Genomic DNA, 57,671 nt, shown 5'->3' on the forward strand with positions numbered 1-57,671 from the left:
ACGGATGGACGTCGTTGTATCGGAAGTGAAATCAAGCGTGCGTTGGGTGGCATTGATGATGATGTTACTGGTGGCGACCAGAGTGTGCGCCTGGGCCACATCGGCCAATAACAGAAGGCCAAGGGCGGCAACAATCAGAGGGCTACGCATGGAACGACTCCGCAAGAACAAGGATAACTATTGGACGAGAATTGTCCGCGCCAGTTCAAGGTCACTGGCATGAAGTTTTGGCTGGGCCCTGCGCAGATAAATCAGGGCGGACTCCAGTTGTGCTCCTCGCACTTGGCCGTCACTGGCGATGAACGCCGCAGCGTCATCGTGTGCCGCGATTAGCAGCTTACGGTCGAAGGGGGCGGAGGTCACCATGCTTGTGGCGTAGCCGGTAGCCACGATGCCTTGTGTAGACAGATTGAAGGCGTCGTAGGCATGGACGGAGCCCACCCAGCAGGCAGCCATGAAAAGCGGAGAGATCAACAGATTTGAAAGAAAACGCATGAGACTCGATAGCTGAAGGCGAGTCGCAAGGCTAGCGCAACGCCCGGTCTAGAGCCAGCGCCGAAACATTGGGACACGGCGGGCGTGTCCCACGTCAGTCATGTCGCTTAGATAGTCAGTATGGCTTGCGCCAGTTGTGCGTCAGTCGCGTTCAGCTGAGGTGCCTGGTGGCGAATATGGTCGAGTGCACTTTCCAGTTTCACGCCACGAATGGCGCCTTCGCTGGCAACGAAGCTGGCGGCGTCGTCACGGGCGGCGCGTACGATTTTGTCATCGCGAAAGGAAGAAGTGACATCGGAGGTCGCATCGGACGTGGCCTTGAGCGCGCCGACGACGGCATCGGTGGTCACGATAAAGCTGGTGGCGTGGGAATTGGCAGCCACGGCAAGCAGGGCTGCAGCGCTGAGCAGACGAAGACGGGACATGGTGAAACTCCTTTGGGAAAACTGATTGAGAGGTGGCGCAGTGTCTGTTGATTCAGACGCCAGTCGTGCAGCGTTCGCCACGTTCCATCTGAATATAGGCCTATGAGTATCGGTTCGCACAGTCTCGTCAGATCAAGCAGGAATTTAGCGCCAGAACGGTTTATCCAATTCGTTGAGACGATCCGCGTGGCTGATGTTCAGGTCTGAGAGTTGCCGGTCATTGAGTTGGCCCAACAAACGCCGGGTTCGAGCCCTTTCAAGGCTGTTGGCGAGGCCTCTCAGCAATCTCCTAACCCAGTGGGAGCGAGGCGTTGATTGAGGCGTGGAAACGGAAACATCCAGTAAGTGATTCATGGCGCGGTCCTTTTGCGGGCAGTTCGGGATTTCATGGTGATCCCGCCCCCACTTTCGCAACAGACACACTGAACTTAAATTGTACTGGTTCAGTTGTTAAATTATCCAAACTGTAATTGTTAGACTGGGTCTCTACTGTATGACCCATGTTGAGGGTCCAAAACGACAAAGCCCGTCGTGGTTTCCCACGACGGGCTTTGTTTTTTCAATTTGGAGTGCTGGCGGTGGACCCGGTGGGTCAGAGCCAGCGACGCTAACTTAGCGCCAGAACGGCTTGCTCAGCTCTTCGTAGCGTTGTGCTTCGCTAATCCCTGCGTCAGCCAGCAGACGCGAATCCAGACGAGCCAGTTGATGGCGGCTGGAGATGCGGCGCTGCCACAGCATCAGGTTGGCGAGAACGCGAAGGGGCGTGGAAGCCTGGGTTTTTACAGCGTTGTCTTCGAAAAACAGCTCGGAACTGAGTGTACGTTCCATGGTTGACATCCTTCCGCTTATGGCGGGATTAGGTAGTGGTTTAACTGATGCCAATGATCCTCTCGTTTGGCCAGTCTCTCTAGATACAGTTCACCTGTATTGTGAGGGACCAGTTAACTGTTAAAGGATGGTGTACTGGTCGAAATTGAGGCAACTGTACTTGTCTGCACTAATATCGTGCGTTATTGGTTGATTGACTCGGAAAGGTAGGCAATTACGGTAGGAAAAGACCGGTACAGCAGTACAGTTTTATTCAGGATTTGGTCTGGCAACAGCAAGCTGACGAAACTGTGTTTGCGTCAGCTGCTATCTGTACCAATTACACCGACAGCATCCGCCCGGTTTCTTCCAGGTTTATGTGCCAGCTCAGGGCATCACGCAGGATATGCGGCGTATGCCCGCCGAGCGCACACGCGGCTGTGAAGTAGTCATCCAGGGCCTGGCGATAGTCCGGGTGCACGCAGTTGTCGATGATGACTCGAGCGCGTTCTCGCGGCGCCAGGCCACGCAAGTCCGCCAGACCGATCTCGGTGACAAGAATGTCGACGTCATGCTCAGTGTGATCAACGTGGCTGACCATCGGTACCACACTGGAAATTGCGCCGCCCTTGGCGATCGACTTGGTCACGAAGATCGCCAAATGCGCATTGCGCGCAAAGTCGCCCGAGCCGCCGATGCCGTTCATCATCCGCGTGCCGCAGATGTGGGTGGAGTTGACGTTGCCGTACAAGTCGAACTCAAGCGCCGTGTTGATGCCGATGATGCCGAGCCGGCGCACGACTTCCGGGTGGTTGGAAATTTCTTGCGGGCGCAGGACCAGTTTGTCCTTGTAGCGCTCAAGGTTGCCGAAAACATCGGTATTGCGACGACTCGACAAGGTGATCGAACTGCCCGAAGCAAAGCTCAGCTTGCCGGCGTCGATCAGGTCGAAGGTCGAGTCCTGAAGCACTTCGGAGTACATCGTCAGGTCTTCGAACGGCGAGTCGATCAGCCCGCACATCACCGAGTTAGCAATGTTGCCAATCCCGGCTTGCAGTGGGCCGAGCTTGTTGGTCATGCGCCCGGCAGCCACTTCCTGCTTGAAGAAGTCGATCAGGTGGTCGGCAATGGCCTGGGTATCAACGTCCGGCGGCAGTAAGTTGGACGGCGAGTCAGACTGATTGGTGATCACGATAGCGACGATCTTTTCCGGCGGAATCGGGATGGCAGTGCTGCCAATGCGATCATCAACCTTGACCAGCGGAATCGGTGTGCGGGTCGGCCGATAGGTCGGGATATAGATGTCGTGCAAACCTTCGAGATTGGGGTTGTGCGCCAGGTTGATCTCGATGATCACCTGTTTGGCGAAAATCGCGAAGCTGGCCGAGTTACCCACCGAAGTGGTCGGCACGATATGGCCCTGCTCGGTGATCGCCACGGCCTCAATCACTGCGATGTCCGGCAATTTGAGCTGCTGGTTGCGCAATTGCTCAACGGTTTCCGAGAGGTGTTGATCAATGAACATCACTTCGCCGGCGTTAATGGCCTTGCGCAGGGTGCTGTCGACCTGGAAGGGCATGCGCCGTGACAATACGCCGGCTTCGGTGAGCTGTTTATCGAGGTCGTTGCCCAGGCTGGCGCCGGTCATCAGCGTGATTTTCAGCGGGGTGATTTTGGCGCGTTCGGCCAATGCGTGGGGCACGGCTTTGGCTTCGCCGGCGCGAGTGAAACCACTCATGCCGACGGTCATGCCGTCCTGAATCAGAGCGGCCGCGTCAGCGGCGCTCATCACTTTATCCAACAACGAAGGCAAGCGAATACGTTCACGGTACATGGATTGTTATCTCGGGCAACGAAAGCAAGGTGTGCAGTCTAGTGATTTCAAAAAAAATCCTCCCGCTACCATGGTCGAATGTAGAGCCCCGATTTAGAGCCTTTGGTCGGTTTTTAGCGGGCAATAAAAAACCCCAGCCTACTAAAGGCTGAGGTTTTGGGTATTGCGTTGGAGCAGGTTTTACTCGATGGCTTTGACCATGTCTTCGATAACTTTCTTGGCGTCGCCGAAGACCATCATGGTTTTGTCCAGGTAGAACAGTTCGTTGTCCAGACCGGCATAGCCGCTGGCCATCGAGCGCTTGTTGACGATCACGGTCTTGGCTTTATAAGCCTCGAGGATGGGCATGCCGGCAATCGGCGATTTAGGATCGTTCTTCGCCGCAGGGTTGACCACGTCGTTGGCGCCGAGCACCAGCACCACGTCGGCCTGGCCGAACTCGGAGTTGATGTCATCCATCTCGAACACTTGCTCGTAAGGCACTTCGGCTTCGGCCAGCAGGACGTTCATGTGCCCTGGCATCCGACCGGCGACCGGGTGGATCGCAAACTTCACGGTGACTCCCCGGTGAGTCAGCTTCTCCGCCAGCTCCATCAGTGAGTGTTGGGCGCGTGCCACCGCCAGGCCATAACCCGGAACGATGATCACGGTGTCGGCGTTGGTCAGCAGGAAGGTCGCATCGTCAGCCGAACCGGATTTCACCGGACGGGCCTCTTTCGAGCCTGCCGGGCCGGTTGCATCTACCGTGTTGCCGAAACCGCCGAGCAATACGTTGAAGAACGAACGGTTCATCGCCTTGCACATGATGTACGAGAGGATCGCACCGGATGAACCCACCAGCGAGCCGGCGATGATCAGCATCGAGTTGTTCAGCGAGAAACCGATACCTGCCGCTGCCCAGCCGGAATAGCTGTTGAGCATCGACACAACCACCGGCATATCTGCGCCGCCGATCGGGATGATGATCAGCACGCCCAGCACGAAGGCCAGAGCCAGCATCAGGGCGAAGGCGCTGAGGTTGCCGGTCAGCATGAAGGTCACGCCGAGGCCCAGTGTCGCCAGGCCCAGCAGCAGGTTCAGCTTGTGCTGGCCGCCGAACTGTACGGGTGCGCCCTGGAACAGGCGGAACTTGTACTTGCCCGAGAGCTTACCGAACGCGATCACCGAACCGGAGAACGTGATTGCACCGATGGCGGCTCCGAGGAACAGCTCCAGGCGGTTACCGGCGGGGATCGCATCACCCAGTTGTTTGACGATACCCAGCGATTGCGGCTCAACCACAGCGGCAATGGCAATGAACACCGCGGCCATACCGATCATGCTATGCATGAAGGCGACCAGTTCAGGCATCTTGGTCATTTCAACGCGTTTGGCCATGATCGACCCGGCGGTACCGCCGACCAACAGACCTACGATGACGTAGCCGATGCCGGCGGTGGCCAACTCGGCGCCCAGCTTATAGACGAGGCCCACGGTGGTGAGGATCGCCAGCGCCATACCGAGCATGCCGTACACATTGCCGCGCCGCGACGTGGTCGGGTGCGACAGGCCCTTAAGAGCCTGGATGAAGCAGATCGACGCGATCAAGTAGAGCGTCGTTACAAGATTCATGCTCATTACTTAGGCGCCTCTTCTTTTACTGCTTTTGGGGCTTTTTTCTTGAACATCTCAAGCATCCTGCGGGTAACCAGGAAGCCACCAAATACGTTCACCGCTGCCAGAGCTACCGCCAGGGTGCCCATGGTTTTGCCCAGAGGCGTGACGGTCAGCGCCGCGGCCAGCATGGCGCCGACGATCACGATCGCCGAAATCGCGTTGGTTACCGCCATCAAAGGCGTGTGCAGTGCAGGTGTCACGTTCCAGACCACGTGATAACCGACATAAATCGCCAGCACGAAGATGATCAGGTTGTAGATACCGGGGGAGATAAGCTCTTCCATCGTCTGAATCCCTGCTTAGGCGTTTTTGCGGATGACTTGGCCGTCGCGGCACATCAGGCACGCGGCGACGATGTCGTCTTCGAGGTTGATCTCGAACTGGCCTTCTTTGTTGAAGACCAGCTTCAGGAAGTCCAGCAGGTTGCGCGCGTACAGTGCCGAAGCGTCTGCCGCGACTGCGCCGGCCAGATTGGTCGGGCCGCAAATGATCACGCCATTCTCGACGACGACCTGATCGGCCACGGTCAGAGGACAGTTACCGCCCTGGGCTGCAGCGAGGTCGATGACCACCGAGCCTGGCTTCATCTGTGCCACGGTTTCCGCGCTCAAAAGCGTCGGTGCCTTGCGGCCCGGGATCAGTGCGGTGGTGATGACGATGTCAGCCTGCTTGGCGCGTTCGTGCACGGCCAAGGCCTGACGTTGCATCCAGCTGGCGGGCATTGGTCGCGCGTAACCGCCGACACCAACGGCGCATTCGCGCTCTTCATCGGTCTCATAAGGCACGTCGACGAACTTGGCGCCGAGGGATTCGATCTGCTCTTTTACTGCAGGACGTACGTCTGACGCTTCGATCACTGCACCCAGACGTTTCGCCGTAGCGATCGCCTGCAAACCGGCTACGCCTGCGCCGAGAATCAGCACACGCGCCGCTTTCACGGTACCCGCAGCGGTCATCAGCATCGGCATGAAGCGAGGATAGTGGTGAGCGGCCAGCAACACGGCTTTATAGCCGGCGATGTTGGCTTGGGAGGACAGCACATCCAGGCTCTGAGCGCGGGAGGTACGCGGCGCGGCTTCCAGCGCAAACGCGGTAATGCCGCACTCAGCCAGCTTGGCAATGGTTTCATTGCTGAACGGGTTGAGCATGCCCACCACAACGGTGCCGCTCTTTATCAGCGTCAGTTCGCTGTCGCTGGGTGCGACCACCTTGAGAATCAGCTCGGCACCAAACGCATCGTTGGCGCTGCCAATAATTGCGCCTGCCGCTTCATAGGCACTGTCGACAACGCTGGCGTTAATGCCGGCGCCGCTTTGCACAGTGACCTTATGACCCTGGCCGATCAGCTTCTTGATGGTTTCCGGGGTTGCAGCAACCCGTGTTTCACCCGTCTGGGTTTCGAGAGGAACACCAATGTGCACGTCAAATCTCCTGCGTGATCTTATTGAGTAAACCCAGGCACTTCGGATGGTGCGGCTGGGGCGGCCGATCAGCACGATCCCGCCAAATCAGGGCGGGGCGCGGCATTTTGCAGGCGAACTTAGTGCCCTTCAAGGGTTTATGACGGGTGACGGAAAATTAACTACAAGTCACCCCGTGACTGAATGTCGCAACTGACCGGTTCAATCCCTTGCAGGCCGTGCCTTGTAAGGATTCTTGTAAAAATTGGAGAATTTACGCATCGGTCAGGTGAATGAGTCGTTATTGCTCTGCAATAGAGGCTCAAGGCCACGTTTTCAGGCTCTTGTGGGACGTTTGTACTGCTTGTCGGTACAGTCTTCGAATATGCGACAAATACTTATATCTGTAGTGCTTTTATTTTGCTGACTACGGGGTCAGTTAATATCGCAAAGCCTTTATCCTTCTAGGCTGTAGCTCTGTGCCTGATTGACCAGCCAATCGTGAAATGCCCTTAAAGAGGCCGATTCGACCTTTCGCTCGGGAATCATCAAGTAATACGCCTTGATGCTTGATAACGCTTGGGCGTTGGCAATGACCAGGCGCTTCTCGGCCAGTTCGCGTTGAATCAGGAACGGCGGAATCAACGCTATTCCCATATCGTGCATGGCTGCTTGGGCAAGCATGGAGAATAGCTCGTAGCGCGGTCCTGTCATGTCTCGCGGGACATTTAGGTTTTGAGAGTTGAACCACTGGCGCCAGGCATAAGGGCGAGTGGTCTGCTGCAGCAGGGGCAATTCGGCGATGTCGCCGGGAGAGAGGTTTGTCTTTTTCCCCAGGAGGTTGGGGCTGCACACCGGCATCGGATTTTCGCCCATCAGTCTGTGGGATTCGGTACCCGACCAGTCCGCGTCGCCAAAATAGATCGCTGCATCGAAGTCGGTGTCGGCAAACAGGAAGGGCCGCGTTCGGTTGGTGAGGTTGACCGTCACTTCCGGGTGTTTTTGCTGGAAATCCTTGAGTCGTGGCAACAGCCATTGAGTGCCGAAGGTTGGAACCACCGCCAGCTCGATCACGTTGGCACCTTGCTGGCCCATCACTGACAAGGTGTCCCGTTCAACGGCGTCGAGTTGGGTGGCCACCCGGCGGCTGTAGGAAAGTCCGGCTTCCGTCAGCTTGACCCCACGTCGCGAGCGTCGGAACAGTTCTACGCTGAGGAATTCCTCAAGGCTGGCGATCTGTCGGCAAATGGCACCCTGAGTGAGCGAAAGCTCCTGAGCTGCCTTGGTAAAACTTTCGTGGCGAGCTGCCGCTTCAAAGCTGATCAGCGCCGTTGTGCTGGGGATTTTCCTGCGCATGTACGTCAACCTCACTAATACATCGCATAAAAGCTATTTTGCGATGTTTCGGAGTGAGAAATTAGCACAACAGTATGCAAAATCCTCGTTTGCCGTAACGCCGAACCCGGCCTAGGATCAGTCCACGTTATTTGACCCGATTCGAGAGGACACACTCATGGGCGGTAAAGCTAGCTTCAACTGGATCGATCCCCTGCTGCTGGATCAACAGCTCACCGAAGAAGAACGCATGATCCGCGACACCGCTGAACAATTCGCTCAGCAGAAGCTCGCGCCGCGTGTTCTCGAAGCTTTCCGCCATGAAAAGACCGACCCGGCAATCTTCCGCGAGATGGGCGAAATAGGTCTGTTGGGTGCGACTATCCCTGAGCAGTATGGTGGAAGCGGCCTGAACTACGTCAGCTACGGCCTGATAGCCCGTGAAGTCGAGCGCGTCGACTCCGGCTACCGCTCGATGATGAGCGTGCAGTCCTCGCTGGTCATGGTGCCGATCAATGAATTCGGTACCGAAGCCCAGAAGCAGAAGTACCTGCCGAAACTGGCTTCAGGCGAATGGATTGGTTGCTTCGGTCTGACTGAACCTAACCACGGTTCCGACCCTGGCGCGATGATTACTCGTGCGCGCAAAGTCGAAGGCGGCTACAGCCTGACCGGCAACAAGATGTGGATCACCAACAGCCCGATTGCCGACGTATTCGTGGTCTGGGGTAAGGATGATGCCGGCGACATCCGTGGCTTCGTTCTGGAGAAAGGCTGGAAAGGCCTGAGTGCGCCTGCGATTCACGGCAAGGTTGGCCTGCGTGCATCTATCACCGGCGAGATCGTCATGGACAGCGTGTTTGTCCCTGAAGAGAACATCTTCCCGGATGTCCGTGGCTTGAAAGGCCCTTTTACTTGCCTCAACTCGGCACGTTACGGCATTTCCTGGGGCGCGCTGGGTGCGGCCGAGTTTTGCTGGCACACCGCTCGCCAGTACACCCTGGATCGTCAGCAGTTCGGCCGTCCATTGGCCGCCACTCAACTGATCCAGAAGAAGCTGGCCGACATGCAGACTGAAATTACCCTGGCGCTGCAAGGTTGCCTACGTCTGGGGCGTATGAAAGATGAAGGTACTGCAGCGGTCGAGATCACTTCGATGATGAAGCGCAACTCCTGCGGCAAGTCCCTGGACATTGCTCGCATGGCGCGCGACATGCTGGGGGGTAACGGTATTTCCGATGAGTTCGGTGTTGCTCGCCACTTGGTCAACCTGGAAGTGGTGAATACCTATGAAGGTACGCATGACGTCCATGCACTGATCCTCGGTCGTGCGCAGACTGGCATCCAGGCGTTCTATTAATAGGAGAACGGCCATGGGCGCGCTTTCGCATCTACGGGTACTGGATTTATCGCGGGTTCTGGCCGGGCCGTGGGCCGGGCAGATCCTTGCTGACCTTGGCGCCGAAGTGATCAAGGTCGAGCGCCCGGGTAATGGCGATGACACGCGCGCCTGGGGGCCTCCCTTCCTTAAAGACGCTTATGGTGAGAACACTAGCGAGGCCGCTTATTACTTGTCGGCCAATCGCAACAAGCAATCGGTGACCATCGACTTCACCCGGCCTGAAGGGCAGAAGCTGGTGCGTGATCTGGCGGCGAAGTCGGACATCCTGATCGAGAACTTCAAGGTCGGTGGGCTGGCGGCATATGGTTTGGACTATGAGTCTCTAAAGGCGATCAATCCGAATCTGATCTATTGCTCGATTACCGGGTTTGGCCAGACTGGCCCTTACGCCAAGCGCGCGGGTTATGACTTCATGATCCAGGGACTGGGCGGTCTGATGAGTCTGACGGGGCGACCCGAAGGGGATGAGGGGGCCGGGCCGGTGAAAGTCGGCGTGGCGCTGACGGACATTTTGACCGGTCTCTATTCGACCGTGGCGATCCTTGCAGCGCTTGTGCATCGGGATCATGACGGTGGCGGCCAGCATATTGATATGGCGCTGTTGGATGTTCAGGTGGCTTGTCTGGCTAACCAGGCAATGAATTACCTGACTACGGGCAATGCTCCGAAGCGCCTGGGTAATGCTCATCCGAATATCGTGCCTTATCAGGATTTTCCTACGGCGGATGGAGACTTCATCCTCACCGTGGGTAATGACGGGCAGTTTCGCAAGTTTGCTGAAGTGGCTGGTCAGCCGCAGTGGGCAGATGATCCACGCTTTGCGACCAACAAGTTGCGGGTGGCGAATCGTGCGGTGTTGATTCCGCTTATTCGCCAGGCGACTGTGTTCAAGACGACTGCTGAGTGGGTGCTACAGCTGGAGCAAGCAGGTGTGCCGTGCGGGCCGATCAATGATCTGGCTCAGATGTTTGCGGATCCTCAGGTTAAAGCGCGCGGGTTGGCGATCGAGCTGCCCCACGTGCTGGCCGGGATGGTGCCGCAAGTGGCGAGTCCGATTCGTCTGTCCGAAACGCCTGTGGAGTATCGCAATGCGCCTCCTCTATTAGGGGAGCATACGCTGGAGGTTCTGCAGCGGGTGTTGGGTCTGGATGCTGGCGTTGTGGCTGCATTCAAAGAGGCCGGGGTGCTCTGAGGGTTTCTTCTATATAGAGGGAGTCGTTTTACTCTCCTATATAGAGAGGAAGCGGGCTGTTTTCCGGCGTTCTGCAAGTGATTGATAGAAAAGCGTAATTAAGGGTTGACGGTAGAATCTGGAAGTCTATAATTCGCCTCACTTCCGGCGCAGTCGAAACGGAAAACTCCTTGGTAAACAATGAGTTACGCAGTTTTCGACAGCGAGTTGCTTCAGGTCATCGAAGCCCAGAAGGAGTTGAAGGAGTGGTGTTGTTTGGCTCTTTTAACGGTTCGATCTTCTCGGTCGAAAGCGGAACAAAAGAGGTGTTGACAGCAGCGAGTAACGCTGTAGAATTCGCCTCCCGCTAACGAGAGATCGCAAGCGCAAGTGGTTGAAGTTGCAAAGGAAACTTTGAAAACTTCGGAAAATAACCGCTTGACAGCAACAGAGGCTGCTGTAGAATGCGCGCCTCGGTTGAGACGAAAGATCTTAACCAACCGCTCTTTAACAACTGAATCAAGCAATTCGTGTGGGTGCTTGTGGAGTCAGACTGATAGTCAACAAGATTATCAGCATCACAAGTTACTCCGCGAGAAATCAAAGATGTAACCAACGATTGCTGAGCCAAGTTTAGGGTTTCTTAAAAACCCAAAGATGTTTGAACTGAAGAGTTTGATCATGGCTCAGATTGAACGCTGGCGGCAGGCCTAACACATGCAAGTCGAGCGGCAGCACGGGTACTTGTACCTGGTGGCGAGCGGCGGACGGGTGAGTAATGCCTAGGAATCTGCCTGGTAGTGGGGGATAACGCTCGGAAACGGACGCTAATACCGCATACGTCCTACGGGAGAAAGCAGGGGACCTTCGGGCCTTGCGCTATCAGATGAGCCTAGGTCGGATTAGCTAGTTGGTGAGGTAATGGCTCACCAAGGCGACGATCCGTAACTGGTCTGAGAGGATGATCAGTCACACTGGAACTGAGACACGGTCCAGACTCCTACGGGAGGCAGCAGTGGGGAATATTGGACAATGGGCGAAAGCCTGATCCAGCCATGCCGCGTGTGTGAAGAAGGTCTTCGGATTGTAAAGCACTTTAAGTTGGGAGGAAGGGCATTTACCTAATACGTAAGTGTTTTGACGTTACCGACAGAATAAGCACCGGCTAACTCTGTGCCAGCAGCCGCGGTAATACAGAGGGTGCAAGCGTTAATCGGAATTACTGGGCGTAAAGCGCGCGTAGGTGGTTTGTTAAGTTGGATGTGAAATCCCCGGGCTCAACCTGGGAACTGCATTCAAAACTGACAAGCTAGAGTATGGTAGAGGGTGGTGGAATTTCCTGTGTAGCGGTGAAATGCGTAGATATAGGAAGGAACACCAGTGGCGAAGGCGACCACCTGGACTGATACTGACACTGAGGTGCGAAAGCGTGGGGAGCAAACAGGATTAGATACCCTGGTAGTCCACGCCGTAAACGATGTCAACTAGCCGTTGGGAGCCTTGAGCTCTTAGTGGCGCAGCTAACGCATTAAGTTGACCGCCTGGGGAGTACGGCCGCAAGGTTAAAACTCAAATGAATTGACGGGGGCCCGCACAAGCGGTGGAGCATGTGGTTTAATTCGAAGCAACGCGAAGAACCTTACCAGGCCTTGACATCCAATGAACTTTCCAGAGATGGATGGGTGCCTTCGGGAACATTGAGACAGGTGCTGCATGGCTGTCGTCAGCTCGTGTCGTGAGATGTTGGGTTAAGTCCCGTAACGAGCGCAACCCTTGTCCTTAGTTACCAGCACGTAATGGTGGGCACTCTAAGGAGACTGCCGGTGACAAACCGGAGGAAGGTGGGGATGACGTCAAGTCATCATGGCCCTTACGGCCTGGGCTACACACGTGCTACAATGGTCGGTACAGAGGGTTGCCAAGCCGCGAGGTGGAGCTAATCCCAGAAAACCGATCGTAGTCCGGATCGCAGTCTGCAACTCGACTGCGTGAAGTCGGAATCGCTAGTAATCGCGAATCAGAATGTCGCGGTGAATACGTTCCCGGGCCTTGTACACACCGCCCGTCACACCATGGGAGTGGGTTGCACCAGAAGTAGCTAGTCTAACCTTCGGGAGGACGGTTACCACGGTGTGATTCATGACTGGGGTGAAGTCGTAACAAGGTAGCCGTAGGGGAACCTGCGGCTGGATCACCTCCTTAATCGACGACATCAGCTGCTCCATAAGTTCCCACACGAATTGCTTGATTCATTGAAGAAGACGATAAGAAGCAGCCCTAACAGGTTGTAGCTTAGTTGGTCGGAACGCACCCATGCTCTGTGGTAGAGAGCAGGGTGAGGTCGGCCTTAAAGCTCGAAATTGGGTCTGTAGCTCAGTTGGTTAGAGCGCACCCCTGATAAGGGTGAGGTCGGCAGTTCGAATCTGCCCAGACCCACCAATTTTGTGTGGGAACCTGTAGAAATACGGGGCCATAGCTCAGCTGGGAGAGCGCCTGCCTTGCACGCAGGAGGTCAACGGTTCGATCCCGTTTGGCTCCACCACTACTGCTTCTGTTTGTTGAAAGCTTAGAAATGAGCATTCCATCGTAGGATGGTGAATGTTGATTTCTAGTCTTTGGCTAGATCGTTCTTTAAAAATTTGGGTATGTGATAGAAAGATAGACTGAACGTTACTTTCACTGGTAACGGCTCAGGCTAAGGTAAAATTTGTGAGTTAAATTGCGAATTTTCGGCGAATGTCGTCTTCACAGTATAACCAGATTGCTTGGGGTTATATGGTCAAGTGAAGAAGCGCATACGGTGGATGCCTTGGCAGTCAGAGGCGATGAAAGACGTGGTAGCCTGCGAAAAGCTTCGGGGAGTCGGCAAACAGACTTTGATCCGGAGATGTCTGAATGGGGGAACCCAGCCATCATAAGATGGTTATCTTAAGCTGAATACATAGGCTTAAGAGGCGAACCAGGGGAACTGAAACATCTAAGTACCCTGAGGAAAAGAAATCAACCGAGATTCCCTTAGTAGTGGCGAGCGAACGGGGACTAGCCCTTAAGTGGCTTTGAGATTAGCGGAACGCTCTGGAAAGTGCGGCCATAGTGGGTGATAGCCCTGTACGCGAAAATCTCTTGGCCATGAAATCGAGTAGGACGGAGCACGAGAAACTTTGTCTGAATATGGGGGGACCATCCTCCAAGGCTAAATACTACTGACTGACCGATAGTGAACTAGTACCGTGAGGGAAAGGCGAAAAGAACCCCGGAGAGGGGAGTGAAATAGATCCTGAAACCGTATGCGTACAAGCAGTGGGAGCCCACTTTGTTGGGTGACTGCGTACCTTTTGTATAATGGGTCAGCGACTTATTTTCAGTGGCGAGCTTAACCGAATAGGGGAGGCGTAGCGAAAGCGAGTCTTAATAGGGCGTCTAGTCGCTGGGAATAGACCCGAAACCGGGCGATCTATCCATGGGCAGGTTGAAGGTTGGGTAACACTAACTGGAGGACCGAACCGACTACCGTTGAAAAGTTAGCGGATGACCTGTGGATCGGAGTGAAAGGCTAATCAAGCTCGGAGATAGCTGGTTCTCCTCGAAAGCTATTTAGGTAGCGCCTCATGTATCACTGTAGGGGGTAGAGCACTGTTTCGGCTAGGGGGTCATCCCGACTTACCAAACCGATGCAAACTCCGAATACCTACAAGTGCCGAGCATGGGAGACACACGGCGGGTGCTAACGTCCGTCGTGAAAAGGGAAACAACCCAGACCGTCAGCTAAGGTCCCAAAGTTATGGTTAAGTGGGAAACGATGTGGGAAGGCTTAGACAGCTAGGAGGTTGGCTTAGAAGCAGCCACCCTTTAAAGAAAGCGTAATAGCTCACTAGTCGAGTCGGCCTGCGCGGAAGATGTAACGGGGCTCAAACCATACACCGAAGCTACGGGTATCACTTAGGTGATGCGGTAGAGGAGCGTTCTGTAAGCCTGTGAAGGTGAGTTGAGAAGCTTGCTGGAGGTATCAGAAGTGCGAATGCTGACATGAGTAACGACAATGGGTGTGAAAAACACCCACGCCGAAAGACCAAGGTTTCCTGCGCAACGTTAATCGACGCAGGGTTAGTCGGTCCCTAAGGCGAGGCTGAAAAGCGTAGTCGATGGAAAACAGGTTAATATTCCTGTACTTCTGGTTATTGCGATGGAGGGACGGAGAAGGCTAGGCCAGCTTGGCGTTGGTTGTCCAAGTTTAAGGTGGTAGGCTGGAATCTTAGGTAAATCCGGGATTCTAAGGCCGAGAGCTGATGACGAGTTACCCTTTGGGTGACGAAGTGGTTGATGCCATGCTTCCAAGAAAAGCTTCTAAGCTTCAGGTAACCAGGAACCGTACCCCAAACCGACACAGGTGGTTGGGTAGAGAATACCAAGGCGCTTGAGAGAACTCGGGTGAAGGAACTAGGCAAAATGGCACCGTAACTTCGGGAGAAGGTGCGCCGGTGAGGGTGAAGCATTTACTGCGTAAGCCCATGCCGGTCGAAGATACCAGGCCGCTGCGACTGTTTATTAAAAACACAGCACTCTGCAAACACGAAAGTGGACGTATAGGGTGTGACGCCTGCCCGGTGCCGGAAGGTTAATTGATGGGGTTAGCTAACGCGAAGCTCTTGATCGAAGCCCCGGTAAACGGCGGCCGTAACTATAACGGTCCTAAGGTAGCGAAATTCCTTGTCGGGTAAGTTCCGACCTGCACGAATGGCGTAACGATGGCGGCGCTGTCTCCACCCGAGACTCAGTGAAATTGAAATCGCTGTGAAGATGCAGTGTATCCGCGGCTAGACGGAAAGACCCCGTGAACCTTTACTATAGCTTTGCACTGGACTTTGAATTTGCTTGTGTAGGATAGGTGGGAGGCTTTGAAGCGTGGACGCCAGTTCGCGTGGAGCCAACCTTGAAATACCACCCTGGCAACTTTGAGGTTCTAACTCAGGTCCGTTATCCGGATCGAGGACAGTGTATGGTGGGTAGTTTGACTGGGGCGGTCTCCTCCTAAAGAGTAACGGAGGAGTACGAAGGTGCGCTCAGACCGGTCGGAAATCGGTCGTAGAGTATAAAGGCAAAAGCGCGCTTGACTGCGAGACAGACACGTCGAGCAGGTACGAAAGTAGGTCTTAGTGATCCGGTGGTTCTGTATGGAAGGGCCATCGCTCAACGGATAAAAGGTACTCCGGGGATAACAGGCTGATACCGCCCAAGAGTTCATATCGACGGCGGTGTTTGGCACCTCGATGTCGGCTCATCACATCCTGGGGCTGAAGCCGGTCCCAAGGGTATGGCTGTTCGCCATTTAAAGTGGTACGCGAGCTGGGTTTAGAACGTCGTGAGACAGTTCGGTCCCTATCTGCCGTGGACGTTTGAGATTTGAGAGGGGCTGCTCCTAGTACGAGAGGACCGGAGTGGACGAACCTCTGGTGTTCCGGTTGTCACGCCAGTGGCATTGCCGGGTAGCTATGTTCGGAATAGATAACCGCTGAAAGCATCTAAGCGGGAAACTAGCCTCAAGATGAGATCTCACTGGGACCTTGAGTCCCCTGAAGGGCCGTCGAAGACTACGACGTTGATAGGTTGGGTGTGTAAGCGCTGTGAGGCGTTGAGCTAACCAATACTAATTGCCCGTGAGGCTTGACCATATAACACCCAAGCAATTTGCTGACCTGAAGAGGCACCAGATTGCGGTGTGTGAAGACGACACAAGTCGAAAATTCGCAACGCAACACACAAATCTATCACCTGCCCATTCGCTGGAGCGTGATCCGCAAGGAGAACGACCTGGCTACCGAATTTCTTGACGACCATAGAGCATTGGAACCACCTGATCCCATCCCGAACTCAGCAGTGAAACGATGCATCGCCGATGGTAGTGTGGGGTTTCCCCATGTGAGAGTAGGTCATCGTCAAGATTAAATTCCGAAACCCCTATCTGCGTATGCAGGTAGGGGTTTTGTTTTAGTAGAAGTCACCCATTTTGCTGGCACGTTGCGCTGTAACGGGCTGGTCACAGAATTTCTTGACGACCATAGAGCATTGGAACCACCTGATCCCATCCCGAACTCAGCAGTGAAACGATGCATCGCCGATGGTAGTGTGGGGTTTCCCCATGTGAGAGTAGGTCATCGTCAAGATTGAATTCCGAAACCCCTGTCTGCTAACGCAGACAGGGGTTTTGTCGTTCTGGGCTCGCTAAACGCTCAGAAAAACGCCATCGCCAAACCACTACAGTGTATGCGTCCGGGCATCACGCCTTGCGTGATTAAACCGGCTGCCACTTATGCGGAAGCAACCGATCGATTTCACTCGCCCGCTGCGTCGGCAGGCGCGTGAGGACGTCCTTCAAATAAGCATACGGATCATGCCCGTTGAGCCGCGCCGACTGGATCAAGCTCATGATCGCCGCCGCCCGTTTGCCGCTGCGTAGCGAACCTGCAAAGAGCCAGTTTTTGCGACCCAACGCCCATGGTCGGATTTGGTTTTCGCACCAATTATTGTCAATGGGTACGGCCCCGTCATCGAGGTAGCGCGACAGCGCCGTCCAGCGTTTGAGGCTGTAATCCAGAGCTTTGCTTATCGCCGAGCCGTCGTGCACGATCTGGCGCTGGGCGATCATCCAGGCATGCAGAGCATCCATCACCGGTACAGCTTTTTCTTGCCGTATTCGGCGGCGTAAATCCGGTTCAAGGTTGCGGGCTTCGCTCTCGATTTCGTAAAGCAACTGGATGTAGCGCAAGGCCTGTTCGGCGAGCTGGCTCTTGTTGGTGGCGTGCAGTTCGAAGAACTTGCGCCGTGCATGGGCCATGCAGCCGATCTCGGTGACGCCGAGTTCAAAGCTGGCCTTGTAGCCGCCAAAATCATCACAGACCAGCTTGCCTTTCCAGTTTCGCAGGAAGCTGCGTGCATGCTCTCCGGCGCGGCTCGGGCTGAAGTCGTAAACGACCGCCGCCAAGTCCGAGAACTGGCTGGTGGCGTAGGCCCAGACATACGCGCGATGGGTTTTCTTTGCGCCCGGCGTAAGCATCTGCACCGGTGTTTCATCGGCATGGATTACGCCATGTTCGAGAACAGCATCGCGCAGGGCATCGAGCAGCGGCTGCAACTGCACACCACAGTTGCCGACCCATTGCGCCAAGGTCGAGCGGGCGATGACCAGACCGGCCCGACCAAAAATCGACTACTGACGATAGAGCGGTAAATGGTCGGCGAACTTTGCGATCATCACGTGGGCTAGCAGGCCGGCGGTCGGGATGCCCTTGTCGATGACCTGCGCCGGAACCGGTGCCTGGATCAGCGTTTCGCACTGGCCGCAGACCCACTTGCCACGGATATGACGCTCGACGGTGAACACGCCTGGCGTGTAGTCGAGTTTCTCGCTGACATCCTCGCCGATACGCTTGAGGGCGCAGCCGCACTGGCAGTGGCTGTTGTCGGGTTCGTGGTGGATCAGGGTGCGCGGAAACTGCGGCGGCAAGGCGGTACGCTTGGGTTTTTGCCGAGCCTCGGTCGAAACGGGAGCGGGTTGTAGCGCTTCAAGTTCGGCTTCGATGGCTGCGATGTCAGTGTCGATCAGGTCGTCAAGCAGGCTGGCCTGATCCGGGCTCAGTTGCTCGCTGCGCTTGGCAAACTTGAAGCGCTTGAGCTGCGCGATCTCGTGGGCCAGTTTCTCGTTGACCGTTTTGTGATGGTGGATTTGCTTACCCATCGTCTCGACTTTCTGATCGAGATTCTCGACACGCCGCATCAACTGCGCCGCCAGAGCGCGCAGTTGTTCAGGGGTTAGTTGGTCGAGGTTTGGAAGCGAAGTCATGCCGCCGATTTTGCCAGAGCAAGGCTACACCAGCGATAGACTCATCGGACAATTGCACGGCCAGGCTGGCCATGGCAAGCGTCACACGATGGAAATCGCGCCGCTTGGCCCAACTCTTTGCCAAGGCAAACCCAGCACCAGGGCATGCAGTTGTTCGGCACCTAATTCCATCTGAGAGCCGTGTCGAGAACCCGGCCAGAAGAACTTGCCTTGATGCAGGCGGCGCGCCGCCAGCCAAATACCCAACCCGTCGTGCACCAGCACTTTCATGCGATTGGCGCGGCGGTTGGCAAACAAATAAGCACAGTGCGGCTGCGCCGCACCGAACACGGCGACCACACGCGCCAGCGCGGTTTCGGTGCCGGCGCGCATGTCCATGGGCTCGGTGGCGAGCCAGATGGCGTCGATGCGGATCACATCGCAACAGGTCTCGAAGAAAGGTCGCACAGGCAGCCGCGCTGTCGGTCGGCCAGTTCACTTTGACGGTGCCGCGTGGGTGTGGGATTTCGAGGCAGATCATGGCCGGGGTGAAATCCGATCGTGACGCTGGCGACGGTAATGCCACCGGGATAAAGGCAGGTTGCAGGGCGACACTTTTCTGCGACTGTAGCCGAATCCACTTATGGACGAGGTTCGCGTTGAGACTGTGGCTCAGCGCGACGCTGGCAATCGAAGCGCCGGGCTGGGCACACTCTTGAATGACCTGGGCTTTGAAGGATTTGGAGTAGGAACGGCGTTGTGGCTGCATGAAATACCCGCTTAAAAGGCTAGAACTGGTGCCCACTTAAATTTAAGTGCACACCATGTCTTGGCTTTGCGGGGCTGGGTAGATGACTTGGCCGGACGCATACACTACAGTGTTCCCACAGAGACGACAAAGCCTGCCCCCGGATTCAGGCGCTGGCTTTGTTGGAGTGATGAGTGATTAGAACTGGTAGCTCACTGTCGCGGCGACATTCCGTTCTTCGCCCAAGTAGCAGAAGTTCAGGCTGGCACAGGAGGCCACGTAGGACTTATTCGTCAGGTTGTTCGCATTCAGGCGAACATCCACGCGCTTCAACCCTACTTTGCCTAAGTCGTAACCAACAGACGCATCAAACAGCGTGTAGGACGGCACCTTCATGGTGTTTTCCGCGTCGGCCCAGCTATAGCCGACATATCGCAAGTCCACCGCTGGCCCAGTCGACCACGGTTTTGCGACGCTGGTAGTCCGCGCCCATCAGTACAGTATGTTTGGTTGCACCGGTGAAGAACTCCGCTTGCTGCATGTTATCGACAATGAATGCATGAAGCTTCTCATCGCCACCGGTGTAATAACGATTCAACTCATTACTGCTCGGTGTGGTCCAGCCATAGGCATAGACCTGATCCAGCTTCACCTTGGAATCGAGGTAACGGAAGTTCTGCCGTGCCGTAAACACGTCATTGAAACGGTGCTCGAATTGATAACCGAAGGACTGCTGATCACGCTGAAAGCCATCAATGCTCGGTTCTCCCTCGAAGAAGTGGGGGGAGATCCGATTCCCATTGCGCTGATGAATTGTGCCGTCGGCCGGCACGCCACCGTGATAACCACCGTCCGGATCGTGTTGCAAATACGCTTGCAGGGTCAGCGAGGTGTCTTCGGTAAAATCGATGCTCACCGTAGGCGCGAGAGCGAAGCGTTTTTCTTTGTTGTGATCGAACTGTGTGTCGGACTGATCCGCCAGCCCTGTCAGGCGATAGGCAATGCGTTTGTCATCATCCACCGGGCCGCTGAAGTCGAAACCCATGCCGCGCTGACCCTGGGTGCCCACTGTGGCTTGAACCTGATGATAGGCCTCATACAGCGGCCACTTGCTGGTCAGCGCCACCAGGCCGCCGGGTGAACTGCGACCGTAGAGCACCGATGACGGCCCTTTGAGAATATCGACGCGCTCCAGGAAGTACGGGTCTACCTGCATGGTGCTGTAGGTGCCACTGTCCCCCATGGACTTCAAGCCATCCAGATAGATGTTATCCACAGAACCATCGTTGAAGCCGCGCAGCGCCACGTAGTCATAGCGGTGGGTTGCGCCATAAGGGTTGGTCAGCACGCCGGGGGTGTAACGCATGGCCTGGGACACGGTTTGCGAACCTTGATCGTCCATTTGCTCACGGGTTACCACAGAGACACTTTGCGAGGTTTCCAGCAACGCAGTACTGGTCTTGGTGGCGATCTGGCTATGCGTCGCGTTGTAGCCGTCCATGCTGCCCAGCGCATTGCCGAGGGCAAAGCCTTTGATGTCGGTAGTGGGCAATGTCAGCGCTTCGGTTTCGGCGACCGGGCGCAACACGTAGCTGCTGCCATCCTGACTCACGGCCTCCAAACCCGAACCGCTGAGCAAACGTCGCAGTGCCTGGTCCGCCGAATATTCGCCCTGCACGCCTGGTGACTGAAGGCCCCCGGTTCGCGAAGGCGTCGTCGACAAGGTAATCCCCGCCTGACGCGCAAACTGGTTGAGCACATCGCGCAATGGGCCTGCGGCAATGTTGTAACGGTGGCTGCTGACCTCGCTGCCCGCTACCGCTACGCCCTGTGTCGGCAGCACGCCGACACCCAGCGCGGTAGAGAACAGCGCAGCGCGTACGGCGTAGCGCAGGACGCCTGAATCGGCGGCGAAATGAAGAGGATTCTTACTGGTGGCGCGCGCAGTCATTGTAGGTTTCCGTAGGAAGTCGCTGAGGTCAGAATTGAAGTGCTTACTGACTAAGCCGGACTTGTCCGGAAAACCCGCCAAAAATATTTCAGGCCTGTCGCTCCAACGTCACCCACCAGCGAGTGCGATAGCGCAGTTGCACTGGCAGGGTTTGCGGCAGGATGGCCAGCAACCTGTCGGTGTTCTCCAGGCGGAAAACCCCGGATAACCGCAAGTCAGCAATGTCCGCTGAGCACGTCAGATAACCGTGGTGATAGCGTCCGACTTCATCAAGGAAATCCCCCAGCCGCATATTGCGAGTCACGATCAGCCCGTCGACCCAAGCACCCGCATCCATGTTCAGCGGTGGCGCCAACCTCGCCTGGTGATGATCGATCAGATAACTTTGCCCGGCCTGCACCTGGATCGGTGTGCTATCGGCGGCAAGTGGTGAATGTATGAGGACCATGCCGCCGGTAACACTGAGCCGCGTGCAGTCGCCGTCCTGCCGCAGGATGAAACGTGCCCCGACGCCTTCATACACACCCTGGCGACTTTGCACCCGCAGCGGTCGATCAAACGAAGATCCTTCGTCGATCCCGCCGCACGTCACGATGATTTCGCCGCGAGTCAGTTTGATCAGCCGCTGCTGCGCGTTGTAATCCAGATCCACTGCACTGGCGGTATTGAGTTCCAGTCGTGTGCCGTCGGGCAATTGGAAACCGCGCCGTTCGCCCGTGGCAGTAGCGAAATCAGAGGACCACTGTTGCCAGCCCACTGCATCCTTGCCCAACCACGCCGCCGACCCCATCAGCAACGCACCGGACAGCAGCTTCAAGGCCTGGCGGCGTCCCAGTCCCTGAGCGCTGTTTTCCAACGTATTGAAGGCCACTTGAGCACCGGGCACTGCCCGCAGGTTGCTGCTCAACTCGGCTTGCAGCGACTGCACCCGTTGCCAGGCCAGTTCGTGTTCATGGTGTTCGGCCCGCCAGACATCGCATTGCTGACGTAGCCTGGAATTAGCCGAGTTGTTACGCAGACGCAGTAGCCAATGGATGGCTTGTTTGACCACCTGCTGGTGCGGTTCACCGCGTCGATTCAGCGACAAGTTATCCACAGGCATCACGTTTCATACCGCAGCACATAGCAGTGATACAGCGCGTCGGCCACATAGCGTTCCACCGAACGCAGAGACAAGCCCATCTGCTCGGCGATGTGTTTGTGGGTAAGCCCTTCGCACTGTGCCAGCAGAAACGCCTGACGCACTTTCGGCTTCAGGCCTTCGAGCATACGGGCGATGCTTTCCAGCAACTCAAGTACCAATGTCCGCGCTTCGATGCTCGGGGTTTCGGACTGGGGCAAATGGGCGATGGTTTCAGGTAGGCGCGTTCGATTTCTTCACGGCGCCAATGGTCGATCACCAACCCACGGGCGATCGTTCGAAGAAAGGCGCGGGGAGCCTTGAGTTCCAGTCGTTCGGTTCTGTGCAGCAGACGCACAAACGTGTCCTGAGCCAGGTCCGCCGCATCGGCTGCATTACCCAATCGCGCGCGCAGCCACGTGTTGAGCCAACCGTGATGGCTACTGTAAAGCGCCTGTACTGCAAACTCAGGTGAGGACATGAACGCGACAGCCCGAACGTCACAAATGATAATTAGTCGCATTGTTATCAAGGGTTGGGGAATTTGCAACTGCCGTACGAACAACCGTCATCACAAAAAGACTGAGCAGGTGCTCTGGCACGCCGTTCGGCGGGTATCTGACAGGAATGTCGACCATTTCGTACAAACGCCTAAGTTTTCTCCGGTTTGTGCCGACAGCCTTATGAGACATGCGTGCACCAAAGTAGAGCGGCCCCAGAGCCCTGCCTGCGCTGTTACATGGAATGTTGCAACCCGGAACGCATCCCCACTTTTTGCATAAGAAGTCCCATGAAATGAATCTCAAATTCAGCCATAAAATCCTTCTGGCCGCCTCCGGCGTCGTGGTGCTGGCTTTTGCGTTGTTCACTTTGTACAACGACTATCTGCAGCGAAACACCATCCGTCAAAACCTCGAATCAAGCGTCCAGCAGGCCGGCGATCTGACCGCCAGCAGCGTGCAGAACTGGATGAGTGGCCGCGTGTTGGTGCTGGAAAACCTCGCGCAGAACGTCGCCCATCAAGGTGCCAATGCCGACCTCCCGGGGCTGGTCAATCAACCGGCGCTGACCTCGAACTTCCAGTTCACCTACGTGGGCCAGGCCAACGGCGTGTTCACTCAGCGCCCGGACGCGAAGATGCCTGACGGTTACGATCCGCGTCAGCGTCCCTGGTACAAACAGGCCGTGGCTGCCGACAAGACCATGCTGACCCCGCCTTACATGGCTGCCGTCGGTGGCCTGGTGGTGACCATCGCCCTGCCGGTGAAAAAGAACGGCGAGTTGCTTGGCGTGGTCGGTGGTGACCTGAGCCTGGAAACGCTGGTGAAGATCATCAACTCGGTGGACTTCGGTGGCATCGGCCACGCATTCCTGGTCAGCGCCGACGGTCAGGTGATCGTCAGCCCGGACAAAGACCAGGTGATGAAAAATCTGAAGGACATCTACCCGAACGCCGGCGTGCGCATCGAGAAGGGTAATCAGGAAGTCACCCTGAACAAGCAGGACCGTATCCTTTCGTTTACTCCAGTCAGTGGTATGCCGAATGCCGAGTGGTACATCGGTCTGTCGATCGACAAGGACAAGGCCTACGCGCCACTCAGCCAGTTCCGCACTTCTGCGCTGATCGCGATGTTCATCGCCGTGACGGCCATTGCCGTGCTGCTGAGCTTGCTGATCAACGTGCTGATGCGTCCGCTGACCACCATGGGCCGTGCGATGCAGGACATCGCGCAAGGTGAGGGCGACCTGACCCGACGTCTGGCCGTGGAAAGCAAAGACGAATTCGGTGAGCTGGGCGGTTCGTTCAACCAGTTCGTGGAGCGAATTCACGCGTCGATTTCCGAGGTGTCGTCGGCAACCCGCCAGGTTCACGACCTGTCGCAACGGGTGATGGCTTCGTCCAACGCTTCGATCGTCGGTTCCGACGAGCAAAGCGCCCGCACCAATAGTGTGGCCGCGGCGATCAACCAGTTGGGCGCCGCCACCCAGGAAATCGCCCGCAACGCCGCCGATGCTTCCCAGCACGCCAGCGGTGCGAGCGAGCAGGCCGATGACGGTCGTCAGGTGGTGGAGAAAACCATTCTGGCGATGACCGAGTTGTCGCAGAAAATCAGCCTGTCCTGCACGCAGATCGAAACCCTGAACGCCAGTACCGACAACATCGGGCACATTCTGGATGTGATTAAAGGCATCTCCCAGCAGACCAACTTGCTCGCGCTCAACGCGGCCATCGAAGCGGCCCGTGCCGGTGAAGCCGGTCGTGGTTTTGCGGTGGTGGCGGACGAGGTGCGTAACCTCGCTCACCGTACTCAGGAATCGGCGGAGGAGATCCACAAGATGATCACCTCGCTGCAGATCGGTTCTCGCGAAGCGGTGACGACCATGAACGCCAGTCAGGTCTCCAGCGAACAGAGCGTCGAAGTGGCGAACCAGGCCGGTCTGCGTCTGGTCAGCGTGACCCAGCGCATCGGCGAAATCGATGGCATGAACCAGTCGGTGGCCGCGGCGACCGAAGAGCAGACGGCGGTCGTGGAAACCCTCAACGTCGACGTCAACCAGATCAACCTGCTGAACCAGCAGAGCGTGGCCAACCTCAATGAAACGTTGAAGGATTGCGATGCGTTGTCCCTGCAGGCGAACCGGTTGAAGCAGTTGGTCGACAGCTTCAAGATCTGATTGAGGTCAGTTGAACCGCGTTATCGTTCAATCGCGAGCAGGCTCGCTCCCACATGGAATTTTCTGTGATCACAACATTTGTGAACGACTGAAAACCCCAGTGGGAGCGAGCCTGCTCGCGATCGCGGTGGATAAGTCACCGCTGAACCAAAGCCCTACGCAAACAGCTTCAACACATTGTTCATCGAGTCATCGGCAAAGCCCTGAACGAAATCCGTGAACCCAGGCAATGCCTCGGCGCCGCCCTGTGCGGGTTCGGCGATGATGGTCCAGGTCGCTCGGGATTTGCCCGCGCCCAGCGGTTCAACACTCATCGCCGCCCACAAATTGGCCACGCCCAAGGTGTTGTAAATCGTGGTCCAGGTCATGTTCAGCGCCTGGTCATCCCGGGAGTTGAGTTGCTCGACCACCAGGTTGCCGTCCTTGAAGATTTTCTTGCGCAGGGACGACACGCCTTCGCCGGTCATCTCGATGTGCGACAGCGCCGGAATGAATTGATCGAAGCCGGCAAAGTTACCGACCACCGCCCAGACCTGCGCGGCATCCGCCGGCACTTCCACTGAAGACACGACGTGGCAGCCTTGAGGGTTTTTGATCAGGGTATCGGGTTGTAGGGTTTTCATGGTTTTGCTCCGGTTGAGTGAATCAGATGAAGTTGATTTCTTTGAGGTAGTCGCAGCCGCGCCGCAGCAGTGCCGGGGATTTTTCCGGGTAATGCGCGCCCATCTGCCGCACGCCCGCCTGGGCGTTGGCGTGGCCGATCATTGAGATGTCGCCGATGTCTTCCTCGAAGCCGTTGAGGTAGAAACCGAGCACGCCGAACAACGCGTTGTCGCTGTCGACCCGGCCCAGTTGCTGCTGCCAGTCGGCGACGCTGACCATGGAAAACTCCCGACCCGCCTCACGGAATGACGCGACGTAGTTGTCCCAGCTCAGAGGTTCGGGGTTGTGCAGGTTGAACACCGCTTTTTCGGATGAATAACGGCTGGCGTGGAAGGCGATGAAACGGGCCAGAAAGTCCACCGGCATCAGGTCGAAGTTCAGCGCGAACTCCGGCACCTGGCCGAGCTGGATCGAGCCTTTGAGCATCAGCATCAAGCGGTTTTTGTGAGGCTGGCAGACACCGGTGAGGCTGTTGAAACTGATGTTGCCGGGGCGGTAAAGATTGACCCGTACGCCACGTTCGCGAGCCCGTTCGAGGATCCGCTCACCGACCCATTTGGACAGGTTGTAGCCGTTCTTGATGTAGATCGGTGGGGTCTGTGCGGCGGGCAATTCCAGCACCCGGCCATCGGCGGCAATCGTGCTGGAGGCCGAGAGCGTTGAGACGAAGTTGAAGATCTTTTTGCTGCGCCCTTCGCACAACCGAAGGCACTCGAAAATCGGCTCGACGTTGTCCCGCGCCAGCGACTCGTAATCGAGTACGTGATTGACGTTGGCGGCGTTGTGCACCAACGCGCCGAACTGCCGATCCAGTCGCTCGTAAACATCCGCTTCGAGCCCCAATGACGGACGCGTAATGTCCGCCGCATAAACCCGCACCCGACTCAGGTCAAGATGCTCCAGACGGTTTTCTCGCAGCGCATGGGCAAACCGCTCGGCTGCCGATTGTCCGCCGCCGTCGCGCACCAGGCAGGCGACTTCGCTGGCGCCCCAGGCGAGCAACGCTTCGACGATGTGCACGCCGACAAAGCTGTTGGCGCCGGTAACGATCACCTTGTGCACATCGCCCATGCGGTTGACTGGCAACGGCTGGATATCCAGTTCGCGGAAAGCATCGGCCAAGGCTTTTTCGCTCAATACCTCTTCGGTGCCGGAGCCGCGCACCAAGGTCGCCAACTTGGCGATGGTCGGCAATTCGATGAAGCGGTTGATCGAGATGCTGCGACCGAATTCCTCACGCAAACGTAAAAGCATGCGCGACAGCAGGATCGAGTGGCCGCCCAGGTTGAAGAAACTTTCGTCGGTGGAAATATCGCTGGCCGGCAGCTCCAGCAGCTCGGCCCAGATCTCCAGCAACAGCGCCTCATCGGCACTGGCGGGGAAGCGCCGCAGCGTGTTTTCGGACACATTCACGGGCATTGCCAGCAGCGCCTTGCGGTCGACCTTGCCGTTGCTGGCGAATGGCATGCTCGGCAGTTCGGTCCACGCTGTGGGCTGCATGTAATCCGGCAGAAACTGCATCGAGTGGGCTTTCAGCGCTTCGCGAGCGGTGCCGGGTTGATCCTCCTGAGGCTGCGCGAGGAACGCCAGAATCCGTCGATGGCTGTCGATAACCACTGCCACTTGGCGGTACAACTGACTGTCGCGCAGGCAGCGTTCGATCTCTTCCGGTTCGACCCGAAAGCCGCGAATCTTCACTTGGTTGTCGCGTCGTCCGCACAGCTCAATGCCGTCGCGGGTCCACTTCGCCATGTCGCCGGTGCGGTAGGCGCGCAGGCTTTGGCCATTCGGCAGGCTCAGGTTCAGATAACGTTCGGCAGTCTGCTGCGGGTTGTTCAAGTAGCCCAGGCACACGCCCGGCCCGACGATGTACAACTCACCGACAGTCTGTTCGGCCACTGGTTGAAAATCCTCATCGAGAATCAGCACCTGACTGTTAGCAATTGGCGCGCCGAGGGTGCGGTTGCTGTCGCCGGTGCGCAGTTGCCGTGCGGTGATCAACACTGTCGCTTCGGTAGGGCCATAGAGGTTGTAGAGGTTGCCCTGACGGGTGAGCTGCTCGATGACGTAGGGTTCGCAGACATCGCCGCCGGTCATCACGTGATCGAGGCATTGCAATTGATCCAGCGGCAGGATGCTCAACAACGCCGGCGGCAAAAAGGCGTGACTCAGTTGTTGATGACGGATCAGCTCGACCAGTTGCAACGGATCGCGGCGCTGATCGTCGCCGGGCACGATCAGCTCGGCGCCCTGGAGCAGGGTCGGGAAAATATCGATCAGCGACGAGTCGAAACTCAGCGACGAAAACTGCAGCACCCGACTCTGCTCGCTCAGTTGCACATAGTCGGCGTACCACGCGGTGAAGTGCGCGAGGTTGGCCTGGCTGAGCAACACGCCTTTGGGATGGCCGGTGGTGCCCGAGGTATAGAGCGCCATGCACGGCGCATCTAGATCAGATCGTTGGCGCATCAAGGGTTGATCGAGGTCCACGTCACCGATGTCGATGCGGCTGATGTCGAGTCCCGGCATTTGCGCCGCGAGCGGATGCTCACCGTCATGCAGCAGCAAGACTGCCCCGGCGTTTTCCAGAATGTACTGCTGACGTTGCAGAGGATGACTCGGCTCCAGCGGCAGGTACACCGCGCCACTGCCAAGAATCGCGAGAATCCCCGCATACAACGCGCTGCATTTTGGCAGGCAGATCCCGATCACCAACGGCCCGTGATGCTGAGCGAGCAACGGCTGCAAACGCTGCTGGATGGCGCGGCTGTGGGCGTGCAAATGCCGATAGTTCAGGGACGTGCCGGCAATGTTCAGCGCGGGTCGTTCGGCACACTGGATGAAGCGCTGCTCAAGGCGCTCGATCATCGGGATCTGGCTGAGTTCCAGCAGCGCGGGTGCCGCCGTGAGGTTGAGCCGATGGAAAAACGCGAGGCTCTCCAAATAGAACAGGTTTTCCACGTGCTCGAAGCAAGCGGGAGCAGCAGGGTCGGCCCGTAGAAAATAGTCGGCATCGCGAGAGAAACGGCTGACCAGCAGCGCCACGTGATCGACCAGTTCTGTCACTGCCCGCAGGCGCAATGCCTGGCCGTTGCCCGAAGGCTCGTCGATGATCGGCACGCGAGTGAACAGCGTCGAACCGTACGTGCACAGCAAGTCCAGCGGCGGCAGGCCAGACATCCCAGGCACACCGATACCCAGTTGCAGCGTCAGTCGCGGTGCATCGCCGACGTCTTGAGCAGGCAGGCTGGCGTCGTCGATCAGCAAATCAGCGTTACCCGACGGCTGCTCGTCGACGGCTGTCAGGCGCACCAGAGAATGACCGTGTTGTTCAAGTTCCAGTGCCAGGTCGGTCAAGGCCTGGCTGTGTCCAATGAGCAGAATGTCGAGACGTCTCATGATGGGCTCCTCGTTAAACCAGGTAATCGCTGAGGGCGTCTTGCACACACGCCGAATCGAGCAGCGAACTGCTGCGGAAAAACCGCACGATGTTGGCGACCAGCGGGTGATGGCGATTGATCGGGAAGGCCAGTCCCGAGACTTCGCTCTTAAGAGCCCGACGTGCGCCATCGCTGATCTGCAAGGATTCGATCAGGCGGAAGTCGAACGATTTCTGAATGTCGTTAGTCAGGTAATGGCCGATGAACACCGGCAGGATGTGCGCGATGCAGCGGCGGTCGTCTTCGCTCGCGGTGTGCCAGTAGATGCGCACCAGTCGCGCCCAGAACCCGGAGTGGCGGCCCTCGTCGAGCAAGTGGTCGGCCATCAGGCCCTTGATCGACTGCTTGACCGTGTCGTCCTTGGCGAACGCCGCGACATCGCCGGTCACGGTGTTCTCTGCGATGGCCACGCAGATCAATTCCACGGCGCTGCGCAAGTGTTCCGGCGCGAGCGCCACGGCCGCTGGAATGGCTCGGCTGAGTTCGATTTCATCCGGCAGTTCGATGGGCGTGATGCCGGTCATGGCAACGGTCTGTTGCATGAAATCCATCGCCACCAGTGCGTGGTAATCCTCGTCCACCACCACGGTCATGGCGTCGTAGCGGCAGGCGAACGGGAAGGCCACGGCGAAGCGATTCTTGGCGATGCTGCGGGCGGTCTTGTCGACGATTTCGGTTTCGAAAATCACCACGTCGTTGATGAATTTGTAGAGCGTCTGCACCAGCGCAAAGTCGCGCTGCTCCGGGCATTCGCGCAGGAAGGTTTCGCTCAGCACCAACGGTTGGCGGCTCAACGGGTAGATCAACTTGTCGTCGTTCTCCAGCACGCGCCGGGGGCGGGTACGGATAGTCGCGCGGCTTTCCCAGGCGTCGGCGAAGGATTGGTAGTCGGCGGCGTTCATGCGTTCACCTCAGGCATAGGTTCGCTCATGCTCAGGCGCAGGCCATCCCACAGGGCGATGCGGCTTTCCACGGCGGCGATGGCGCTGGCGTAGACGTCTTCCTCGCGTTGCGGATCGCCATTGACCAGCCGGGCGAGGAGTTTTTCAGCGGCGGGGCCGTGGTCTTCGGAATCGACTTCGATGTGCCGTTCGAGGTAGTAACGGAAGGTCGGCGCCTGTTCGATGCCGATGCCCCAATCATCAAGAATTCGCTGGAACATCTGCGGGATGACGCTCTCGCGACCATGCAGAAATGCTGCCGCTACGCTGTGCCCCGGCGCATGCAACGCGGTGTGCAACGTGTTGCGCACGAACTGCGCTGCCGCCGGATCGACGTCCACGCTTTGCAGTGCCACGTCGTAACTCACGCCTTCTTTTTGCAGTGCGACGAAGCGTTCGACCACCGCCGTGCTGGCGCCAACTTCGCGCATGGCATCCAGGTACAACTCGAAATGGCTGTAGTGACCATGAGCCGGACGATCATCGGACTCTTCACCCAGCACGATCTCGTTGATCAAACGCGCTGCCTGCGGATCTCGTGGTGGCAGCCAGGGCAGTTGCACGCAGGTGAGTTCCTGTTGCAGGCGTTTGGTCAGTGACATGAAATCCCATACCGCAAACACATGGGTTTCCATGAAACGTTGCAATACCGACAGTGAGTTGATTTCAGAAAAGATCGGATGAGCGCTAAGTTCTGCTTTCTTCTGGTTGAGGCGGTCTTTAGTCGATTTCATGGGCGAACCTATAAGTGAACTGAAAATACCGTTGGGGTGTTTGATAAATAAGCGATCGTTAGTTGGAACTTTTGTTGGCGAGCGGATGCCTCAAGCGAATTGATATGGGTACGTTGCAATACGTCGTTAAGTGACGGCCTGGCGCCAGTATTCAAGGCGGCGGAGAAAAACTAATACATGAATAAAGTTCCGGGCAAGTTATTTTTATATTATTTGAAAGTTTAACTTTCTCGCGCGCGACAAGTTCCAATAAAACTTTTCATTTTAGTTTTATTTGGATGTAGTTACTCCTTCCGGCTTATATAAGTCAGAATTAAAATGAAGAGTGAATGCCTCACTCGAAGCAACTTTCTAACTGAATCGTTGAAGTGAAATAGGGGGGCGGAAGTTGACTGGGATCAACGCCGGTTCTTCCTTTCCCGTGGCAAGACTCCTTCCGTAGGTTCTTGGTGCGGGGACTGCTCCGCTCGTGCGGTGCGTCGCCCGTTCATTATTTGTTGGCAGCCCAAGAGTGAGCGTAAATCACGACAGCCGCTATCACCGGCGCGTCATCGACTCGGAGTCATTGTTGGTCTTGAGAGGGGTAAATCGAGGGCAGGGCTTTGGAGAGGGGCGCAGCACAGCGCGGCAAGCGAGAACGAGCAATTCGATCTGCTCGCTCAGGCTTGCCGGCGCGGTTTACTTGGAGGTTTTCTTGTTCAGCGCTTCGGGGCTGTTGAGGTAGCGTGTGATGACCTCGACGCCCCGGTTGAGGTGTTGTTCGAGCAACTTCACCGCGCGCTCGACGTCCCGGTCTTCGACGGCCAGCAACAGCGCCCGGTGGTCTTCCTGGGACAGTTTGCCCAGGCCCATGGCTTCCAGGTTGAAGCGCAGGAAACGCTCCTCTTCGTTCAGTCCGTCTTCCACCAGCCTCAATAGCCGTTGGTTCGGCGCCTTGCAGTACAGCGCCATGTGGAAAAGCCGATTGAGCCGGCCGATTTCGGTGTAGTTGTTTTGCGTTTCCAGTTCGTCGATGTAGCGGGCGGCCTGCTCGAAATCCTCCTTCTCGAGCAACGGGATCGACAGGCGCAGGGCTTCGGACTCCAGCAGGATCCGCAGCGCATAGGTTTCCACGGCATCGCCCTGAACCAGCGGCGCGACGACCGCGCCTTTATGAGCGATGACGTTGAGCAACGCCTGGGCTTCAAGTTGGCGCAAGGCTTCGCGCACCGGCATGCGGCTGACACCGAAAAGATCGGCCAAATCTTGCTGACGCAGGGCGGTGCCGCAGGGAATGCGACCGTCGAGAATGGCCGAACGCAGGGTTTCTTCGATGACCGAGCGTGCCAGGTGAGCGGGAATCGGCCCGTTGACCTTGATGCTGTTCAGAGGATTGGGCTTCTGTGTCACAACTACGCACCCTGTTTGACTGAAATGAATTTGGATCCAAGAAGACACTAGTGACTGCCTGACAGGTTGTCAAACGGACAAAAGCTCACAGCCTGGTGTGGCCACGATGTTTTTAATGACACCTGCCATACAAAGTTTAGCGCGCCAGCAGTGATCTCACCGTGCCATTGTCTTTTGCCGGGCTAACCTGCACCATCGACCGATTTCCACCTGCCTGACCTGGATGCCTCGCATTGGCGGTACGTTTCGCGATCCCTCGGACTTTGCGCTGGCTGTGCTGCGCGTTGCTGCTGGCCGGCGTTATGCTGGGCGGGCTGCATGCCGATTGGGATTTTTCGCTGATCAGCCGTCGCGCGCAGGCATTGTACGGGCCGTTGGGCGAAGGGCAGCAACGGATTGATGCCTGGCAGCACTTATTGGCTACGCAAAAGCAGGTCAACGAGTTCGAACAGCTTAAAGTGATCAACCAATTCTTCAACAAGCAGATGCGTTATGAGGAAGACATCGACCTGTGGCACGAGGTCGATTATTGGGAAACGCCCATCGAGGCCCTGTGGAAGGGCGCCGGCGATTGCGAAGATTACGCGATCGCCAAGTATTTCAGCCTGCGCCATCTTGGCGTTTCCAGTGACAAGCTGCGCATCACGTACGTCAAGGCGTTGCGCCTGAATCGGGCGCACATGGTGTTGACCTACTACTCAAGCGCCGAGGCCATGCCGCTGGTACTCGACAGCTTGATCGATGCGATCAAACCGGCCAGCCAACGAACCGATTTGCTGCCGGTCTACTCTTTTAATGCCGAAGGGTTGTGGTTGCCGGGCGCCAAGGGCAACAAGAAAGTCGGTGATACCAAGCGCCTGTCTCGTTGGCAGGATGTGCTGAAAAAAATGCAGGCCGAAGGTTTCCCGGTCGAGACGACTAACTAGGAGCACGCGCTCAGATGTCTTTGTTCAAACAGCTGTTGATCGCTATCTGTCTGTTTCTGGTGATTGCCTTCACCGGCAGCTTCATGGTCAGCCTGGAAAGCTCGCGCACCCAGTACGTCAACCAGTTGCGCTCCCACGCCCAGGACGCCGCGACCGCATTGGCACTGTCCCTGACACCGAATATCGACGACCCGGCGATGGTCGAGTTGCTGGTCAGCTCGATTTTCGACAGCGGTTATTACGCAAGCATCCGCGTGGTCGACCTCAAGACCGATCAGACCATCGTCGAGCGCAGCGGCATTCCCGCGGTGAACAACGTGCCGGACTGGTTCGTCAAACTGATCGGCCTGGAACCGGCCGGTGGCGACGCGATTGTCAGTCGTGGCTGGGAGCAGGCTGCGCGGGTCGAGGTGGTCAGCCATCCGATGTTCGCGTTGGCCAAACTCTGGCAGAGCGCGCTGGGCAGTCTTGGCTGGTTGCTGATCTGCGGTGCGGTGAGCGCGGTGCTGGGCGCGCTGTTGTTGCGCCGGCAACTGAAGCCGCTGGATTACATGGTCAAGCAATCCCACGCCATCGCTCGCCGCGAATTCCTCAGCCTGCCGGAACTGCCGCGCACACCCGAACTGCGCCGCGTGGTGCAGGCCATGAATCAAATGGTCGAGAAGCTCAAGGCGTTGTTTCAGGAGCAGGCCGTACGTAGTGAAAAACTGCGTGTCGAATCCTATCAGGACAACCTGACAGGCCTGGCTAATCGTCGCTATTTCGAAATGCAGTTGAACGCCCGGGTGAGCAATCCGGAGCAGGCGAGTTCCGGTTATTTGCTGTTGTTGCGGGTCAAGGACCTGGCCGGGTTGAACCAGCGGTTGGGCGGTCAACGCACCGACCAATTGTTGATAGCGGTGGGTGAGCAGCTGTCCCGCGAGTGTGCCAAGTACCCGGAAACCCTGAACCTCGTGACGCGGATTCGCGGCGGTGAGTTCGCCGTGCTGGCGCCTGGACTGGTGCGTGAAGAAGCGCTGCAACTGGCGCAGAACCTCGACAGTGCGCTGGCGAGTCTGCATGCGACGGGCGCCACCGATGTCGCCTCGGTGGCCTCGATCGGGCTGGCGCCGTTTGTTTATGGTGACTTGCCGCAAGCCGTGCTTGGACTGGGTGATCAGGCGTTGGCTCAGGCGGAAAGCCAGGGTGAACCGAGCTGGGCGTGCCTCGATCACAGCGCCTCGGCGAGCGTCGGTGATGACCATCATGCCTGGCACAACTTGCTGGATCAGGCGTTGGATCAGAAGCGTTTCGAGCTGTATTTCCAGCCGGTGGTGGCTGCCCAGGACACGCAGTTGGTGCTGCATTACAAGGTGCTGTCGCGTCTGATCGACGACGAGGGCCAGACCATTCCCGCCGGGCGCTTCCTGCCGTGGCTCGAGCGCTTTGGCTGGACCGCGCGGTTGGACCGGCTGATGTTGGAGCTGGTGCTTGAACAGATGGCCGACCATGAAGAATCGCTGGCGCTGAACCTGTCTTCAGCGACGCTGGCCGACCCGCAGGCGTTGAATAAAGTCTTTGAAGTCCTGCGTCAGCATTCGAATCTCGGGGAGCGGTTGACCCTGGAAATCGGCGAGGAGCAGCTGCCGGAGCAAGCCATGCTGGAAGAACTGACGCGACGTCTGCACGAACTCGGGTTCTCCCTGAGCCTGCAACGCTTTGGCGGGCGTTTCAGCATGATCGGCAACCTGGCGCGGCTTGGGTTGGCGTACCTGAAGATCGACGGCAGTTACATCCGGGCGATTGATCAGGAAGGTGACAAGCGGTTGTTCATCGAGGCGATTCAGCGGGCGGCGCACAGCATTGATCTGCCGTTGATTGCCGAGCGGGTCGAGACGGAAGGGGAGTTGATGGTGATTCGTGAGATGGGGTTGTATGGGGTTCAGGGGCAGTTGTTTGGTGAGCCGAAGCCTTGGAAGTAATGCGTCGTCGGTGATGCCGCCATCGTCGGATCGCCGCCCGGAGCAAGCTCGCTCCCACAGGGGATTCGGTTGTACGCACAATTGCGGTACGACGCATAACCAATGTGGGAGCGAGCTTGCTCCGGGCGGCGATCCGACGATGGCGTCAGCGCAGGCAACGAAGAAGGTGGGAGTTAGATCAACCCCGTCTCATCATCATCGATCAAATGGCTCAACCCACCCAACGCTTCACGGGCGTGTGACCGATCCATCAGCTTGGCTTGGGCGGCGGCCGGCAGGTCGGTGACGCGGATCACGCCTTTACTGGTTAACACTTGGATCAAGTCGTCGAGTACCCGGATCATTTCCAGGTCGCTCTGCTTGAGCTGTTTGAGGCTGGTTTCCACTACCTCGTTGGCATACCAGGACTGGATTTCATGGTGGTCGGCCGGCAGCGTTTCCGTGGCCTCGGCATAGGCCGCGGCTTCCACGCGCACTAACTGACCTTGCGCATCGCGTTGCACGTAGAACATTGAGCATCCCTCGGAAATGAACCAGCGTCATGCTGTCAGCAGCATAGGCCAACTGGACGCGAGTATGCGGTGCGGCGACGAAATCGTCACCGGGGTGTTGTGCGCAAACGTGACGGCCGCCCCATAAGGGCGGCCGTTTTTCGTTGGATCAGCTGTTGTTGTGATCGATTTTGATGGTCGGGTCACTGCCGGCAATCAACGAGTGAATGTTGGCGGAGGACCAGTTGTTGCCTTCCAGTTTGATCGTCACATCTGGTGCCGCTGCAGCGTCGGCGCCGTTGAACTTGCCGGCGGAGCTGACTTGCAGGGACGAAACGCCATCCACGGTGGTGATCTTCAGGAAGTTGTCGATGGTGCTGCCGGTTTCACCCTGCAGCAGATCGCGCAAGTCGATGCGGTCACCCTCGCTGGCCTTGAAGTCCTTGATCACGTCGCTGCCGGTGTCGCCAGCCTTCCAGACGAAGGTGTCGGCACCTGAGCCGCCGATCAGAATATCGTTGCCCTGACCACCCATCAGCGAGTCGTTACCGCTGCCACCGAGCAGAATGTCATTGCCCTTGCCGGCGTCGAGGAGGTCGTTGCCACCCTGACCGAAGAGAATGTCATTGCCGGCACCGCCCAGCAGCGAGTCATTACCGTCATGCGCCCCGGACACATCGAACGCGGTGTAGTGCTCGGTGATGAACTGATGCACATTGCTGGTGGTGACTTTGCTGACATCTACACCGGTTTGCTGGGCGACGAACGCTTGCATGGCCTGATAACCCTCGCCGGCGACGCCGTTGAAGCTCACCAGGTCGCCGAACAGGATGTCGTTGCCGTCACCGCCACTGACCGTGTCGGCGCCAGGCATCGTCGCTTCGGTGTGCCCGATGATCGAGTTGGCCAGGTCTTTCGGGTCGATGTTGGTTTGCGGTGTTTTATCCGAGTCGTACGGCCTCAGATCGCCAAGGGTGACGTCCTTATTTATGCCGATAGCTTCTACTGTCGAGAACTTGCCCAGCAGCGCGAAGCTGTCAGTGGAGTTGTCGATAGCGTCCCCGCTGGTGCTGCTACCGTTGCCATCGCGGGACGAGAACTCATACGTACCATCGCCTTGGGCGTGCAGTGTGCCGAAATCTTTATACGACCAGCTACCATCGGACTTGGTCCCGACCGTGACGTATCCCGAAGCGGTGATTTCGATCTTGTGGTTGTTGTCCGGGTACAGGCTAATCGCCTTGCCCAACTGGTAATTGCTGGTAGTAATGACGCTGTCGAGTTTGACGCTGCCATACAGATTCGGGTTGGTCGACTCAGCGCTCTGGTAGTAGGTCGGTTTACCGTCGGTGATGAAGTACGTGAGGTTCGTCGCGCCCTTGTTGGCAACGGCATCGGCGCTCTGGAACCAGTTGGCCGTGGTTTTGAACACGTCCTCGTAGTTGGTACCGCCGCCGGACACCATCGAATCCAGTACCGCTTTGAGCAGGACCAGGGCATTCGGATCGTTCAGGTTGACCGACACCGACTTGTTGACCTGGTTATCGAAGTCCGCCAGGAAGATGTTCACCGTCCCCGAGTTGCCGCCCATGCTCTGCTTGAGGGTGTTGAACACCGAAGTCAGCGAGTCCTTGGCTGAGCTGACCGACGACGGGCTCATACTGCCCGAGCTGTCGACCATGAACGCAATGTTGTAGTTGGTGCCCGGCACCACGGTCAGCCCGCCGATGTCGGCGACCATGATGTCGTTGCCGTCAGTGCCGCTGATGGTGTCGTCAGCCGCCGTGGCGGTGACGGCGTTGTAGACCGCCGGGTAAACCGTGACCGGGATCGTCGCGGTGCTTTGCGCCGAACCGCCGAGCGATTCGGTGGAAGTCGAGGTTACGGTCAGGTTGAACTGGCCGTTGTAGTACGGCGGCGGAGTGACGGTCAGGGAGCCGAGGTTCCAGCCCGTGACGTTGGCTTCGCCGGACGTCGCGCTGGCGGTGAAGGTGTGGCCGGCGCCATCGGTCAGTACTGAGCCCGCCGGGATGCCGCTGATCTTCACGCTCAGGCTTTCGGAGCCGTCGATATCCGTCAGGGCCGTCTTGATCGCGGACAGATGAACGCTGGTGCCTTCCGCGGCTTCATTGAGTTTGTAGCCTTCGTAGTAGCCTTCGCCGCTGGTGCCATGCAAATCGGACACCGTCACGCCGGAAGCGGCAAGGTCCGCCACGCCGGTGTACAGCGGCACACCGGCGCTGCTCAGGTCGACCGCGGCACTGCCGTTGACCGACAGGTTGACGTCATAGTTACCCGGGCCGCTCTGGTTGTGGTGGTAGATGTCCAGGGTGTAGTAACCGCTGGTGGTCGGGATAAACGAACCGTTCAGCTTGCCGCCCGCGCCCCACGTGATGGCCGCGACGTTCTTGCCGCCGATGGTCACCAACAGGCTGTCATCGCCGGTGCCGCTGAAGGTGTAAGTCTTGCCCGCTTCGAGGTAGATCAGGCCGGAGGTTTTCGACGCCGTGCCAGCCGCGACGCTGCCGTCGGACTGCACGTTGGTCACCGTGCCACTGGAGTTCGGTTTACCCGCGCCGTCGATGACGCTTTTCAGTGTGCCCGAAGAAGCGCCGCTGCCATCGGTGCCCAGGCCTGACAGGCCGGTCCAGACTTCTTTGATCAGCCCGGTGGATTTGACGCTGTTGTCCGCAACGTTCAGGGAAGGCGCGTCGGCCACTGGCGTGATGTCGATTTTGATCGTGCCGGTGTTGCCCAGCAGCGAGCCGTCGGTTGGCTGGAATTGGATCTGTGCGTAGTCCGCCAATTTGTTACCCAAGCCGGCGTTGTAGCCGTTGCTGCCAGACTCGTTGGTATCCGGCAGGAAGCGCAACTTGCCAGCGTCGATGTCAGCCTTGGTGAACGTCTGGTTGTTCGCTACATCGGTCCAAGTCTTGCCGTCAGTGGCCAGGAACTGCAATTTGCCTTCGCCCGGCAGTTGAGTGATTTTCACGCCCAGGTTGGCGGCGGCGCTGTCGACATCGCTGACGCCGAAGGTCGACCAGCCGAGAGTCAGCGGGGTGTCTTCGGTTCCGGTGACGTTAACCGGTGCGGCGGTCGGTGCATCGTTCACACCGACTACGTTGACGGTAGTGGTCGCGGTGTTGGAGTAGTTGCTGCCATCAGTCACGGTCACGGTGATGATCCGCGGCACGCTGCTCGGGTTTTCACTACTGTTGGTGAAGCTGATGTTCTTGATCTGCTGCATGTAGTCGGCAAGTGTCGCGTTACCGGACAGGGTCAGCGTGACCGTGCCATTCGTGCTGTTGGCATTGATGGTGATGCCGTTGACGTTGTTGCCCAGGTTCAGCGCATCGCCATCCTGACGGTTGGTCAGCACGATCGTCGCGCCGGTCAGCAGAGTGCTGTCCGGGTCGGTGATTTTCAGGTCGGTGTCGCCGATCGATACGCCTTGGCCGGTAGTGCCTTCGGTGAACGTCACGTTGTAGTTGGCACCGGTGGCACCGCTGGAGTTGTTGGCATCCAGGTCGAGCAGCGGCGGCGCGTCGTTGTCGATGATCGAGGTGTTGACGCTGCCGTTGGACGCACTGATCGCCAGGTTCTCGAAGTTGCCACCGGTGGCCGAGTCGATCTTGACCACGAGGTTTTCAGTGCCTTCGGTGATCCTGTCGTCCAGGGTCGCGACGTTGAAACTCGCGCTGCTGGCGCCCGCCGGAATCTTCACGGTGTATACACCGGTGAAGTCCGAACCGTCGGCGGCGGTGCCGCTGTAGACGATTTTCAGGGTGACTTCGGTCTGCGCCGGGTTAGTCAGGCTGACGGTGTAACTGGCGGTCTGGCCTTCGGTCACCGAGGTGCTACCGCTGATGCTGACTTCGGTCTTGTCGAAGGTGTCGGTGACGTTGGTCACGACCGCCGTTTTGTTGGGCACCAGGTTCTCGAAGTTGCCGCCGGTGGCCGTGCTGATCGTGGCGCTGACTTTGCCGGCGTCGATGTAGGCATCGTCCTTCGGCGCATCGACGGTCGCGGTGCCGGTGGTTTTACCCGCGTCGATGGTGATCACGGCGCCATTGCTCAACGTCACGGTCACGGGTGTGCCGGCCGCGTTGGTCAGGGTGGCGGTGTAGACAATCGAACCGCCTTCGGCGACCGAATCGGTAGCACTCAGCGACAGATTGGTAGTGTCGACGGTGTCGGTCACGGTAGTGCTGACCGGGGTTTTGTCGGCGACCAGGTTTTCGTAGTTGCCGCCGCTGACGTTGGTGATCGAGTTGGTCAGCGGAGTGTGACCGGTCAACGCGTCGTTCGGCGCGAGGGTGGTTACGGTGCCGGTGGTTTTGCCGACTTCGATGGTGATGTGTTGACCATTGGCCAAAGTCACGGTGACCGGCGACCCAGTCACAGGCTGGCCGACCGTCGCGGTATAGGTGACGGTGCCGCCTTCAACAGCGGTGCCGGTGGCCGTGAGTTTGACGGTCGAGGTGTCGATGGTGTCGGTGACGTTGGTGACCGCTGGAACCGTGCTCGGCACCAGGTTCTCGAAGTTGCCACCGGTTGCAGTGGAAATGGTTGCTTCGACTTTACCTGCGTCTTTGTAAACGTCATCGGCAGGAGCCGGGACGGTCACGGTGCCGGTGGTTTTGCCGGCGTCGATGGTGATCACCGCGCCGTTGCTCAGTGTCACGGTCACCGGAGAGCCAGCGGCGTTAGTCAGGGTCGCGGTGTAGGTGATCTGGCCACCCTCGGCGACCGAGTTGGTAGCGCTCAGCGACAGGTTGGTGGTGTCGACAGTGTCGGTCACAGTGGTGCTGACCGGTGTTTTGTCAGCGACCAGGTTTTCGTAGTTGCCGCCGCTGACGTTGGTAATCGAGTTGGTCAGCGGAGTGTGACCGATCAACGCGTCGTTCGGCGCGAGGGTGGTTACGGTGCCGGTGGTTTTGCCGACTTCGATGGTGATGTGTTGACCATTGGCCAAAGTCACGGTGACCGGCGACCCAGTCACAGGCTGGCCGACCGTCGCGGTATAGGTGACGGTGCCGCCTTCAACAGCGGTGCCGGTGGCCGTGAGTTTGACGGTCGAGGTGTCGATGGTGTCGGTGACGTTGGTGACCGCTGGAACCGTGCTCGGCACCAGGTTCTCGAAGTTGCCACCGGTTGCAGTGGAAATGGTTGCTTCGACTTTACCTGCGTCTTTGTAAACGTCATCGGCAGGAGCCGGGACGGTCACGGTGCCGGTGGTTTTGCCGGCGTCGATGGTGATCACCGCGCCGTTGCTCAGTGTCACGGTCACCGGAGAGCCAGCGGCGTTAGTCAGGGTCGCGGTGTAGGTGATCGAACCGCCTTCAGCGACCGAGCCGGTGGCGCTCAGCGACAGATTGGTAGTGTCGACAGTGTCGGTCACGGTAGTGCTGACCGGGGTTTTGTCGGCGACCAGGTTTTCGTAGTTCCCGCCGCTGACGTTGGTGATCGAGTTGGTCAGCGGAGTGTGACCGATCAACGCGTCGTTGGGTGCGAGGGTCGTTACGGTGCCGGTGGTTTTGCCGACTTCGATGGTGATCGTCTGACCGTTGGCCAACGACACAGTCACTGGGCTGCCAGTCACTGCCGAACCAACAGTGGCGGTGTAAACCACGGTGCCGCCTTCAGCCGCGCTGCCGGTAGCGGTGAGTTTGACGGTCGAGGTGTCGATGGTGTCGGTGACATTGGTGACCGCAGGCGTGCTGCTGGTGACCAGGTTCTCGAAGTTGCCACCGGTCGCCGTGCTGATCGTGGCGCTGACCTTGCCAGCGTCGATGTAGGCATCGTCCTTCGGCGCATCGACGGTCGCGGTGCCGGTGGTTTTGCCGGCGTCGATGGTGATCACCGCGCCGTTCGAAAGGATCACGGTTACTGGCGTGCCGGCCGCGTTGGTCAGGGTGGCGGTGTAGATGATCGAACCGCCTTCGGCGACCGAACCGGTAGCACTCAGCGACAGGTTGGTGGTGTCGACAGTGTCAGTGACAGTAGTCGAAACTGGCGTCTTGTCGGCGACCATATTTTCGTAGTTACCGCCGCTGACGTTGGTGATCGAGTTGGTCAGCAGAGTGTGACCGGTCAACGCGTCGTTGGGCGCGAGGGTCGTTACGGTGCCGGTGGTTTTGCCGACTTCGATGGTGATCGTTTGGCCGTTGGCCAACGACACAGTCACTGGCGAACCGGTTACCGGCGTGCCGACGGTCGCGGTGTAGGTGACGGTGCCACCTTCAGCGGCCGACTCGGTGGCTTTCAAAGTCACGGTCGAGGTGTCGATGGTGTCAGTGACCTCGGTCACTGCCGGAGCCGTACTCGGTACCAGGTTCTCGAAGTTGCCACCGGTCGCCGTAGTGATCGTGGCGCTGACCTTGCCGGCGTCGATGTAGGCATCGTCCTTCGGCGCATCGACGGTCGCGGTGCCGGTGGTTTTGCCGGCGTCGATGGTGATCACTGCGCCGTTCGAAAGGGTCACGGTTACTGGCGTGCCGGCAGCGTGAGTCAGGTTCGCGGTGTAAACAATCGAGCCACCTTCAGCAACCGACTCAGTCGCGCTGAGGCTGATTGTCGTGGTGTCGGCAGAATCCGTCACCGCGGTATTCGCAGGTTTGCCGTCGACTTCCAGTTTTTCGAAGTTGCCTCCCTTGGCGTCGTCAATCTTCACGCTCAAGGAACCGCCGCCAGCCAAAGCGTCGTTCGGCGCGGTGAAGTTCACGCTGGCGCTGCTGGCGCCGACTGGAATGGTGATGGTCTGGCCGTTGGACAGGGTCACAACCACTGGCGAATCAGTGACCGGCGCGGTGACGGACGCGGTGTAAACCACGGTGCCGCCTTCAGCCACAGTGCCGTCGGCGGTCAGACTGACCGTCGACGTATTGATCGTGTCAGTCACTTCCGTGACCGCAGCCGCCGGGTTGGTGACCAAGTTTTCGAAGTTGCCGCCGCTGGCGTCCTTGATAGTCGCTTCGACTTTGCCGGCGTCTTTATAGACGTCGTCTTTCGGTGCGGCCACGCTGACATGGCCGGACACTGCATCCTTGAGGATGGTGATGGTCGCGCCGTTGCTCAGCTTCACGGTCATGTCGCTGCCGGCGGCATGGGACAGCGTCGCGGTGTAGACGATCTGCCCACCTTCCTGAACCGAGCCTGTAGCGCTCAAGGTCAGGCTGGTGGTGTCGGCGGTATCGGTGACTTTGGTGACGACGGGCGAGCGATCGGTGTCCAGCTTTTCGAAGTTGCCGCCGGTGGTTTCCTTGATCGCGGTACTGACGTCCGCTGCGCCGGTATAGACGTTATTCGGTACGGTATAAGGCGCGGAGCCGCTGGACTCGCCCGCTTTGATGTTGATCACCAGACCGTTGTTCAGGGTCACGGTCATCGCCGTGTCGGTTGGGTGGTTCAGGGTCGCGGTGTAGGTAATCTGACCACCTTCGCCGACGGTGCTCACGTCTGCACTGAGTTTCAGCGTGGTGGTATCGACGGTGTCTTTGACGGTGGTGGTGTGAGTGGTTTTGCTGACGTCGAGCTTTTCGAAGTTGCCGCCACTGGTGCTATCGATGCCGACGGTGATTTTGCTGCCGTCCTTGTAGACGTCATCGGCCGGTGCAGGAACGGTAATGGAGCCCGACTTGTCGCCGGCCTTGATCACGATGCTTTCGCCGTTGCTCAACTTGACCGTCATGTCGCTGCCAGCGGCATTCGTCAGGTTGGCGGTGTAGGTGATGTTGCCGCCTTCAAGCACCTGACCGCTGGCGGTCATGGTCACTTTGGTGGTGTCCAGGGTGTCGCTGATAGCGGTCGAGGTCGGGGTCTTGTCGGCGACCAGATTCTCGTAGTTGCCGCCGGTCACATCCTTGATGGCGTTGGTCAGCGGCTCGTGGCCGACCAATGCATCATTCGGAGCTTTGACGGTGATCGAGGCCGTGCTTTCACCGACCGGGATGGTGATTTTTTCACCGTTCGCCAGGGTGACGACCACGTCCTTGCCGGTGACCTTCGAGGTCACGGAAGCGGTGTACACCACGTTGCCGCCTTCGGCTGCGGTGGGCGTTGCCTTCAGGCTGACCGTCGACGTATTGAGGGTGTCAGTCACCTCGGTGACCGCAGCTGCCGGGCTGGTGACCAGGTTTTCGAAGTTGCCGCCGCTGGCGCCTTTGATGGTCGCTTCGACTTTGCCGGCATCTTTGTAGACGTCATCGGCAGGTGCCTTGACGGTCACGGAACCGCTGGTAGCGTTGGCGGCGATGGTGATGACTGCGCCGTTGCTCAAGGTGACGGTCACGGGTGTGCCGGCAGCGTGGGTCAGGTTTGCGGTGTAAACGATGGAGCCGCCTTCAGCGACCGAATCGGTAGCCGTCAGGCTAACTGTCGTGGTGTCCACCGTATCGGTAATCGAGGTATTTGCAGGCTTTCCGTTAACTTCCAGCTTTTCGAAGTTACCGCCCTTGGCGTCGTCGATTTTGACGCTCAGGGAGCCGCCGCCGGCCAGGGCATCGTTCGGCGCGGTGAAGTTCACGCTGGCACTGCTGGCGCCAACCGGAATGGTGATGGTCTGGCCGTTCGAGAGGGTCACAACGACGGGCGAATCAGTCACCGGCGCGGTGACGGACGCGGTGTAAACCACGGTCCCACCTTCGGCCACAGTGCCGTTGGCCGTCAGACTGATGGTCGACGTATTGATCGTGTCAGTGACTTCCGTGACCGCAGCTGCGGGGCTGGTGACCAGGTTCTCGAAGTTGCCGCCGCTGGCGTCCTTGATGGTCGCTTCAACTTTGCCGGCATCTTTGTAGACATCATCGGCAGGTGCCTTGACGGTGACGGAGCCGCTGGTAGCGTTGGCGGCGATGGTGATCACGGCGCCGTTCGACAGGTTCACGGTGACTGGCGTGCCGGCAGCGTGGGTCAGGTTCGCGGTGTAAACGATCGAGCCACCTTCAGCGACCGAATTGGTAGCCGTCAGGCTAACTGTCGTGGTGTCCACCGTATCGGTAATCGAGGTGTCCGCCGGCTTGCCGTTAACTTCCAGCTTCTCGTAATTGCCGCCCTTGGCGTCGTCGATCTTGACGCTCAGCAAACCTCCGCCAGCCAAAGCATCGTTCGGCGCGGTGAAGTTCACGCTGGCGCTACTGGCGCCAACCGGAATGGTGATGGTTTGACCGTTGGAAAGGGTCACAATCACGGGCGAACCGGTGACCTCAGCAGACACGGACGCGGTGTAAACCACGGTGCCGCCTTCGGCCACAGTGCCGTTGGCCGTCAGACTGACCGTCGAAGTATCGAGGGTGTCAGTCACCGCAGTGACTGCTGCCGCCGGGCTGGTCACCAGGTTTTCGAAGTTGCCGCCGCTGGCGTCCTTGATGGTCGCTTCAACTTTGCCGGCATCTTTGTAGACGTCATCGGCCGGTGCCTTGACGGTGACGGAGCCGCTGGTAGCGTTGACGGCGATGGTGATCACTGCGCCGTTCGACAGATTCACGGTGACCGGTGTGCCGGCAGCGTGAGTCAGCGTCGCGGTGTAGACAATCGAACCGCCTTCAGCCACCGAACCGGTAGCCGTCAGGCTAACTGTCGTGGTGTCCACCGTATCGGTAATCGAGGTATTTGCAGGCTTTCCGTTAACTTCCAGCTTTTCGAAGTTGCCGCCCTTGGCGTCGTCAATCTTCACGCTCAAGGAACCGCCGCCAGCCAGGGCGTCGTTCGGCGCGGTGAAGTGCACGCTGGCGCTGCTCGATCCGACCGGAATGGTAATGCTCTGGCCGTTGGACAAGGTCACGACAACCGGCGAACCGGTCACTGGCGCGTTGACCGAAGCGGTGTACACCACGGTGCCGCCTTCAGCCACAGTGCTGTTGGCCGTCAGACTGACTGTCGACGTATTGAGGGTGTCGGTCACATCGGTAACCGCTGGTGTCTTGTCGGCCACCAGGTTCTCGAAGGTGCCGCCGGCAGTCTTGGTGATGCTGGCTTCGACTTTGCCGGCGTCTTTGTAGACGTCATCCTTCGGTGCGGCGAAGTTCACCGAACCGGTGGTGGCGCCCTTGGCAATGTGGATCACCGCGCCGTTGTTCAATGTCACGGTCATGGCGGAGCCAGCGGCATTGGTCAGGGTCGCGGTGTAGACGATCGAACCGCCCTCGGCGACCGAGCCGGTGGCGCTCAGGCTCAGGCCGGTGGTGTCTGCCGAATCGGTGACGGTGGTAACCGCCGGCGAATGGTCGGTGACGACTTTTTCGAAGTTGCCGCCGCTCTGGCTGGCAATCGTAGCCTGGACTTTGCCGCCATCGATATACGGAGTGTTAGCCGGTGCGGCGAAGTTCACCGAACCGGTGGTGGCACCGGCGGCGATGTTGATCACGGCGCCGTTGCTCAACTTCACGGTCATGGCCGTGTCTGTCGGGTTGCTCAGGGTGGCGGTGTAGGTGATCTGGCCACCTTCGCTGACGGTGTGGCTGGCCGACAGCGACAGGGACGTGGAGTCGACCGTGTCTTTGACGGTGGTGGTCACTGACGCTTTGCTGATGTCGAGTTTTTCGAAGTTGCCACCGCTGGCATCCGTCATTGTCACAGCGAGCTTGCCGGCATCCTTGTAGACGTCGTCGCTTGGCGCCGCGATGGTGACCGAACCGGTGGTTTTGCCGGCGTCGATGGTGATGGTCTCGCCGTTGCTCAGCTTGACGGTTACCGGCGTTTGCGCGGCGTTGGTGAGGGTCGCGGTGTAGGTGATGTGCGAGCCTTCGAGCACCGACTTTTCAGCGCTGAGGGTCAGGTGTGTGGTGTTGGTGGTGTCCGCCACGTTGGTCACGGCCGGGGTCGGGCTGGTGACCAGGTTTTCAAAGTTGCCGCCAGCGGCGTCCTTGATGGTGACTTCCAGTTTGCCGGCGTCCTTGTAGACGTCGTCTTTCGGCGCATCGACTTTCACAGTGCCAGTGGTTTTACCGGCATCGATGGTGATGGTCGCGCCGTTGCTCAACGTCACGGTAACCGGGCTGCCTGCCGCGTGGGTCAGGGTGGCGGTGTAGGTGATCTGGCCGCCTTCTTTGACGTTGCCAGTGGCGCTCAGCGACAGGGTGGTGGTGTCGACGGTGTCGGTCACACTGGTGCTGACCGGGGTTTTATCGGCGACCAGGTTTTCGTAGTTGCCGCCGCTGACTTTGGTGATCGAGTTGGTCACCGGCGCGTGGCCGCTGAGCACATCGTTCGAGACCACGGCATTGACTGTGCCGCTGCTTTGGCCAATGCCAATGGTGATGGTCTGACCGTTGGACAAGGTCACCACCACCGGCGAACCGGTGACCGGTGCGCCGACCGAGGCGGTGTAAACCACGGTGCCGCCCTCGGCCACGCTGCTGGTGGCGGTCAGGGTGACGGTCGAGGTGTCGAGGGTATCGGTGACGGTGGTGACGGCTGCAGCCGGGCTTTTGACCAGGTTTTCGAAGTTGCCGCCGGTGGCGGCGGTGATCGTGGCGCTGACTTTGCCGGCGTCTATGTAGGCATCGTCTTTCGGGGCGGCGACGGTGACGGAGCCGCTGGTGGCATTGGCGGCGATAGTGATCACGGCGCCGTTGCTCAGGGTGACGGTCACGGGTGTGCCGGCCGCATGGTTCAGGTTCGCGGTGTAAACGATCGAACCACCTTCAGCCACCGACTCAGTCGCGCTGAGGCTAACCGTCGTGGTGTCGGCCGTATCGGTAATCGAGGTGTCCGCCGGCTTGCTGTTAACTTCCAGCTTCTCGTAGTTGCCGCCTTTGGCGTCATCAATCTTGACGCTCAACGAACCGCCCCCCACGAGGGCATCGTTCGGCGCGGTGAAGTTCACGCTGGCGCTGCTCGAACCGACTGGAATGGTGATGGTCTGGCCGTTGGACAAGGTCACAACGACCGGCGAACCAGTGACTTCAGCAGACACCGAGGCGGTGTAAACCACTGTGCCGCCTTCGGCCACAGTGCTGTTGGCGGTCAGGCTGACCGTCGAAGTGTTAAGGGTGTCAGTCACCTCGGTCACTGCCGGGACAGTACTCGGGACCAGGTTTTCGAAGTTGCCGCCGGTGGCGGCGGTGATCGTGGCGCTGACCTTGCCGGCGTCGATGTAGGCATCGTCTTTCGGCGCATCGACGGTGACGGAGCCGCTGGTGGCATTGGCGGCGATAGTGATCACGGCGCCGTTGCTCAGGGTGACGGTCACGGGTGTGCCGGCCGCATGGTTCAGGTTCGCGGTGTAAACGATCGAACCACCTTCAGCCACCGACTCAGTCGCGCTGAGGCTAACCGTCGTGGTGTCGGCCGTATCGGTAATCGAGGTGTCCGCCGGCTTGCTGTTAACTTCCAGCTTCTCGTAGTTGCCGCCTTTGGCGTCATCAATCTTGACGCTCAACGAACCGCCCCCCACGAGGGCATCGTTCGGCGCGGTGAAGTTCACGCTGGCGCTGCTCGAACCGACTGGAATGGTGATGGTCTGGCCGTTGGACAAGGTCACAACGACCGGCGAACCAGTGACTTCAGCAGACACCGAGGCGGTGTAAACCACTGTGCCGCCTTCGGCCACAGTGCTGTTGGCGGTCAGGCTGACCGTCGAAGTGTTAAGGGTGTCAGTCACCTCGGTCACTGCCGGGACAGTACTCGGGACCAGGTTTTCGAAGTTGCCGCCGGTGGCGGTGGTGATCGTGGCGCTGACTTTGCCGGCGTCTATGTAGGCATCGTCTTTCGGGGCGGCGACGGTGATGGAGCCGCTGGTGGCATTGGCGGCGATAGTGATCACGGCGCCGTTGCTCAGGGTGACGGTCACGGGTGTGCCGGCCGCATGGTTCAGGTTCGCGGTGTAAACGATGGAGCCGCCTTCAGCCACCGACTCAGTCGCGCTGAGGCTAACCGTCGTGGTGTCGGCCGTATCGGTAATCGAGGTGTCCGCCGGCTTGCTGTCAACTTCCAGCTTCTCGTAGTTGCCGCCCTTGGCGTCATCAATCTTGACGCTCAGCGAACCGCCCCCCACGAGGGCATCGTTCGGCGCGGTGAAGTTCACGCTGGCGCTGCTCGAACCGACTGGAATGGTGATGGTCTGGCCGTTGGACAAGGTCACAACGACCGGCGAACCAGTGACTTCAGCAGACACCGACGCGGTGTAAACCACGGTGCCGCCTTCGGCCACAGAGCCGTTGGCGGTCAGGCTGACCGTCGAAGTGTTGAGGGTGTCAGTCACCTCGGTCACTGCCGGGACAGTACTCGGGACCAGGTTTTCGAAGTTGCCGCCGCTGGCGGTGGTGATCGTGGCGCTGACTTTGCCGGCGTCTATGTAGGCATCGTCTTTCGGGGCGGCGACGGTGACGGAGCCACTGGTGGCATTGGCGGCGATAGTGATCACGGCGCCGTTGCTCAGGGTAACGGTCACTGGCGTGCCGGCAGCGTGGGTCAGGTTCGCGGTGTAAACGATGGAGCCGCCTTCAGCCACCGACTCAGTCGCGCTGAGGCTAACCGTCGTGGTGTCGGCCGTATCGGTAATCGAGGTGTCCGCCGGCTTGCTGTCAACTTCCAGCTTCTCGTAGTTGCCGCCCTTGGCGTCATCAATCTTGACGCTCAGCGAACCGCCCCCCACGAGGGCATCGTTCGGCGCGGTGAAGTTCACGCTGGCGCTGCTCGAACCGACTGGAATGGTGATGGTCTGGCCGTTGGACAAGGTCACAACGACCGGCGAACCAGTGACTTCAGCAGACACCGACGCGGTGTAAACCACGGTGCCGCCTTCGGCCACAGAGCCGTTGGCGGTCAGGCTGACCGTCGAAGTGTTGAGGGTGTCAGTCACCTCGGTCACTGCCGGGACAGTACTCGGGACCAGGTTTTCGAAGTTGCCGCCGCTGGCGGTGGTGATCGTGGCGCTGACTTTGCCGGCGTCTATGTAGGCATCGTCTTTCGGGGCGGCGACGGTGACGGAGCCACTGGTGGCATTGGCGGCGATAGTGATCACGGCGCCGTTGCTCAGGGTAACGGTCACTGGCGTGCCGGCAGCGTGGGTCAGGTTCGCGGTGTAAACGATCGAACCGCCCTCGGCCACTACGGTGGACGCCGACAGGCTCAGGCCGGTGTTGTCTTTTGAGTCGGTAATGGTGGTCAGCGCCGGCTCGGTGCTCGGGGTCAGCTGCTCGAAATTGCCGCCGGTGGTTCCCGTGATGGTGGTGCTGACGGTGCTGCCATTGTTGTAGGCGTCATTGGCTGCGGTATCGACGGTCACGCTGCCGGTGGTCTTGCCCGCTTCGATGGTGATGACCGAGCCATTGCTCAAAGTCACGGTCATCGGCGTGCCGGCCGGGTTGGTCAAAGTGGCGGTGTAAGTGATCTGACCGCCTTCGACGACGGTGCCAGTGGCGGTGAGGTTCAGGCCGGTGTTGTCTTTCGAATCGGTAACGGTGGTCAGCGCCGGCACGGTGCTTGGAGTCAGCTGCTCGAAATTGCCGCCGGTGGTCCCGGTGATGGTGGTGCTGACGGTGCTGCCATTGTTGTAGGCGTCATTGGCTGCGGTATCGACGGTCACGCTGCCGGTGGTCTTGCCCGCTTCGATGGTGATGACCGAGCCATTGCTCAAAGTCACGGTCATCGGCGTGCCGGCCGGGTTGGTCAGGTTGGCGGTGTAGGTGATCTGCCCGCCTTCGACGACGGTGCCAGTGGCGGCGAGGCTCAGGCCGGTGTTGTCGACCGAGTCGGTAATGGTGGTGACCGCTGGCGTGGTGCTCGGCACCAGGTTCTCGAAGTTGCCACCAGTAACGCCAGTGATCGTGGTGCTGACGGTGCTGCCGTTCTGATAAACGTCATTGGCCGGGGTGTCGACGTTCACGGAACCGGTGGTTTTGCCGGCTTCGATGGTGATGGTCGAGCCGTTGGACAGGGTGACAGTGACCGGCGTTTGAGCCGGGTTGGTCAGGGTGGCGGTGTAGGTGATCTGGCCGCCTTCGGTGACTGTAGATCCCGCCGTCAGTGTGACGGTGGTGGTGTCCGGCGAGTCGGTAATGGTGGTCACGGCCGGAGCCGGGTTTGGCACCAGGTTTTCAAAGTTGCCGCCGGTGGCGCCAGTGATCGTGGTGCTAACGGTGCTGCCGTTCTGATAAACGTCATTGACCGGGGTGTCGACGTTCACGGAGCCGGTGGTTTTGCCGGCGTCGATGGTGATGATCGAGCCGTTGGACAACGTGATGGTGACCGGCGTCTGCGCCGGGTTGGTCAATGTCGCGGTGTAGGTGATCTGGCCGCCTTCGGTAACGTTGGCGCCAGCGGTCAAGGTGACCGTGGTGGTATCGACGGTGTCGGTGACCTGGGTCACGACCGGGGTTGTCGGCGGGGTGACGATGATGCCGCTGCCGCCCGTGGTGCCGGTGACGGTCACGTTGATCTGGGTCGGGTCGTTATAGACAGTGTCGTTCGGCGCGAGCGGGACGTTGACGGTACCGGTCAACTGGCCGGCCTGGATCACGATCACCGAGCCATTGGACAGGGTGATGGTCAGGTCGGTCAGCGGAGCCTGGGTCAGCGTCGCGGTGTAAACCAGCACGCCACCGGCCTCGGTAATGGTCGGCGTGGCGCTCAAGGTCAGGGTCGACTCGCGCTGCACGTTGGCGCTGGTATCGGCAGTCTGGCCGCCGATGGTGTTCTGTGCAGCCAAAGCGGCAGTGCCGATGCCCGCAGTCGGGAAACCAATGGTCGGGTCGACCCGGCCAGCGGTTGCGTCCAGCATCACGAAGCTGTGGCCGCCACCTGCCGCGCCGCCCGTACCGGCAGCCGTAGGGCCGGCCGCGGTGGCTTCAAGATCGGTGGTCGGGTCGGCACCGGCAACGATGGCTTGCTGCAGCTCTTCAACCGATGGCGCGGCTTGTGCAGTGGCTTGTGCAAGGTCAGTGCTGGAATCCGGATCGCTGCCGCTCCACTGAGTGTCGCGGCCCAGGTCCAGGGTCCGGCCGTCAGCCAGTTCGAGCGTGACAGCACCTGCTGCACCGGTGTCTACCTGATCGCCGACAAACAACCGATCGCCTTCAACGAGTACGCGGCGCACGCCCTCTGGGGACACAGCGAAAACCTGACCGACAATGCTTTTGACGATGGCCACAACACTGCTCATTGAAGACTCTCCGGGTGTCACATTCAGTAGACGTCCATGTACCTGAGAGCGATTGATCGCGTTCAGTCTGGATGGACTTTCAATAGATAAAAGGCGCAATTCTGACGCGGTCATTCGTCAATAAAATGGCTATATTTTTTCGCTATAAACTTTATGCCAAACTATTGACCTTGCGCATGTCATCCTAAACAATCGCCTCCGTAATGTCACATTGATATTTCGGCGCCGACCGCTCTCGAAGAGTGTGATTCAGTTCCAACATTCAACTTTCCGACATACGGTCATTCCAGTTGTCATCATCCGATGCAGCGGCACGTTCTGCAGTGACTCAAGACAAGCAATTCCGGGAAACTCCAATAATGCGTTTGCATCTGCTCAAGGCTTTACCCTTCGCCGTAGCCGCCAGTTTTGTTCAGGCGCAGACCCTTCCGGAGGCCATGCAACAGGCACTGGATGTCCATCCGGAAATCCAGGCAGGCGTTAACAGTCGATTGGCCGCGGATTATCAGTTAAAGGCAGCAAAAGGTGGATACCTCCCACGGGTCGATCTGCTGGGTGGTTATGGTCGCGAAGGCACTGACAGCGTCACCACCCGTGCTGCCGGCAACAACAATCACTGGGAAACCCTGAATCGCAGCGAGTCGAGTGTGCGGTTGTCGCAAATGGTTTTTGACGGTTTTGCGACGTCGAGTGAAGTGGGGCGTCAACAAGCCACCGTTAACTCCCGCGCTTATTCTTTGCTGGGCACGTCCGAGCGCACCGCGCTCACCGTCGCTCAGGTTTATCTCGATGTACTGACCCGCCGTGAGTTCGTGCGCCTGGCGACCGACAACCTGAAGAGCCACGAACGAATCTTCGACCAGATCAAACTGCGCACCCAGCGCGGCGTGGGCAGCGGCGCCGACCTCGATCAGGCCGAAGCGCGTATGGCTCAAGCCCGCAACAACCTGATCACCGAGCAGACCAACCTGGCCGACGCCGAGACCAACTTCCTTAGCGCCGTCGGCCAGATGCCCGATCAGCTGGAGCGTCCTGCCGATTTCATGGCGCTGTTGCCGGCCAACCTCAATGAAGCCCGGGCGCAGATGCTGGAAAACAGCCCGATTCTGCGTTCCGCCGAGTCTGACATTGCCGCTGCCGAGAAACAGTACGAAGCCGCGAAGTCGAGCTTCTACCCACGCTTCGATGCCGAATTGGGTCGCACTGCCGACAACGATCTCGGCGGCCAGAACGGTCACAGCAATGAATGGCAGGCCATGTTGCGCATGCGCTTCAATTTGTATGCCGGCGGCAGCAACAAGGCTGATCTGGAATCCAAGTCCTACCTGTCCACCCAGGCACTGGATATTCGCAACAACGCCTTGCGCGTATTGAACGAAGAGCTGGGTCTGGCCTGGAATGCCTTGAACAACGCCAATGCCCAAGTGCCGATTGCCCAGCAATATGTCGATCACAGCACCAGCGTGCGCACCGCCTATCAGAAGCAGTTCGGTCTGGGCGAGCGCACGTTGCTCGACCTGCTCGACAGCGAAAACGAGCTGTTCTCGGCTTCTCGTCGCCTGGCGGAGATCAAAAACATTCAGTTATTTACTCAGTACCGAATCAAGGCGACCATGGGCGAGTTGCTCAAGAGCCAGGGAGTGGTCGCACCGTTGGCATCCGTTGTGCAGAACGACGTGAAGCCGAAGGTTCAACTGCCCGGTATGAATTGAGCAGAACCTTCATTGTTCAATTGTTAGCCAAGAGTGCCGAGCGTGGAATCAGAAGTCAGTCGAGTTCAACTCATCCATGATCCACGCGCGCTGCACGACGATCCATTACTGGACGGCTTGCTGGCGCTCTGCACCCTGCATCAGAAACCGGCCAGCGCCGCGATGTTGACCACCGGCCTGCCGTTGCCCAAGCAGCGTCTGAGTGTTGAACTGCTACCCCGCGCGGCAGCTCGCGCCGGTCTGCAAGGGCGGGTGCTGGTACGCAAACTGGAGCAGATCCCGGCGATTGCCATGCCGGCTCTGTTGCTGCTCAAGGATGGTCGCAGTGCCGTCCTGCTTGGCTGGCAAGGTGACGACCAGGCGCGCCTGCTGATCAGTGAAAGCGACGGTGGCGAAAGTGTCGTCAGCCGCGAACTGCTGGCCGATGACTACATCGGCAAAGTGTTCTTCGCTCAACCCCAGCATAAATACGACGTCAATCACGGCACGCTGATCCCGCGCGCGCGCTCGTGGTTCCGCGACACCCTCAAGCGCTCGCGCTGGCTGTACGCCGACGCCATCGCCGCCAGTTTCCTGATCAACGTCATTGCCATGGCCGCTCCGCTGTTCGTGATGAACGTCTACGACCGCGTCGTGCCGAACCAGGCCGAATCCACCCTGTGGGTGTTGGCCATCGGCATCACCGGGGCGTACCTGTTCGACCTGATCCTCAAGAGCCTGCGCAGCCTCTGCCTGGACCTGGCCGGGAAGAAAACCGACCTGATCATCTCGGCCACGTTGTTCGAGCGCATCGTCGGCATGGCCATGAAGTACCGTCCCGCACGGGTCGGCAGCTTCGCCCAGAACATCCATGAGTTTCAGAGCCTGCGGGACTTCCTTGCTTCGCTGACCCTCACCAGCCTGATCGACCTGCCGTTTACGTTGCTCATCTTCATGGTCATCGCGATTCTCGGCGGGCATCTGGTGTGGATTCCGGTGCTAGCGTTCCCGATTGCCCTGCTGATCGGCTATGCCTTGCAGAAGCCACTGGTGGCGACCATGGAGCGAACCATGGCGCTGGGCGCCGAGCGGCAGTCGAGCCTGATCGAAACCCTCGCTGGCCTCGATGCAGTGAAGGTCAACAACGCCGAAAGCGAACGCCAGTATCAGTGGGAGCAGACCATCGGCACCCTCAGCCGCCTCGAGCTGCGGGTGAAAATGCTCTCCGGTCTGGCGATGAACATCACCTTGCTGATCCAGCAACTGGCCGGGGTGATCATGATCGTCTTCGGCGTGTACCAGATCATCGACGGTCACCTGAGCATGGGCGGCTTGATTGCCTGCTACATGCTCAGCGGCCGCGCGCTCAGCCCGCTGGCCTCGCTGTCTGGTCTGCTGACGCGCTACCAGCAAGCGCGGGTGACCATGACTTCGGTCGATCAGATGATGGAGCTGCCGCAAGAGCGTAACTTCGAGGAACGCCCACTGAGCCGCAAGGTGCTGCAAGGCGCCATCGAATGCCGGCAGATGAACTTCACCTACCCGAACCAACAGAACGCGGCGCTGAAGAACATCAACCTGATCATCAAGCCTGGCGAGAAGATCGGCATCATCGGTCGCAGCGGCTCGGGGAAAAGCTCCCTGGCCAAACTGCTCGTAGGCCTCTACCAGCCGGACGATGGCGCCCTGTTGGTGGATGGCGTCGATATCCGTCAGATCGACGTCAGCGAATTGCGCCACAACATTGGCTACGTGGCCCAGGACATCCAGCTGCTGGCCGGCACGCTGCGCGACAACCTTGTGTCGGGCGCGCGTTATGTCGAAGACGAAATGGTGCTGCAAGCTGCCGAGTTGGCCGGCGTCCACGAATTCGTCCGTCTGCACCCGCAAGGTTATGAGCTACAAGTCGGCGAGCGTGGGCAGAACCTGTCTGGCGGTCAGCGCCAGAACGTTGCCCTGGCCCGTGCGTTGTTGCTCAACCCGCCGATCTTGCTGCTCGACGAACCGACCAGCGCCATGGACAACACCGGTGAAGAACGTCTCAAGCAACGCCTCGTGGCGGTGGTTGAAAACAAAACCGTGGTGCTGGTGACGCACCGGGCTTCGCTGTTGTCGCTGGTGGATCGGCTGATCGTCATCGACCGCGGGCAGATTATCGCCGACGGCCCGAAAGCCGCTGTGATGGAAGCGTTGAAGAAGGGGCAGATCAGTGTTGCTTAAGTCGGGTTTCAAGAATTCGATCGGCCGTTATTTCAAAGGCTCCGAGTCGCTGCATGGCCAACCACTTCCCGAGGTCAACAAAGCGCTGATCGAGGACGCCCCACGCGTGGTGCGGCTGACCATCTGGGCGATCATCGGCTTCTTCGTGTTCCTGATGCTCTGGGCCAACTTCGCCGTGGTCGACGAAGTCACCAAGGGCGATGGCAAGGCGATTCCCTCGTCCAAGATCCAGAAAATCCAGAACCTTGAGGGCGGTATCGTCTCCGAGTTGTTCGTGACCGAAGGGCAGATCGTCGAGGCCGGCGCGCCGCTGATTCGCCTGGACGACACGCGATTCGCCTCCAACGTCGGCGAAACCGAAGCCGATCGGCTGTCGATGCTGCTGCGAGTCGAACGCTTGAGCGCGGAAGTCGACGACCGTCCGCTGAACTTCCCCGCCGATGTGCTGAAAGCCGTACCCGGTCAGGCGGCCAGCGAAGAGTCGCTGTACATCAGCCGCCGTCAGCAGCTGCACGATGAAATTGGCGGTTTGGAGGAACAGTTGATCCAGCGTCAGCAAGAGCTGCGCGAGTTCACTTCCAAGCAGTCGCAGTACCGCAACGGGCTCGCGTTGCAACGTCAGGAAATCAACATGTCCGAGCCGTTGGTGGCCCAGGGCGCGGTATCGCCGGTTGAAGTGCTGCGGCTCAAGCGTGCCGAGGTTGAAACCCGCGGGCAACTGGACGCGACCACCCTGGCCATTCCTCGCGCCCAATCGGCGATCAAGGAAGTGCAGCGCAAAATCGACGAGACCCGTGGCAAGTTCCGCAGCGAAGCACTGACTCAACTCAATGAAGCACGCACTGATCTGAACAAGGCCCAGGCCACCGGCAAAGCGCTGGAAGACCGGGTCAGCCGGACGATGGTCACCTCGCCGGTGCGCGGCATCGTCAACAAGTTGCTGGTCAACACCATTGGCGGCGTGATTCAGCCGGGCAGCGACCTGGTGGAAATCGTGCCGCTGGACGACACCTTGCTGGTAGAGGCGAAAGTTCGCCCACAAGACATCGCCTTCCTGCATCCGGGGCAGGAAGCGACGGTGAAGTTCACGGCGTATGACTACACCATTTATGGTGGGCTGAAGGCCAAGCTTGAACAGATCGGTGCCGACACCATCACCGACGAAGACAAGAAAACCACTTACTACATCATCAAGCTGCGCACTGACCGCAGCCACTTGGGGACGGATGAAAAGCCCTTGCTGATCATCCCGGGGATGGTGGCTTCGGTGGATATCATCACGGGCAAGAAGACCGTTCTCAGCTATCTGCTCAAGCCGATTATTCGGGCGCGGGCAGAGGCGTTGCACGAGCGGTAGATCTCTTGCGCGGCTGACGGCCTCTTCGCGAGCAGGCTCGCTCCCACATGGGTTCTGTGCCGGTCACAAATTCCCTGTGGGAGCGAGCCTGCTCGCGAAGACGGCCTCAAGAGCGGCGCAACCAAATGCCATATCGTTATTCGCTAACGGTATTTAAATTTCAGTTCTTATATCTATAAAGTCACTCCCCTGTGCACCTGCCGACCAATCGGCGCGCCGCACGACACGAACCAACACGGGACCTCCGTGAGTTTCTTGATCGACGCGCGCGCCCTTGAGCGTGCCGTGCGTGGGAGTGATTTATGTCTGCAGCAACGGCTTCCCCAAGCGCCGCGAACATCGCGCCGCAAACCTTCGACATCCGCCCGTTCAGTGACGCCGTCGGTGCCGAAATCATCGGCCTCGACCTGTCCCGCCCGATCAATGATCAGGACTTCGCCCGCATCCACCGCGCGCACCTGGATCATCACGTCGTGGTGTTCCGCGACCAACGCATTACCCCCGAGCAGCACATCGCCTTCAGCCGCCGTTTCGGCGTGTTGCAGATTCATGTGCTCAAGCAATTCCTGCTGGCCGGGCATCCGGAAATCCTCATCGTTTCCAACATCATTGAAAACGGCCAGTCCATTGGCCTCGGTGACGCCGGCAAGTTCTGGCATTCCGACCTTTCCTATAAAGAACTGCCAAGCCTGGGCTCGATGCTGCACGCCCAGGAGCTGCCGTCCGAGGGCGGCGACACGCTCTTCGCCGACATGCACAAAGCCTGGGACAACCTTCCCGAAGCGCTGCGTAAAGCCGTCGAAGGTCGGTCGGCCGCGCACTCTTACACGGCGCGTTACAGCGAGACCAAATTCGAAGGCAACTGGCGCCCGACGCTGACGCCTGAGCAACTGGCTCAGGTCGCTGAAGTGGTCCACCCG

Annotated in this window: 28 protein-coding genes, 2 tRNA genes, 4 rRNA genes and 4 pseudogenes (2 of these 38 only partly in view); 15 read left to right on the top strand and 23 right to left on the bottom strand. The window is 58.7% G+C overall.

Annotated elements, in window-relative coordinates; all coding sequences use genetic code 11:
* The 10 genes from QFW87_RS00550 to QFW87_RS00595 all read right to left on the bottom strand — a co-directional run.
* On the bottom strand, positions 1–150 hold the 5' portion of the coding sequence (locus tag QFW87_RS00550; protein ID WP_283182413.1) for a DUF2388 domain-containing protein. Its footprint begins 171 nt before the window's first position; only the first 150 of its 321 coding nucleotides appear in the window; its start codon is at positions 148–150; its stop codon lies off the left edge, out of view.
* Between the two features lie 27 nt (positions 151–177).
* Complete coding sequence (locus tag QFW87_RS00555) at positions 178–495, bottom strand: DUF2388 domain-containing protein (protein WP_283182414.1); 318 nt, start codon at positions 493–495, stop codon at positions 178–180.
* Positions 496–602: 107 nt separating this feature from the next.
* Positions 603–920, bottom strand: coding sequence for a DUF2388 domain-containing protein (locus QFW87_RS00560; RefSeq protein ID WP_008044656.1), 318 nt, complete (start codon positions 918–920; stop codon positions 603–605).
* A 144-nt stretch (positions 921–1,064) separates the two neighbouring features.
* Positions 1,065–1,274 (bottom strand): DUF1127 domain-containing protein, encoded by a 210-nt coding sequence (locus QFW87_RS00565; RefSeq protein ID WP_283182415.1) that lies wholly within the window; start codon positions 1,272–1,274, stop codon positions 1,065–1,067.
* 258 nt (positions 1,275–1,532) lie between these two features.
* Positions 1,533–1,748 (bottom strand): DUF1127 domain-containing protein, encoded by a 216-nt coding sequence (locus QFW87_RS00570; RefSeq protein WP_008154465.1) that lies wholly within the window; start codon positions 1,746–1,748, stop codon positions 1,533–1,535.
* A 319-nt stretch (positions 1,749–2,067) separates the two neighbouring features.
* Complete coding sequence (locus QFW87_RS00575) at positions 2,068–3,561, bottom strand: acetyl-CoA hydrolase/transferase family protein (RefSeq protein WP_283189559.1); 1,494 nt, start codon at positions 3,559–3,561, stop codon at positions 2,068–2,070.
* Between the two features lie 180 nt (positions 3,562–3,741).
* Positions 3,742–5,178 carry an NAD(P)(+) transhydrogenase (Re/Si-specific) subunit beta gene (locus tag QFW87_RS00580; RefSeq protein ID WP_283182417.1) on the bottom strand — a complete coding sequence of 479 codons (1,437 nt, stop codon included), beginning with the start codon at positions 5,176–5,178 and terminating at the stop codon, positions 3,742–3,744.
* Positions 5,178–5,501, bottom strand: a complete 324-nt coding sequence (locus QFW87_RS00585) for an NAD(P) transhydrogenase subunit alpha (RefSeq protein WP_003187010.1) — start codon at positions 5,499–5,501, stop codon at positions 5,178–5,180. The genes QFW87_RS00580 and QFW87_RS00585 overlap by 1 nt, the downstream gene beginning before the upstream one ends.
* A 15-nt stretch (positions 5,502–5,516) precedes the next feature.
* Complete coding sequence (locus tag QFW87_RS00590; protein WP_008154472.1) at positions 5,517–6,638, bottom strand: Re/Si-specific NAD(P)(+) transhydrogenase subunit alpha; 1,122 nt, start codon at positions 6,636–6,638, stop codon at positions 5,517–5,519.
* Positions 6,639–7,073: 435 nt separating this feature from the next.
* On the bottom strand, positions 7,074–7,973 hold the full coding sequence (locus QFW87_RS00595; protein WP_283189560.1) for a LysR family transcriptional regulator: 900 nt from the start codon (positions 7,971–7,973) through the stop codon (positions 7,074–7,076).
* A 157-nt stretch (positions 7,974–8,130) separates the two neighbouring features.
* Here QFW87_RS00595 and QFW87_RS00600 point away from each other — a divergent pair, with 157 nt between their 5' ends.
* From QFW87_RS00600 to rrf (QFW87_RS00635), 8 genes are all read left to right on the top strand, one after another.
* The gene (locus tag QFW87_RS00600) at positions 8,131–9,312 is read left to right on the top strand and encodes an acyl-CoA dehydrogenase (RefSeq protein WP_283189561.1); all 1,182 of its coding nucleotides are present in this window, start codon (positions 8,131–8,133) and stop codon (positions 9,310–9,312) included.
* Positions 9,313–9,325: 13 nt separating this feature from the next.
* Positions 9,326–10,546, top strand: coding sequence for a CaiB/BaiF CoA-transferase family protein (locus tag QFW87_RS00605; RefSeq protein ID WP_283189562.1), 1,221 nt, complete (start codon positions 9,326–9,328; stop codon positions 10,544–10,546).
* Positions 10,547–11,188: 642 nt separating this feature from the next.
* Positions 11,189–12,727, top strand: a 16S ribosomal RNA gene (locus QFW87_RS00610).
* Positions 12,728–12,887: 160 nt separating this feature from the next.
* Positions 12,888–12,964 (top strand) — tRNA-Ile (locus QFW87_RS00615).
* Positions 12,965–12,991: 27 nt separating this feature from the next.
* A tRNA-Ala gene (locus QFW87_RS00620) sits at positions 12,992–13,067 on the top strand.
* Between the two features lie 235 nt (positions 13,068–13,302).
* Positions 13,303–16,194, top strand: a 23S ribosomal RNA gene (locus tag QFW87_RS00625).
* A gap of 154 nt (positions 16,195–16,348) precedes the next feature.
* Positions 16,349–16,464: ribosomal RNA gene (gene rrf, locus QFW87_RS00630) — 5S ribosomal RNA — on the top strand.
* 106 nt (positions 16,465–16,570) lie between these two features.
* A 5S ribosomal RNA gene (gene rrf, locus QFW87_RS00635) occupies positions 16,571–16,686 on the top strand.
* Together the 16S, 23S and 5S rRNA genes with 2 tRNA genes alongside form the textbook arrangement of a ribosomal RNA operon.
* A gap of 128 nt (positions 16,687–16,814) precedes the next feature.
* Here rrf (QFW87_RS00635) and QFW87_RS00640 read toward each other — a convergent pair.
* The 6 genes and pseudogenes from QFW87_RS00640 to QFW87_RS00665 all read right to left on the bottom strand — a co-directional run bounded on the left by QFW87_RS00640 (position 16,815) and on the right by QFW87_RS00665 (position 22,641).
* Positions 16,815–18,362, bottom strand: a pseudogene (locus tag QFW87_RS00640) (IS66 family transposase).
* Between the two features lie 81 nt (positions 18,363–18,443).
* Positions 18,444–18,809 carry an IS66 family insertion sequence element accessory protein TnpB gene (tnpB, locus tag QFW87_RS00645; RefSeq protein WP_283189563.1) on the bottom strand — a complete coding sequence of 122 codons (366 nt, stop codon included), beginning with the start codon at positions 18,807–18,809 and terminating at the stop codon, positions 18,444–18,446.
* 160 nt (positions 18,810–18,969) lie between these two features.
* A pseudogene (locus QFW87_RS00650) lies at positions 18,970–19,110 on the bottom strand (transposase); the annotation flags it as partial.
* Between the two features lie 177 nt (positions 19,111–19,287).
* Positions 19,288–21,040 (bottom strand): annotated as a pseudogene (locus tag QFW87_RS00655) (TonB-dependent siderophore receptor).
* Between the two features lie 88 nt (positions 21,041–21,128).
* Positions 21,129–22,142 (bottom strand): FecR family protein, encoded by a 1,014-nt coding sequence (locus QFW87_RS00660; RefSeq protein WP_283189564.1) that lies wholly within the window; start codon positions 22,140–22,142, stop codon positions 21,129–21,131.
* Positions 22,142–22,641: pseudogene (locus QFW87_RS00665) on the bottom strand (sigma-70 family RNA polymerase sigma factor). Before QFW87_RS00665 ends, QFW87_RS00660 begins: the two are co-directional and overlap by 1 nt.
* Before the next feature lie 314 nt (positions 22,642–22,955).
* Between QFW87_RS00665 and QFW87_RS00670 the strand changes: the two are divergent.
* Positions 22,956–24,836, top strand: a complete 1,881-nt coding sequence (locus tag QFW87_RS00670) for a methyl-accepting chemotaxis protein (protein ID WP_283182423.1) — start codon at positions 22,956–22,958, stop codon at positions 24,834–24,836.
* A 155-nt stretch (positions 24,837–24,991) separates the two neighbouring features.
* Here the strand turns inward: QFW87_RS00670 and QFW87_RS00675 are convergent, their stop codons facing one another.
* From QFW87_RS00675 to QFW87_RS00695, 5 genes are all read right to left on the bottom strand, one after another.
* Positions 24,992–25,459 carry an SRPBCC family protein gene (locus QFW87_RS00675; protein ID WP_283182424.1) on the bottom strand — a complete coding sequence of 156 codons (468 nt, stop codon included), beginning with the start codon at positions 25,457–25,459 and terminating at the stop codon, positions 24,992–24,994.
* A 22-nt stretch (positions 25,460–25,481) separates the two neighbouring features.
* Complete coding sequence (locus QFW87_RS00680) at positions 25,482–28,898, bottom strand: non-ribosomal peptide synthetase (RefSeq protein ID WP_283189565.1); 3,417 nt, start codon at positions 28,896–28,898, stop codon at positions 25,482–25,484.
* A 13-nt stretch (positions 28,899–28,911) separates the two neighbouring features.
* Positions 28,912–29,841, bottom strand: a complete 930-nt coding sequence (locus QFW87_RS00685) for a diiron oxygenase (protein WP_283182426.1) — start codon at positions 29,839–29,841, stop codon at positions 28,912–28,914.
* Positions 29,838–30,614, bottom strand: coding sequence for a DUF3050 domain-containing protein (locus QFW87_RS00690; RefSeq protein WP_283182427.1), 777 nt, complete (start codon positions 30,612–30,614; stop codon positions 29,838–29,840). The genes QFW87_RS00685 and QFW87_RS00690 overlap by 4 nt, the downstream gene beginning before the upstream one ends.
* Before the next feature lie 678 nt (positions 30,615–31,292).
* A complete protein-coding gene (locus tag QFW87_RS00695; RefSeq protein ID WP_283189566.1) occupies positions 31,293–32,003 on the bottom strand; it encodes a GntR family transcriptional regulator in 711 nt (236 codons plus the stop codon).
* 233 nt (positions 32,004–32,236) lie between these two features.
* Here QFW87_RS00695 and lapG point away from each other — a divergent pair, with 233 nt between their 5' ends.
* Positions 32,237–32,929, top strand: a complete 693-nt coding sequence (gene lapG / locus QFW87_RS00700) for a cysteine protease LapG (protein WP_283189567.1) — start codon at positions 32,237–32,239, stop codon at positions 32,927–32,929.
* A 14-nt stretch (positions 32,930–32,943) separates the two neighbouring features.
* Positions 32,944–34,890: a cyclic di-GMP receptor LapD gene (gene lapD, locus QFW87_RS00705; protein ID WP_283189568.1), complete on the top strand. Its 1,947-nt coding sequence runs from the start codon at positions 32,944–32,946 to the stop codon at positions 34,888–34,890.
* A 173-nt stretch (positions 34,891–35,063) separates the two neighbouring features.
* Here lapD and QFW87_RS00710 read toward each other — a convergent pair whose 3' ends face one another.
* Positions 35,064–35,402: a tryptophan synthase subunit beta gene (locus QFW87_RS00710; RefSeq protein ID WP_283189569.1), complete on the bottom strand. Its 339-nt coding sequence runs from the start codon at positions 35,400–35,402 to the stop codon at positions 35,064–35,066.
* 148 nt (positions 35,403–35,550) lie between these two features.
* On the bottom strand, positions 35,551–51,483 hold the full coding sequence (locus QFW87_RS00715; RefSeq protein WP_283189570.1) for a LapA family giant adhesin: 15,933 nt from the start codon (positions 51,481–51,483) through the stop codon (positions 35,551–35,553).
* 359 nt (positions 51,484–51,842) lie between these two features.
* On the opposite strand from QFW87_RS00715, the gene QFW87_RS00720 reads away from it, so the two are divergent.
* The 4 genes from QFW87_RS00720 to QFW87_RS00735 all read left to right on the top strand — a co-directional run.
* Complete coding sequence (locus tag QFW87_RS00720) at positions 51,843–53,195, top strand: TolC family outer membrane protein (RefSeq protein ID WP_283189571.1); 1,353 nt, start codon at positions 51,843–51,845, stop codon at positions 53,193–53,195.
* 42 nt (positions 53,196–53,237) lie between these two features.
* Entirely contained in the window at positions 53,238–55,394 is a 2,157-nt protein-coding gene (locus QFW87_RS00725) for a type I secretion system permease/ATPase (protein ID WP_283189572.1), read from the top strand.
* The gene (locus QFW87_RS00730) at positions 55,384–56,751 is read left to right on the top strand and encodes an HlyD family type I secretion periplasmic adaptor subunit (RefSeq protein ID WP_283182434.1); all 1,368 of its coding nucleotides are present in this window, start codon (positions 55,384–55,386) and stop codon (positions 56,749–56,751) included. Before QFW87_RS00725 ends, QFW87_RS00730 begins: the two co-directional genes overlap by 11 nt.
* Before the next feature lie 302 nt (positions 56,752–57,053).
* Positions 57,054–57,671, top strand: the 5' portion of a protein-coding gene (locus tag QFW87_RS00735) for a TauD/TfdA family dioxygenase (protein WP_283182435.1). Its footprint extends 279 nt past the window's final position; only the first 618 of its 897 coding nucleotides appear in the window; it begins with the start codon at positions 57,054–57,056; its stop codon lies off the right edge, out of view.

The organism is Pseudomonas sp. PMCC200344 (genome assembly GCF_030053095.1).
Taxonomy (GTDB): Bacteria; Pseudomonadota; Gammaproteobacteria; order Pseudomonadales; family Pseudomonadaceae; genus Aquipseudomonas; species Aquipseudomonas svalbardensis.

Excerpts from the sequence above, each read along its gene's own strand:
- QFW87_RS00605 (WP_283189562.1), top strand. The coding sequence starts at position 9,326 with ATGGGCGCGCTTTCGCATCTACGGGTACTGGATTTATCGCGGGTTCTG.
- QFW87_RS00580 (WP_283182417.1), bottom strand. The coding sequence starts at position 5,178 with ATGAGCATGAATCTTGTAACGACGCTCTACTTGATCGCGTCGATCTGC.
- QFW87_RS00690 (WP_283182427.1), bottom strand. The coding sequence starts at position 30,614 with ATGAAATCGACTAAAGACCGCCTCAACCAGAAGAAAGCAGAACTTAGC.
- lapD (WP_283189568.1), top strand. The coding sequence starts at position 32,944 with ATGTCTTTGTTCAAACAGCTGTTGATCGCTATCTGTCTGTTTCTGGTG.
- QFW87_RS00710 (WP_283189569.1), bottom strand. The coding sequence starts at position 35,402 with ATGTTCTACGTGCAACGCGATGCGCAAGGTCAGTTAGTGCGCGTGGAA.
- QFW87_RS00585 (WP_003187010.1), bottom strand. The coding sequence starts at position 5,501 with ATGGAAGAGCTTATCTCCCCCGGTATCTACAACCTGATCATCTTCGTG.
- QFW87_RS00595 (WP_283189560.1), bottom strand. The coding sequence starts at position 7,973 with ATGCGCAGGAAAATCCCCAGCACAACGGCGCTGATCAGCTTTGAAGCG.
- QFW87_RS00685 (WP_283182426.1), bottom strand. The coding sequence starts at position 29,841 with ATGAACGCCGCCGACTACCAATCCTTCGCCGACGCCTGGGAAAGCCGC.
- QFW87_RS00660 (WP_283189564.1), bottom strand. The coding sequence starts at position 22,142 with ATGCCTGTGGATAACTTGTCGCTGAATCGACGCGGTGAACCGCACCAG.
- QFW87_RS00680 (WP_283189565.1), bottom strand. The coding sequence starts at position 28,898 with ATGAGACGTCTCGACATTCTGCTCATTGGACACAGCCAGGCCTTGACC.
- QFW87_RS00565 (WP_283182415.1), bottom strand. The coding sequence starts at position 1,274 with ATGAATCACTTACTGGATGTTTCCGTTTCCACGCCTCAATCAACGCCT.
- QFW87_RS00600 (WP_283189561.1), top strand. The coding sequence starts at position 8,131 with ATGGGCGGTAAAGCTAGCTTCAACTGGATCGATCCCCTGCTGCTGGAT.
- QFW87_RS00560 (WP_008044656.1), bottom strand. The coding sequence starts at position 920 with ATGTCCCGTCTTCGTCTGCTCAGCGCTGCAGCCCTGCTTGCCGTGGCT.
- QFW87_RS00570 (WP_008154465.1), bottom strand. The coding sequence starts at position 1,748 with ATGGAACGTACACTCAGTTCCGAGCTGTTTTTCGAAGACAACGCTGTA.
- QFW87_RS00675 (WP_283182424.1), bottom strand. The coding sequence starts at position 25,459 with ATGAAAACCCTACAACCCGATACCCTGATCAAAAACCCTCAAGGCTGC.
- QFW87_RS00575 (WP_283189559.1), bottom strand. The coding sequence starts at position 3,561 with ATGTACCGTGAACGTATTCGCTTGCCTTCGTTGTTGGATAAAGTGATG.
- QFW87_RS00720 (WP_283189571.1), top strand. The coding sequence starts at position 51,843 with ATGCGTTTGCATCTGCTCAAGGCTTTACCCTTCGCCGTAGCCGCCAGT.
- QFW87_RS00715 (WP_283189570.1), bottom strand. The coding sequence starts at position 51,483 with ATGAGCAGTGTTGTGGCCATCGTCAAAAGCATTGTCGGTCAGGTTTTC.
- QFW87_RS00555 (WP_283182414.1), bottom strand. The coding sequence starts at position 495 with ATGCGTTTTCTTTCAAATCTGTTGATCTCTCCGCTTTTCATGGCTGCC.
- QFW87_RS00670 (WP_283182423.1), top strand. The coding sequence starts at position 22,956 with ATGAATCTCAAATTCAGCCATAAAATCCTTCTGGCCGCCTCCGGCGTC.